At 60.2% G+C, this 56,240-nt stretch carries 45 protein-coding genes and 19 pseudogenes (2 of these 64 running past the window's edge); 28 read left to right on the forward strand and 36 right to left on the reverse strand.

The features are described 5' to 3' along the window. A pseudogene (locus tag ACVIGA_RS43395) lies at positions 1-127 on the forward strand (ATP-binding protein) (its annotated part extends 221 nt beyond the left edge of the window); the annotation flags it as partial. Positions 128-161: 34 nt separating this feature from the next. Here the strand turns inward: ACVIGA_RS43395 and ACVIGA_RS43400 are convergent. Both ACVIGA_RS43400 and ACVIGA_RS43405 read right to left on the reverse strand, forming a co-directional pair. Continuing rightward, positions 162-2,231 carry a recombinase family protein gene (locus ACVIGA_RS43400; protein ID WP_173640842.1) on the reverse strand — a complete coding sequence of 690 codons (2,070 nt, stop codon included), beginning with the start codon at positions 2,229-2,231 and terminating at the stop codon, positions 162-164. Beyond that, positions 2,212-2,400 carry a hypothetical protein gene (locus ACVIGA_RS43405; RefSeq protein WP_207835012.1) on the reverse strand — a complete coding sequence of 63 codons (189 nt, stop codon included), beginning with the start codon at positions 2,398-2,400 and terminating at the stop codon, positions 2,212-2,214. Before ACVIGA_RS43405 ends, ACVIGA_RS43400 begins: the two co-directional genes overlap by 20 nt. Before the next feature lie 306 nt (positions 2,401-2,706). On the opposite strand from ACVIGA_RS43405, the pseudogene ACVIGA_RS43410 reads away from it, so the two are divergent. After that, positions 2,707-3,210 (forward strand): annotated as a pseudogene (locus ACVIGA_RS43410) (ATP-binding protein); the annotation flags it as partial. A gap of 447 nt (positions 3,211-3,657) precedes the next feature. Here ACVIGA_RS43410 and ACVIGA_RS43415 read toward each other — a convergent pair. Beyond that, positions 3,658-4,002 carry a hypothetical protein gene (locus ACVIGA_RS43415; RefSeq protein WP_166308656.1) on the reverse strand — a complete coding sequence of 115 codons (345 nt, stop codon included), beginning with the start codon at positions 4,000-4,002 and terminating at the stop codon, positions 3,658-3,660. Between the two features lie 689 nt (positions 4,003-4,691). Here ACVIGA_RS43415 and ACVIGA_RS43420 point away from each other — a divergent pair. After that, positions 4,692-4,937 (forward strand): annotated as a pseudogene (locus tag ACVIGA_RS43420) (IS21 family transposase); the annotation flags it as partial. A gap of 304 nt (positions 4,938-5,241) precedes the next feature. Here ACVIGA_RS43420 and ACVIGA_RS43425 read toward each other — a convergent pair. The 5 genes from ACVIGA_RS43425 to ACVIGA_RS43445 all read right to left on the reverse strand — a co-directional run bounded on the left by ACVIGA_RS43425 (position 5,242) and on the right by ACVIGA_RS43445 (position 8,475). Further along, positions 5,242-5,907 (reverse strand): hypothetical protein, encoded by a 666-nt coding sequence (locus ACVIGA_RS43425; protein ID WP_166217296.1) that lies wholly within the window; start codon positions 5,905-5,907, stop codon positions 5,242-5,244. Beyond that, entirely contained in the window at positions 5,904-6,497 is a 594-nt protein-coding gene (locus tag ACVIGA_RS43430; protein ID WP_207841029.1) for a histidine phosphatase family protein, read from the reverse strand. Before ACVIGA_RS43430 ends, ACVIGA_RS43425 begins: the two co-directional genes overlap by 4 nt. Then, positions 6,498-7,271 (reverse strand): CbtA family protein, encoded by a 774-nt coding sequence (locus tag ACVIGA_RS43435; protein WP_176396389.1) that lies wholly within the window; start codon positions 7,269-7,271, stop codon positions 6,498-6,500. It lies immediately after the preceding gene. A 75-nt stretch (positions 7,272-7,346) separates the two neighbouring features. After that, positions 7,347-7,556 carry a CbtB domain-containing protein gene (locus ACVIGA_RS43440; RefSeq protein WP_166308653.1) on the reverse strand — a complete coding sequence of 70 codons (210 nt, stop codon included), beginning with the start codon at positions 7,554-7,556 and terminating at the stop codon, positions 7,347-7,349. A 499-nt stretch (positions 7,557-8,055) separates the two neighbouring features. Further along, positions 8,056-8,475, reverse strand: coding sequence for an ABC transporter permease (locus ACVIGA_RS43445; RefSeq protein WP_456671098.1), 420 nt, complete (start codon positions 8,473-8,475; stop codon positions 8,056-8,058). A gap of 415 nt (positions 8,476-8,890) precedes the next feature. Between ACVIGA_RS43445 and ACVIGA_RS43450 the strand changes: the two are divergent. Then, a pseudogene (locus tag ACVIGA_RS43450) lies at positions 8,891-9,076 on the forward strand (transposase); the annotation flags it as partial. Here ACVIGA_RS43450 and ACVIGA_RS43455 read toward each other — a convergent pair. Then, a pseudogene (locus ACVIGA_RS43455) lies at positions 9,032-9,427 on the reverse strand (site-specific integrase); the annotation flags it as partial. The pseudogenes ACVIGA_RS43450 and ACVIGA_RS43455 sit on opposite strands and share 45 nt — an antisense overlap. A 1,006-nt stretch (positions 9,428-10,433) precedes the next feature. On the opposite strand from ACVIGA_RS43455, the gene ACVIGA_RS43460 reads away from it, so the two are divergent. From ACVIGA_RS43460 to ACVIGA_RS43470, 3 genes and pseudogenes are all read left to right on the forward strand, one after another. Continuing rightward, the gene (locus ACVIGA_RS43460) at positions 10,434-10,733 is read left to right on the forward strand and encodes a hypothetical protein (RefSeq protein ID WP_176535512.1); all 300 of its coding nucleotides are present in this window, start codon (positions 10,434-10,436) and stop codon (positions 10,731-10,733) included. A 142-nt stretch (positions 10,734-10,875) separates the two neighbouring features. After that, positions 10,876-12,158, forward strand: a pseudogene (locus ACVIGA_RS43465) (IS256 family transposase). A gap of 213 nt (positions 12,159-12,371) precedes the next feature. Further along, complete coding sequence (locus ACVIGA_RS43470) at positions 12,372-12,638, forward strand: hypothetical protein (RefSeq protein ID WP_173644004.1); 267 nt, start codon at positions 12,372-12,374, stop codon at positions 12,636-12,638. 1,079 nt (positions 12,639-13,717) lie between these two features. Here ACVIGA_RS43470 and ACVIGA_RS43475 read toward each other — a convergent pair. From ACVIGA_RS43475 to ACVIGA_RS43500, 6 genes are all read right to left on the reverse strand, one after another. Beyond that, positions 13,718-15,511, reverse strand: a complete 1,794-nt coding sequence (locus ACVIGA_RS43475; RefSeq protein WP_224497198.1) for a di-heme-cytochrome C peroxidase — start codon at positions 15,509-15,511, stop codon at positions 13,718-13,720. 625 nt (positions 15,512-16,136) lie between these two features. Continuing rightward, positions 16,137-16,358 (reverse strand): hypothetical protein, encoded by a 222-nt coding sequence (locus ACVIGA_RS43480; RefSeq protein ID WP_176396393.1) that lies wholly within the window; start codon positions 16,356-16,358, stop codon positions 16,137-16,139. 1,055 nt (positions 16,359-17,413) lie between these two features. Continuing rightward, complete coding sequence (locus tag ACVIGA_RS43485) at positions 17,414-17,626, reverse strand: hypothetical protein (RefSeq protein WP_207841036.1); 213 nt, start codon at positions 17,624-17,626, stop codon at positions 17,414-17,416. Positions 17,627-18,252: 626 nt separating this feature from the next. Next, positions 18,253-18,513, reverse strand: coding sequence for a hypothetical protein (locus ACVIGA_RS43490; RefSeq protein ID WP_176396394.1), 261 nt, complete (start codon positions 18,511-18,513; stop codon positions 18,253-18,255). 285 nt (positions 18,514-18,798) lie between these two features. Continuing rightward, positions 18,799-19,029, reverse strand: coding sequence for a hypothetical protein (locus tag ACVIGA_RS43495; RefSeq protein ID WP_224944563.1), 231 nt, complete (start codon positions 19,027-19,029; stop codon positions 18,799-18,801). Between the two features lie 203 nt (positions 19,030-19,232). After that, on the reverse strand, positions 19,233-19,853 hold the full coding sequence (locus ACVIGA_RS43500) for a phasin family protein (RefSeq protein ID WP_456671084.1): 621 nt from the start codon (positions 19,851-19,853) through the stop codon (positions 19,233-19,235). Between the two features lie 2,989 nt (positions 19,854-22,842). On the opposite strand from ACVIGA_RS43500, the pseudogene ACVIGA_RS43505 reads away from it, so the two are divergent. From ACVIGA_RS43505 to ACVIGA_RS43515, 3 genes and pseudogenes are all read left to right on the forward strand, one after another. Further along, positions 22,843-23,705, forward strand: a pseudogene (locus ACVIGA_RS43505) (tyrosine-type recombinase/integrase). 20 nt (positions 23,706-23,725) lie between these two features. Then, positions 23,726-24,952: an IS91 family transposase gene (locus ACVIGA_RS43510; protein ID WP_173643881.1), complete on the forward strand. Its 1,227-nt coding sequence runs from the start codon at positions 23,726-23,728 to the stop codon at positions 24,950-24,952. 415 nt (positions 24,953-25,367) lie between these two features. Then, positions 25,368-26,704 (forward strand): annotated as a pseudogene (locus ACVIGA_RS43515) (IS701 family transposase). A gap of 76 nt (positions 26,705-26,780) precedes the next feature. Here ACVIGA_RS43515 and ACVIGA_RS43520 read toward each other — a convergent pair. Continuing rightward, positions 26,781-28,115 (reverse strand): annotated as a pseudogene (locus tag ACVIGA_RS43520) (IS1182 family transposase). A 424-nt stretch (positions 28,116-28,539) separates the two neighbouring features. Here ACVIGA_RS43520 and ACVIGA_RS43525 point away from each other — a divergent pair. Beyond that, a complete protein-coding gene (locus ACVIGA_RS43525; protein ID WP_371821856.1) occupies positions 28,540-28,734 on the forward strand; it encodes a cold-shock protein in 195 nt (64 codons plus the stop codon). A 344-nt stretch (positions 28,735-29,078) separates the two neighbouring features. Beyond that, positions 29,079-30,422, forward strand: a complete 1,344-nt coding sequence (locus ACVIGA_RS43530; protein ID WP_456666193.1) for an IS1380 family transposase — start codon at positions 29,079-29,081, stop codon at positions 30,420-30,422. Positions 30,423-30,673: 251 nt separating this feature from the next. Here the strand turns inward: ACVIGA_RS43530 and ACVIGA_RS43535 are convergent, their stop codons facing one another. From ACVIGA_RS43535 to ACVIGA_RS43550, 4 genes are read right to left on the reverse strand one after another with little or no spacing between them, the layout of a single operon-like run. Next, complete coding sequence (locus tag ACVIGA_RS43535; protein WP_224943706.1) at positions 30,674-31,318, reverse strand: UPF0149 family protein; 645 nt, start codon at positions 31,316-31,318, stop codon at positions 30,674-30,676. Next, positions 31,315-32,865, reverse strand: coding sequence for an IS66 family transposase (gene tnpC / locus ACVIGA_RS43540; protein ID WP_208067377.1), 1,551 nt, complete (start codon positions 32,863-32,865; stop codon positions 31,315-31,317). The genes ACVIGA_RS43535 and tnpC overlap by 4 nt, the downstream gene beginning before the upstream one ends. A 50-nt stretch (positions 32,866-32,915) precedes the next feature. After that, positions 32,916-33,272, reverse strand: a complete 357-nt coding sequence (gene tnpB, locus ACVIGA_RS43545; protein WP_176528770.1) for an IS66 family insertion sequence element accessory protein TnpB — start codon at positions 33,270-33,272, stop codon at positions 32,916-32,918. Continuing rightward, positions 33,269-33,577 (reverse strand): transposase, encoded by a 309-nt coding sequence (locus ACVIGA_RS43550; RefSeq protein ID WP_420840936.1) that lies wholly within the window; start codon positions 33,575-33,577, stop codon positions 33,269-33,271. Before ACVIGA_RS43550 ends, tnpB (ACVIGA_RS43545) begins: the two co-directional genes overlap by 4 nt. A 356-nt stretch (positions 33,578-33,933) precedes the next feature. Here ACVIGA_RS43550 and ACVIGA_RS43555 point away from each other — a divergent pair, with 356 nt between their 5' ends. The 3 genes from ACVIGA_RS43555 (at position 33,934) to ACVIGA_RS43565 (ending at position 35,202) form a co-directional block, all read left to right on the forward strand. Then, complete coding sequence (locus ACVIGA_RS43555; RefSeq protein ID WP_456671085.1) at positions 33,934-34,314, forward strand: hypothetical protein; 381 nt, start codon at positions 33,934-33,936, stop codon at positions 34,312-34,314. Positions 34,315-34,329: 15 nt separating this feature from the next. Next, positions 34,330-34,662 carry a hypothetical protein gene (locus tag ACVIGA_RS43560; protein ID WP_456671086.1) on the forward strand — a complete coding sequence of 111 codons (333 nt, stop codon included), beginning with the start codon at positions 34,330-34,332 and terminating at the stop codon, positions 34,660-34,662. Between the two features lie 255 nt (positions 34,663-34,917). Further along, entirely contained in the window at positions 34,918-35,202 is a 285-nt protein-coding gene (locus tag ACVIGA_RS43565) for a hypothetical protein (protein WP_456671087.1), read from the forward strand. Between the two features lie 169 nt (positions 35,203-35,371). Here ACVIGA_RS43565 and ACVIGA_RS43570 read toward each other — a convergent pair whose 3' ends face one another. Then, on the reverse strand, positions 35,372-35,593 hold the full coding sequence (locus ACVIGA_RS43570) for a hypothetical protein (protein ID WP_176396401.1): 222 nt from the start codon (positions 35,591-35,593) through the stop codon (positions 35,372-35,374). A 663-nt stretch (positions 35,594-36,256) separates the two neighbouring features. Here ACVIGA_RS43570 and ACVIGA_RS43575 point away from each other — a divergent pair. Then, positions 36,257-36,466 carry a transposase gene (locus tag ACVIGA_RS43575; RefSeq protein ID WP_234633927.1) on the forward strand — a complete coding sequence of 70 codons (210 nt, stop codon included), beginning with the start codon at positions 36,257-36,259 and terminating at the stop codon, positions 36,464-36,466. A gap of 77 nt (positions 36,467-36,543) precedes the next feature. On the opposite strand, the gene ACVIGA_RS43580 is transcribed toward ACVIGA_RS43575, so the two are convergent. Further along, complete coding sequence (locus ACVIGA_RS43580) at positions 36,544-36,819, reverse strand: hypothetical protein (RefSeq protein ID WP_207841041.1); 276 nt, start codon at positions 36,817-36,819, stop codon at positions 36,544-36,546. On the opposite strand from ACVIGA_RS43580, the gene ACVIGA_RS43585 reads away from it, so the two are divergent. Beyond that, positions 36,803-38,536 (forward strand): recombinase family protein, encoded by a 1,734-nt coding sequence (locus tag ACVIGA_RS43585; protein WP_456671088.1) that lies wholly within the window; start codon positions 36,803-36,805, stop codon positions 38,534-38,536. The genes ACVIGA_RS43580 and ACVIGA_RS43585 overlap by 17 nt on opposite strands. Here the strand turns inward: ACVIGA_RS43585 and ACVIGA_RS43590 are convergent. Beyond that, a pseudogene (locus ACVIGA_RS43590) lies at positions 38,474-38,689 on the reverse strand (IS110 family transposase); the annotation flags it as partial. The gene ACVIGA_RS43585 and the pseudogene ACVIGA_RS43590 overlap by 63 nt on opposite strands. A 120-nt stretch (positions 38,690-38,809) precedes the next feature. Between ACVIGA_RS43590 and ACVIGA_RS43595 the strand changes: the two are divergent. The 3 genes and pseudogenes from ACVIGA_RS43595 to tnpB (ACVIGA_RS43605) form a co-directional block, all read left to right on the forward strand. Continuing rightward, a pseudogene (locus ACVIGA_RS43595) lies at positions 38,810-39,010 on the forward strand (transposase); the annotation flags it as partial. Positions 39,011-39,042: 32 nt separating this feature from the next. After that, positions 39,043-39,210, forward strand: a complete 168-nt coding sequence (locus tag ACVIGA_RS43600) for a hypothetical protein (protein ID WP_166294297.1) — start codon at positions 39,043-39,045, stop codon at positions 39,208-39,210. Further along, on the forward strand, positions 39,207-39,401 hold the full coding sequence (tnpB, locus tag ACVIGA_RS43605; protein WP_456671089.1) for an IS66 family insertion sequence element accessory protein TnpB: 195 nt from the start codon (positions 39,207-39,209) through the stop codon (positions 39,399-39,401). Before ACVIGA_RS43600 ends, tnpB (ACVIGA_RS43605) begins: the two co-directional genes overlap by 4 nt. Here tnpB (ACVIGA_RS43605) and ACVIGA_RS43610 read toward each other — a convergent pair. Continuing rightward, complete coding sequence (locus ACVIGA_RS43610; protein WP_456671090.1) at positions 39,387-41,477, reverse strand: recombinase family protein; 2,091 nt, start codon at positions 41,475-41,477, stop codon at positions 39,387-39,389. The two genes, tnpB (ACVIGA_RS43605) and ACVIGA_RS43610, sit on opposite strands and share 15 nt — an antisense overlap. On the opposite strand from ACVIGA_RS43610, the gene ACVIGA_RS43615 reads away from it, so the two are divergent. Further along, positions 41,461-41,736 carry a hypothetical protein gene (locus ACVIGA_RS43615; RefSeq protein WP_207841041.1) on the forward strand — a complete coding sequence of 92 codons (276 nt, stop codon included), beginning with the start codon at positions 41,461-41,463 and terminating at the stop codon, positions 41,734-41,736. The two genes, ACVIGA_RS43610 and ACVIGA_RS43615, sit on opposite strands and share 17 nt — an antisense overlap. 77 nt (positions 41,737-41,813) lie before the next feature. Here ACVIGA_RS43615 and ACVIGA_RS43620 read toward each other — a convergent pair whose 3' ends face one another. Then, the gene (locus ACVIGA_RS43620) at positions 41,814-42,023 is read right to left on the reverse strand and encodes a transposase (RefSeq protein WP_234633927.1); all 210 of its coding nucleotides are present in this window, start codon (positions 42,021-42,023) and stop codon (positions 41,814-41,816) included. 303 nt (positions 42,024-42,326) lie between these two features. Beyond that, positions 42,327-42,581 carry a transposase gene (locus tag ACVIGA_RS43625; protein ID WP_338025937.1) on the reverse strand — a complete coding sequence of 85 codons (255 nt, stop codon included), beginning with the start codon at positions 42,579-42,581 and terminating at the stop codon, positions 42,327-42,329. A 794-nt stretch (positions 42,582-43,375) separates the two neighbouring features. On the opposite strand from ACVIGA_RS43625, the gene ACVIGA_RS43630 reads away from it, so the two are divergent. Together ACVIGA_RS43630 and ACVIGA_RS43635 are read left to right on the forward strand one after the other, a co-directional pair. After that, complete coding sequence (locus ACVIGA_RS43630; protein ID WP_456671091.1) at positions 43,376-44,146, forward strand: hypothetical protein; 771 nt, start codon at positions 43,376-43,378, stop codon at positions 44,144-44,146. A gap of 16 nt (positions 44,147-44,162) precedes the next feature. Further along, the gene (locus ACVIGA_RS43635; protein ID WP_176396403.1) at positions 44,163-44,372 is read left to right on the forward strand and encodes a hypothetical protein; all 210 of its coding nucleotides are present in this window, start codon (positions 44,163-44,165) and stop codon (positions 44,370-44,372) included. A 245-nt stretch (positions 44,373-44,617) separates the two neighbouring features. Here ACVIGA_RS43635 and ACVIGA_RS43640 read toward each other — a convergent pair. Beyond that, positions 44,618-45,633: pseudogene (locus ACVIGA_RS43640) on the reverse strand (IS256 family transposase); the annotation flags it as partial. A gap of 653 nt (positions 45,634-46,286) precedes the next feature. On the opposite strand from ACVIGA_RS43640, the gene ACVIGA_RS43645 reads away from it, so the two are divergent. Next, on the forward strand, positions 46,287-47,009 hold the full coding sequence (locus ACVIGA_RS43645) for a 4'-phosphopantetheinyl transferase family protein (RefSeq protein WP_176396404.1): 723 nt from the start codon (positions 46,287-46,289) through the stop codon (positions 47,007-47,009). Positions 47,010-47,264: 255 nt separating this feature from the next. Here the strand turns inward: ACVIGA_RS43645 and ACVIGA_RS43650 are convergent. The 4 genes and pseudogenes from ACVIGA_RS43650 to ACVIGA_RS43665 all read right to left on the reverse strand — a co-directional run. Next, a pseudogene (locus tag ACVIGA_RS43650) lies at positions 47,265-47,584 on the reverse strand (hypothetical protein); the annotation flags it as partial. A 25-nt stretch (positions 47,585-47,609) separates the two neighbouring features. After that, positions 47,610-47,945, reverse strand: a complete 336-nt coding sequence (locus ACVIGA_RS43655) for a hypothetical protein (RefSeq protein ID WP_176396405.1) — start codon at positions 47,943-47,945, stop codon at positions 47,610-47,612. A gap of 146 nt (positions 47,946-48,091) precedes the next feature. Further along, positions 48,092-48,277: a hypothetical protein gene (locus tag ACVIGA_RS43660; protein WP_224944521.1), complete on the reverse strand. Its 186-nt coding sequence runs from the start codon at positions 48,275-48,277 to the stop codon at positions 48,092-48,094. 314 nt (positions 48,278-48,591) lie between these two features. Further along, positions 48,592-48,814: pseudogene (locus tag ACVIGA_RS43665) on the reverse strand (IS110 family transposase); the annotation flags it as partial. Positions 48,815-48,972: 158 nt separating this feature from the next. On the opposite strand from ACVIGA_RS43665, the pseudogene ACVIGA_RS43670 reads away from it, so the two are divergent. Then, positions 48,973-50,181: pseudogene (locus ACVIGA_RS43670) on the forward strand (IS701 family transposase); the annotation flags it as partial. Between the two features lie 878 nt (positions 50,182-51,059). Here the strand turns inward: ACVIGA_RS43670 and ACVIGA_RS43675 are convergent. Then, positions 51,060-51,361, reverse strand: a pseudogene (locus tag ACVIGA_RS43675) (integrase core domain-containing protein); the annotation flags it as partial. A gap of 221 nt (positions 51,362-51,582) precedes the next feature. Here ACVIGA_RS43675 and ACVIGA_RS43680 point away from each other — a divergent pair. Continuing rightward, a pseudogene (locus tag ACVIGA_RS43680) lies at positions 51,583-51,792 on the forward strand (integrase core domain-containing protein); the annotation flags it as partial. On the opposite strand, the gene ACVIGA_RS43685 reads toward ACVIGA_RS43680, so the two are convergent. Both ACVIGA_RS43685 and ACVIGA_RS43690 read right to left on the reverse strand, forming a co-directional pair. Further along, positions 51,762-53,831, reverse strand: coding sequence for a recombinase family protein (locus tag ACVIGA_RS43685; RefSeq protein ID WP_338702144.1), 2,070 nt, complete (start codon positions 53,829-53,831; stop codon positions 51,762-51,764). The pseudogene ACVIGA_RS43680 and the gene ACVIGA_RS43685 overlap by 31 nt on opposite strands. Beyond that, positions 53,821-54,060, reverse strand: a complete 240-nt coding sequence (locus tag ACVIGA_RS43690; RefSeq protein ID WP_176396409.1) for a hypothetical protein — start codon at positions 54,058-54,060, stop codon at positions 53,821-53,823. Before ACVIGA_RS43690 ends, ACVIGA_RS43685 begins: the two co-directional genes overlap by 11 nt. A gap of 357 nt (positions 54,061-54,417) precedes the next feature. Between ACVIGA_RS43690 and ACVIGA_RS43695 the strand changes: the two are divergent. After that, positions 54,418-54,597: pseudogene (locus ACVIGA_RS43695) on the forward strand (IS3 family transposase); the annotation flags it as partial. 83 nt (positions 54,598-54,680) lie between these two features. On the opposite strand, the pseudogene ACVIGA_RS43700 reads toward ACVIGA_RS43695, so the two are convergent. Further along, a pseudogene (locus ACVIGA_RS43700) lies at positions 54,681-55,040 on the reverse strand (ATP-binding cassette domain-containing protein); the annotation flags it as partial. A 7-nt stretch (positions 55,041-55,047) separates the two neighbouring features. Then, a complete protein-coding gene (locus ACVIGA_RS43705; protein ID WP_166106965.1) occupies positions 55,048-55,329 on the reverse strand; it encodes a LexA family protein in 282 nt (93 codons plus the stop codon). A gap of 39 nt (positions 55,330-55,368) precedes the next feature. On the opposite strand from ACVIGA_RS43705, the gene ACVIGA_RS43710 reads away from it, so the two are divergent. After that, on the forward strand, positions 55,369-56,240 hold the 5' portion of the coding sequence (locus tag ACVIGA_RS43710) for an IS630 family transposase (protein WP_176396410.1). The gene runs 259 nt beyond the window's last position; the window shows 872 of its 1,131 coding nt (coding positions 1-872); the start codon lies at positions 55,369-55,371; its stop codon lies beyond the right edge, outside the window.

Genomic DNA, 56,240 nt, shown 5'->3' on the forward strand with positions numbered 1-56,240 from the left:
CGGCAAGACGCTCGCCACCTTCGACTTCGAAAGCGTGCCGATGCTATCAAAGGCACAGGCGATGGCGCTCGCCGCTGGCGACGCCTGGTTGAAGGCCGGCGCCAATTTGCTCTTGTTCGGTCCACCCGAGTCCGATTCATACTGCTCACCTCGCTATGCCGTTATAGTTCAAGCTCTCTTTGGCGCAGATCGTCGGACGGCGGCCGCCGGAAGCGTCGCGCCTGCGCGGCCTTCTTGACCTCGGGTTGCTCCAGATCAAGCGCTTTGATCACCCAAGGTGCGCCTTTGCACAGCTGGTGCGCAGGTAAGCTCTGCTCCGCGATCAGACGGTGAACCGTCGATGGGCTGACCTGCAAGGCTGCGGCGGCTTCATCCAGAGTGATTTCTCCTCTCTCCTTGCGTTCGCCCTCTCGGTAGGGCGCGATAGCCTGCTGGTTGCGCAAGTGGCAAACGCGGGCGCGGGTCCAATTGTTACCCCGCCCCGTCGACTTGCCGGCCCGGTTGAGGACTGCCGCGATCGTGTTGTCGGGCATCTGCCGTGCCAGAACACGCACGAGATCGATGGCATCCGCGGACGTCCTCCAGCGGTGTTGACCCGTACGGTTCTTCCTGGTCTTCAGTGCTGTATGATCGCCGCCCTGCCAGTGGATGACAAGCTCGATCGCCTCATCGTGGACGCGCACAACGATCTCGCGGATCACAGTTCGGATGATCCGCTTGCGCGTCGCAGGCGTCGCCCCAGGGCTGTTCCAGGCTCGCTCCAAATCGGAGCCAAGCGCGAGTAACCGCTCGCGATCCGCCTCGCTCAGAGTCGTCTCCGGCTTGGCTAAAAACGCCCCGCGCTCATCCTCGAGCGCGCGGACAGCCAGCAGGCGTTCATTCCAACGCCGCTCCAACTCGCCAGCTACCAAGCGATGGTCGGGATCGACGGCCTCATAGTGCCGACGAGCACGAGTGGCCTCATAGCGCGCTTGCTCCAGAGCCAGTTCAAGTTGGCGCAGCTTCTCGGCGTGCTCACGGCCGCGAGCCTCCATGGCAGCCAGCGCAGCCTTGACACCGAGCGGCTGCAAACGTGCGATGACTTCCGCGCTGATTGCGCGATCCACGCGCAGGCCGCCGAATGAGATGCACGGATCTCCGCCATGGTTGATCTGGCTACCGCGGCAATGATAACGCCCAACAGTGCCGTGCGTGCCACTGTAGGCAACGTGAAGTTTGCGACCGCAGTGACCGCAACGAAGGAGCCCTGCAAGAAGGGCCTCGCCGCAGCGGACCGAGCCACGACTCATGAAGCTCTTCCCATTGGCGTTATCGGTGATCAAGCGCTGATTCCTCTCGAACTCCGCCCACGTAATGTAGCCCTCATGGTGATCCTTGATCAAAACTTCCCAGTCGCTGCGCTCCCGCCGGAAGCCCCGCACGATCCTCTTGCGGCCGGCCTCGATCGTCACCCGACTGCCCGAGCGCCCGAAGGCGTAGGCGCCAGCATAGATGGGATTGGTAAGGATGTGATAGATCGTATTGTAGACTGGTAACTTCCACTCGACGTGGCGACCCTCGGGGCCATGGCTGACCGCGGGCAAAGTGATTCGTTCTTGCCGTAACCACAGGTGGACCTGGCGAAGTGTCTGCATCTCAGCAAACCTGGTGAACACGAGTGCGAGCGCCTCCTGAATGCGCCGATCAGGGTCCTTCTCGATCCGATCGTGGGAGACTTTGAGATAACCGATTGCAACGTTGAGGAAGAGCTCCCCCCTGCGGGCCTTCTGCTTCAAGGCTTCAAGCGAGCGCTGCCGAAAGATAGACAGCTCCATCTCGCTCATTGTGCCCTTCATGCCGAGCAGAAGGCGATCATTGGGGTGGCGCGGATCATAGACGCCGTCCTCATCGGCGATCAGTGTTCCGACGAGCCCGCAGAACTCCAGGAGCGTATGCCAATCCCTGCCGTTGCGGGCCAGCCGAGAGGCCTCAATCGAGACCACAGCGCCAACTCGCCCTTCGCAAATGGCGGCAAGCAGCTTCTCGAACCCGGGACGCGTGGTGCCGCCACCAGAGCGACCGAGATCATCGTCGATCACGACCACCTCGCTCCAGCCCAGCTGCCGCGCACGGTCGGCCAAGCCGTACTGGCGGCGCTGGCTCTCTCGGTTGTTGATAACCTGGTCGGCCGTCGACTGACGAACGTACACGACGGCCTGGCGAGCAAGGTGCTCAGGCGTGATCTTGCTCACCGCTGTCCTCCCGGTTCACGTCGTTTGCGTCGACCGCGCTGTCGGTGAGTGCTTCGGTCAGAAGCTCCTTCAACAGCTCCAACATTTGCTGGTGGGCTTCGATTGGAATGCTGCTGTATTTTGGAGGGCTCCCGAAAAGATCCCCCTGACGACGTGATGCGTCCGCCATGACCGCCTCCTCGCGATTGGGACGATTCCCTGGGAGAGGAGGCTAAGACCGCGTCGGCAAGAACGCGCGCCTCCAGCAGACGATCCACCGGAAGCCGCGGATCAGCCGTCAGTCGGAAGGAAGCGGCGGCGGGGGCCGTCATCCATGCCGGCAGAAGCGTTAACGTCGCATCAGGTTGTCTGATAACAAAATGCGTCTCACTCCCGAGCCGCTTGCGGGCGACAACGACGACTAACGCTCCACATCGCGGATGAAATGGGTAGAGGATCTCAACCTCAGATCCCAGACACCCGGCATTATGACGCTGGCCCGCCTGGCGGCGGCAAGACCCATCTCGGCACGGCGATCGGCCTGGCTCTCGTCGAGAACGGTTGGCGCGTTCTCTTCGCGCGCACCACTGATCTGGTGCAACGGCTGCAGGTCGCGCGGCGCGAGCTGGCGCTGGAGTCCGCGATCGCCAAACTCGATCGCTATGACCTCCTGATCCTCGACGACATCACATATGTGAGCAAGGATCAGGCGGAAACCAGTGTGCTGTTCGAGTTGATCGCCGCCCGCTACGAACGACGCTCGCTGCTGATCACGGCCAATCAGCCATTTGGCGAATGGGGGCGTATCTTCCCGGACCAGGCAATGACGTTGGCTGCCATCGATCGTTTGGTCCACCACGCCACGATCCTCGAGATGAACGTCGAAAGTTACCGTCGAAAAGTTGCCCTCGATCGCAAGCGCGGTCCAGGCCGGCCACCTGTTCACACGACCCCCAACGAACTCGACAAGACTGTGATTGACGCTGGCAGCGCCGCTTGATTGTCGCGCAGCGTCAATCAACGCTTGCGAAGTAGGCGGCCAGCGTCAATTATCTCCTGACTCGGCCGCCTCGTCTCATCTTGATTGACGCGCCGCTCTCATCCTGATTGTCGCGCTATACCGGGCCTTGCGGTGACATTTCTAACGAGCGCAATCAGCGACTTGTCTATCGAGTTCCAACATGATTTTGCTGCACCATCAATTTCTTAAGAGCGTTGCGCATTCTCCGCGAGACACTTCGGCCGCGCGCCGGGCCGAGCATCGTGGTTGCCTCAGGAATGCGAGCAGATCGGAGGCGCCGCATTGTCCAACGGTCGAGCAGCGAAATTGACGTACTGACGCGATAGACCCCGCTACATTGCGGGCTCAACTTTCAGATGCCCGCTCGCGACGCGAGCCATCCAGATCTTCTCCGTCAGTTCACGACAGTGCTCACGCAGCCGTCATCTAAATTCGATTTGCTGTCGCCGGAACATTTGGAATGTATCCGAGCTGCCCCTCGAGAGCCGCCAGGGCCTGGCGAGCTCCCTCTAACCGTGCGGTCGCCTCATCCAAGACCTGCCGCGCCTCATTCAATCGAACGACCGCTTTCGCACCGGCATCAAACAGCTTGCTCCGTATTGATGGAGATCGATCCTCGAGAACTGCGCGCTCGAGCTCGGGCAGCATGTTCATGAGCGCTCGATGTGCGAGCGCTTGCACGGTTTCAGACTTCTCGGCAGCGGTAAGAGCCTCTCGGTAAAAGAGTACCGCCTCGATGGCTTTCTCTTCAAGATGGAGATCGTCGCTCAATCACTCATTCTCGCTACTTGCATCGTGAAATAACCAGCCGTTTCTTCTGTTCTACGGACGCTGGCGGCCTGTGAGCTCGCGATAACAGGCATCCAGCTCACCGAGCTCAATCGCTCGCGCCGCCGCGCTAGTAAGGCTAAGTGGATCTCCATTTGAGAATCGAAGCATTTTTACTCCTCGATGAACGGCTCTAGGGCCGTTCGCAAACACCTATGATCGTACAACCTGACGCTACGTGCGCTTCAAGCCGTTTGTGCTCATGCTCAGCCGACGGGCGTGGCCACAACCAGTTCGCGGGGCCTTCTCGTAGCGTGCCGAGACCGAACGTTGGTCGTGTCCTCAGTGATGGTGTAGGTCGGTAGAGCAAAGCCGCCCGCACGCGCGCCTCAAATAGCGCCGTAGCGGGCGGGCGGCTTTGCGGTGGTCACCGGCAGTTCTCCGGTAGGATCGGGTTGCGACACGCCAACGCAACCGAGGAACCACCGATGACCGACGATATGATGAACCTGCGGACGCTCGTGGAGAAGACCCCTGATGCCGATCTGTTGCGCGAGATGATCGGCTTTGCCGCCCAGCGGTGTGTTTCGGCATGGAATAAGGACCCCGTTTTCGGGGTGATCGGCATCCAATCGGGACCCCGGGATAAGGGCCACAGTGGCTTCCATCGAGTCATGGAAGCCGAGGTTGGGATGCTGGTGGTGGAGACGATTGGTAAGATCCGTCGCGCCTACTTTGTTGATGGTCGTCCGATCAAGGCGATCTGCCGAGAACTTGGCGTATCGCGGAAGGTGGTTCGCAAGGTCATTCGTTCTCAAGCGACGGAGTTCCGGTACGAGCGCGAGACGCAGCCGCTCCCGAAGATGGGTGCCTGGAGTGCCGAGCTTGATCGGTTGCTGGCAGGGAATGAGAGCAAGGCGCATTTGGTGCGGGCGACTGGGTGACCATTGCATTAGCTGGGTTGTACGGGTGGATTGGAAATTCGAGCGACGTTTGAGATCACGCTCGCAGGTCTTCGCGGAACGCACTTGAAGTCATTCCCGCAAACAGAGGACGATTTGCCACAACGCCGCCGAAGGTTAGAGGGAATCATTGGCGTGGCGTGAACGTCACGCTGATCGATCTCCACGTCAATGCTCTTGGTCATCGTTTTCTATCGCGGCCGTCATTGTGCTTGTCCGGAAAACATCGGTTTCATTCGTCGATGATGGCAAGCTGAGCGATCTCCAGTCTGCCCACAACTCAAAAGGGGATTAGGTTCGAGGCACGCGTCGCCCTTCTTTTCAGATTGAAGATAAAATGAAGACTCCAGAGTCCAATGACGGCGAGCGCCGACAAACCGGAAAGCATCAGGACGGTGGGCGAATGCGTGAATGCAATGCCCCAGTCCGGCCAAACGATGACGCCGCTATCGAAGGTTTCGGCACTGTTCGAGCAGATGGCGCCAAAGGCGGGGTCACTGCTGAGCTCAGTGTTGATCCGTTCTTGAAGAGCCTTCGCAGCCGATTGACCGTCACTCATTTCTGCCATGTGCGCCAAGAGCGCACGTGCGCCTGCGAGATAGGCGTGCGAGCATTCATTGAAGGGACTACCCTCATCGGTCAGACTGCCCGGAACAAGGCCCCAAACACACGCAAAGTATTGCAGGCTGACGAAACCCGCGAGCCGGAGGAAGATCGGATCCGTTTGCAGATGGTGAGTGGCCTGATCGAGGATCGTGGCACGATATTTGGCAATGACGAGCATTTCTCCATGAGCAATAGCAGGAATAGCAATCCCGACCACAGGGCCTTTTCGCACAATTTGATGATGTGCCCAGGCTGGTGCGCAGACCGCGAGCCAAGAGGCGACGGTGAAGAGCCATACGCACCCCGCATTGGCCAACATTCTCTCGAGCCGACTGGTCATCGCACATCCTTCAAGGGCACCAGCGCCGAGAATGTCCAGCGCTCGCCAAATGCTGAGAGTTCGGCTCGCGTCAACGGCGCGATGTCGATGTGCCGAAAAGAGTCAGGGCCGACTCCAAGAGCATGCACGATTGCTGCGCGGATGACCGACGTGTGCGAAATTACAAGGATTGACCGAGGATTGGAGGACAACCCGTCCATCCATTGGCCGACGCGCCTCACCACATCCACGAACGACTCTCCTCCGTGCGGTGCGGCACGTGGATCTCGTAGCCAGACGGCAAGACCCTCAGGGGCCTTTAGTCGAACTTCTTCAAGGGATAGCCCTATCCAGGAGCCGAAATCGCAGTCCCGCAACTGCGGCAGGACTGCTGCCTCGAGGCCAAGCATCTCCGCAGTCTGGCCCGCGCAAAGTGACGGGCTGCGCAAAACAGCATTGAAGAAGGAGAGATGGCCGGGAAGCTTAGACAGTCCCTCTCGAACGCTAGAATCGAGAGAACCGTCGGATGCGAATGCAACAGCATTGCGTGAGCATGTGGAGGCTGAACACAGCAGATGAAGGCGGATCGTGCCGGTCCGGCGCGCAACCATTCATACCATCGCGTCGCGTAAAGGTAGTCGCCGCTCGACAAGCGCTCGCTCGGCCGCTACGCCAAACAACAGACCCAGCGTTGCCCACATGACGATTTGGCCACCAAACGACGCGATGCGAAACTGCCAAAGTAACGTGGCCGGGAAACCGTCGGGTACTTCATCGAGTGCGGGCATCGCTAGCGAAATAAAGATCATCACGACGACATAGCCCCCCCCCGCGATTAGCGCCGAATTCCACTCGCCAAAGCGGCTATTGACGCGCCTCCGCAGCACTCCCGCCGCGATCATCGCTGCAAGCGAGATCAGGACCATTGCAAAATAGAGGCTCGTTCTCATGTCGATCGTCTCCGGCAGGCCGACAGACGGCGGACTGGCCGGATATTTGAGCATCGGCGTCACGTAAACGCTGATGAATCCCGCAGCCGCAAGCAAAGCCGACGTAGCTCGAGGACTAAAATCGCCCATGCGTCGATAGGCTAGCGCAAACGCGAGGGCAAAGAGACCACCGCAGGCCGCGCTGTAGACGCACAAGCCAACCAGCAATCCGATGCCAGACTGAACGCCCCGGCTAACGAGTTCCGGTTCACTCTCGCCCGCCGGCGGTAGCGCCCCTTCGTGAGCGGCCTGTTTCGCCGCGGCCGCCTCCATCACCTTTTCGAAGGCAATCGCCCGCTCGATCGACGGCTCACCAAATACCTTGAGAAAGCCAAACGAGAGAAGCGCGGCGACGAGGCCGACAATCATCCCGCGCGCAAGGAGCTTTCCCATCATCGATATTCGCTTCGCCAGGCGAACGTTGCCCAAATCCGACGAGCATCCTGGAAACTCGTCGGACGAAAGCGATGCTCAGTGGCAGGGGAAGCCGAGGAGGTGACGCCCGTCGTGGACAAACTCATGCACATAGGTGCCGTTGAACAATGCTGTCGCGCCCTGCTCCACGCCGATGAAGTAGATACCGAGAACAAGCAACAAGCCTCCGAAGACAGCCCAAGGCAAGATTTCCCGCAGGGGGATCGCGACGGGACGAGCAATCGGAAGTGAAGTAATCGCGGCCATGATGAAGCCTCCAACCATGTTCGAGCCTCTTCAATTCTAGTTGAGTGGAGCATCCCCTACTAGCCTGCAAGCGCCAAGTTCACTTGTCCGTACGCGCCGCCATCCGCTGTCTTCGCCGTCCCTCGGAAGTCGCCCGAGACAGGATCGCTCGAGTGTAAGCAATATATTACCTCTCATTCGTCACCCACAGCCGGCGGTTATGTTGGGGGACTTCAGCAATGGTGCTGGGAAGGCTCATAGTCGTTTTTCGGAAGGTGTTGCTGATGAACCGTCAAGCTCGTCCTCTCCACGCCTAAGTGGGCGCCCGCCGATGCGACTTTCTCGGTCGTCAACCCCTCGCATCGGAACCAGTCGATTGCTCTGCCATGCGAGAGTTCGTGAACGGCAGCAGCGATTTGACCGGAATTCTGCGGATCGAGGTCGCCAAGACGATTGTTGCGGCCTGAACGAGCAATTGCTGAGCCGGTCCCGCCCCGAGCGCGAGCACCATCTGTCCCAGTTACGCCATGAACAAGGCTGCGGCGCCACTTGCGATCACGCTTCCACGACCGCCTGTGAACGGAGTGCCTCCCACGACGACTGCAGCAATGCTTGGCAAGAGGTAGTCGCTTCCTGCGGTAGGCGAGGCGTAGCCGACAAAGCCTGCAAGAAGAATTCCGGTGATCGCGTAGCAAATGGCCGCCGCCACATATGTACCAATCTGATACCGCAAAATCTTGATGCCGGATGATTGCGCCGTCGCTGGATTGGCACCTACCGCGATATAGCGCCGCCCAACGATGGTGCCATTGATCAGGATCGAAACCACCGCGACCAGACCGGCCGCAATAAGGACGCTGAACGGAACGGCCCCAATCTTGAAGTTAGAGAAGTTCTGCAGCGACTGAAGAACTGGAAGAGCGCTGCCGCCCGTAATCATCAGCGGCGCTAGCCTGGCGGAGGCCGGCGAGCGCGCGATGGCCGAGCTGCTGCAGCTGGTCTGCGTGGACAGGCGGATGGCGCCGCCGGCGGACGGCGCAGCAGCGTCGCGCTTCCTGCTTCCGATCCGGAGGACGGCGTCATCTGGGTTTACGGCATAGGTGACGAAGGCGTCATGGCGTTCACCGGCTTCGGCATCGAAAACCTGATGGAGCTCATCAGGATACACAAGGAAAACCCGGAACCCCTCAAGCGGTGAAATCGGGGATCCACTGTCCGCGGCCTAGCTCGGACTAGCCCGTCTTATTCATCAGCGGCTTGTTGAGAGGCTGGCGAGCGTGGCGTAAGCCGCTGAGATGGCGTAGGATTCGGTTGCTGACACCCACCCTCCGCGCATCCGGGCCGCCACACTCGCCATGACCGACGATACGAGTCTGCCGTTCTCATTTCCAGCCGTTTCCCGCAAGAAGATCACAGCCTCGTTCGACGGCGGCAAGCTGACGTCGGATGGCGGCGTCATGCTTCTGGCCATGGCGGACCGGCGCCTCGGCTTGGCCGCGAAGTTGTCCTGCGTATTCCCCGAGCGGCGCGATCCGGCTCGATACCGCTTCAAGAAACTGAACCACTTCGTCGGCGCTGAGAACGACCGGCAGCTTGCGCGGTTCTCGCGCATAGGGAATGCGCTCTGGGATGAGCGCCTCGCCGAGCGTGACGCCGTAGAAAAACCATAGCGCACAGACGATCTGGTTCAGCGCCGGCCATGAGATGCCGGTCGAGACCAAATGCACCTGGAAGGCGCGGACGTCTTCCAGCTCTAACCGGTCAGGCGATCGGCCAAAATAGCGGCTGAACTTCGAAACCGCGCTGATGTAGGATCTTTGCGTCGCCGGCGACAGATTGCGGACGGTCATGTCTTCGATCATGCGGCGGCGAAGAGGGCTCAAATCGGCCATCTCGATACTCCTGTCTGAGGGGGTGGGCTCCAACACCCACATCCTCTCAGCCAGGAGGCGATCTATGCCACCTTGCCCCCTACGCCGCGGCAGCGGCTTCGTTCAATCCAGTTTCGCCGATCAATCGCCAAAATCTGCCAAAGTAGTGCTAGTCAGGCGGAGCGAAAGAAACGGCGCGGAGCGCTGGTCGGAGAAATACTCTCCGTCGCCATAACAAGCGAGGCGCTGGACGCGTACGGATGGCGGATCGCGTTTCTGCTCGGTGCCGGTACGCTGCCGTTCGGATTTTGGTTGCGCAGTGTCCTGCCCGAAACGTCCTGCAAGTTGCCGCCTCTCGCCTTTGCGAGCACGGTCGTCAGCAATGCAGTAGGAATTGCTGCTGCACCCTTGGGCGGTTGGCTCGGAGATCGAGCCGGACGCCGGCCCAATGATATGGCCACAGATCGCCGCGCTGCTGCGGCATCTTACCATCCGGACCGCGGCCTCGTGACGCGCACAACCGACGTGACCGCAGAGGTTGCCCTGGCCATGCCGAGTCCTTTCGGTGCCTATGACTTCGCCGGATGGGCTTTGGCAGCTCCATGCTGGACGTGATCGGAAAATGCTCTGGTTGGTGCACGCTGTGGAGATCATGCCATGACCCGTGAAGGGGCGTTGAAGATCGCCATTGAGGCGCTCACACAATGGTCTCAACGGAAGGTCGCAACGGCCGTCGTGCTTGCCGCGATCGCGAAGCTCGAAGCGCGTAGGCCGACACCTAGGCGGCCTCCAAAACGGAAGCTCTCTTCCATAACGCGGATGCGCGCGTTAAAGTTACGCCCTAGCAATGTCAGGCCCCTGGGGTCGCGCTGCCATCCTCCGGATATCGAGCAGGAGTACACCGAAGTATTCGAAGAGCGCGAGATCGCTGCATATCACGAGGCGGGTCATGCAGTGATTGCTCGCGCACTAGACATAGAGGTCGCGTGTGTTGCCATCATTCCTTTTATGGGTCGCACATGGGCACATGTGGCACGAGAAGGCCAGCCCCAAGACTGAAATCTTGATCACGATGGCAGGGCCATTCGCGGAAGCTCGCTTCACCGGCCGGCTGCTTTGTGCTGGCGATGACGAAGCCAACATCACCAGCGCAATGACGCAATTGCCGGAGCCGCGCGAGCACTATGAGGCGAAAGCAAAGACGCTCGTGGCGGAAAGCTGGCGCGCTATCGAAATTGTCGCGGAAGAACTATTGATCGGAGCCGGCAGGCTGTACGGCCCGATGCTTGATTTGGCTATTTGCTGCGCTGCCCCCGGCGCCCCCTAGCGATCGATGATCCCGGCGAGGATGGCTTTGGCGCGCACGGAGACGAGCTATCGCTGAAAGTTGGTGACGGCGGGAATCGGGAAGGCGGCATATCGTGGGGGTGCTTGACGCCTCCACTTCTCCACCGAAGGAGCGATATGCCGTGTCCAAAGATAACATCATCAAGTTGATTCAGCCAGGAAACGTCGACGATCAACTCACCGAAATCTTGCGCAATGGGGCGCGTGCTCTGTTGGCCCAGGCGGTCGAGGCCGAGGTCGCGGACTTTCTCGGCAAGCATGCCGATTTGAAGACTGCGGACGGCCACCAGCGCTCGTGCGCCACGGTCACCTGCCGGAACGCGAGGTGATGACCGGTATCGGTCCGGTCGGCGTCCGCCAGCCGCGTGTACGCGATCGCGAGGCGGAGGCTACCGATCCCGACCGCATCCGGTTCTCTCCGTCGATCCTGCCGCCCTACATGCGCCGCTCGAAATCGATCGAGACGCTGCTGCCGATCCTTTACCTGAAGGGTATCTCCACCGGCGACTTCTCCGAGGCTCTGGCGGCGCTGCTCGGCAAGGATGCTGCCGGGTTGTCGGCATCCGCCATCGGCCGTCTGAAGGACGGTTGGCTTGACGAACACACCGCGTGGCAGAGGCGCGATCTGTCGGCGAAGCGCTACGTCTACATCTGGGCCGATGGCATCCATCTCCAAGCACGCCTCGAAGACGAAAAGCATTGCATCCTGGTGCTGATCGGCGCGACGCCGGAAGGCCGCAAGGAACTGGTCGGCTTCACCGATGGCGCCCGCGAGAGCGCGCAGGACTGGCGCGATCTGCTGCTCGACCTGAAGCGGCGCGGGCTCGGCGTGCCGCCGCGGCTCACCATCGCCGACGGCGCGCTCGGGTTCTGGAAGGCCGCCGGCGAGGTCTGGCCGAAAACGCGCGAGCAGCGCTGCTGGGTACACAAGACCGCCAACGTGATCGCCAAGTTGCCGAAGAGCCAGCAGCCTAAAGCCAAACGCGCGTTGCAGGAGATCTGGATGGCCGAAACCAAGGCCGCCGCCGAGCTGGCGTTCGACGCCTTCATCGAGAGCTACACGCCCAAATACGAGAAGGCGGCCGACTGCCTGAGCAAGGATCGGGACACGCTACTGGCGTTCTACGACTTCCCGGCCGAACACTGGAAACACCTGCGGACCACCAATCCCATTGAAAGCACCTTCGCTACCGTGCGCCACCGCACGATCCGATCGAAGGGCTGCCTGTCCAACAGAACGGCGCTCGCGATGGTCTTCAAACTGCTTGAGGCCGCGCAGAAAAGCTGGCGTCGTCTCGATGGCCACAACCAGTTGCCAAAACTCGTTCTCGGTGTGACATTCAACGACGGGATCGAGGTCATCGCCAAACCGACTGACCGTCAGCCCATAACCGCCGCCGCCTGACCGGCCGCGCGACAGTGTCGATCCGCTCAAACTTGCTCGCCACTGCGGCGTTCCTCCAAGTCGCAGTCCAGCGCAGCTCGCGCCACGCATGGAAGAGAGTCCCGTGATCTTGCGGACTGGGCCGCCACGGATTTGCAATCCTGCCGTTATTGGGAGGTGGCTGCTAGGGGTGAATGCGTAGAGTAACCGCCTGTCTTGAATATCGGAGGAGTGATGGCAGCAGGATGGATGGTTACGATCGGCGTCCCCAAAGACGACGGCAAGCTTCGATATGTAACCTATGCGGTCGCAATCGCCGATGCGGCAGAAGCAGTAAAGGCTTCATTGGCGGCCAGCGCGGGCGAAGCAGCGATCTCGAATTCCGAACTCCGCGAAGCCGACTTGAAGGGCCTTGGCCTAAGAGCCGGCGAGCTTGTGACCATATACGATGATCGGATTGATCCGCTGATCTCGCGGACGTGGCGTCCTGATACCGGCTAGGATCGAGCCGCCCCAATCCTCAAGGCACGGCTGACCAGAGCCTTTTCGGGCCGCGTGCGATTGTTTGGCACGCTAGTTGCTGGGCTTGGTTGCTTGGCCCCGATGTCGCGGGACACTAACGTCAAAGTGAGAACTAGCGCGGGCGGTCCGCTCCAACCCGCCCGCGTATCGTGTTGCCAGCGACCCAGCATAGGTTTCTCTCGGCAGAGATCGCATGGTCTAAGGTACACATCCGGGGAGAACGTGCATGACCAAACACCGGAGGCTTTTCAAGCTAACAAAGCCCCTTACTGACCGCCTGTTGGAAGAGGCGGCGCGCTTAAGGAGCCGCGCTGACCAAATGCCGGCATGCGCAAAGCGCGACGCGATATTGCGCAAAGCGCGCGAGTATCAAGTGACCGCTCACCTGGCAGATTGGATTAGATCGTCCGTGCTTAGGCCCCCGACTTAGCCGGCGGCCCTCATCGTACCCCGTGGAAGCTTCAACCCGAGAAGCTTGAACACGTGAGCGCTGATCTTCTCTTGCGCCTCGCGTAACTCAGTCGAGCGCAGCATGGCTAGCTCGCCGATATAGCGCCCGCTGATGCCGGGCACGGCGTGGCCTAGCAGTCCTGACAAGGTCGACCTGCTCCGGCGTCATTGGTCACACCAGCAGGCTCGTAAAGAATGGTCTTGTGATCTCTGCGGCTGAGGGCTCCCTCTCATCTGAAGTGACGACGGAGACAAACTGGTGTTTGCAGTTCCAGCAGCGCCAAAGATCTTGAGCTTCATTCGCGTTGACGAGCTCGTGCCACTCAAGGGTCACTAATCCAGAACCACAGCGAACGCATTCTTTGTGATGCACTGTTGAGCTTGGGAGCATGTGGAACCTCTTTTCTTACACACAAGCGACGCGTACGGCAGAGGGGCAAACGTTGGTGGGCCATCACTTGTGCGACCTTGAGCAGCTGCGCTGGATCAGATGTCCACTCCAATGCTCGCGCCGGCAGCGAGAACTCGGTGAATGAGGGTCTTTTGCGCAAACGATACTGGAACCGGCAGCAGGCTGGAAGCCGGTCAAAGAGGGGCGCCTAAGCGGGTCACAGTGTCTTGAGGTATTCAAGCAACGCCTTTTTGTCCTGATCGCTCAAACTTGTCCCGTACTCGTGGCCGCATCGGCTATTTCCAGAGTTGATATTGCTGCAGTCCGTCACGGATAGAGTGTCGCTCAGCGGCTCCTGGGTAGCAGCAAGACCAACGTTTTCAATGTCGTATTTCCGTCCGACGCTAAACTGCGATCTGCGCTGCCCTGATGGCTTGAGCAATTCCGCCAGCGTCGGGACCGAGCCGTTATGGAGATAAGGTGCGGCGGCCCAAATACCCTGCAGAACACGGGCCTCGTAGGAGCCCCACGGAGGGAGCTGAGCGTGAGACGCTCGTTCTGCTCCCTGCCGCCTGGCCTTCTTGATTGCTTCCGAGGTGCTGACAGTATCGAAAGCCGTTAGCAGATCCTGCAGCGTTGGCGGTAGCCGCACCAGCCCCAGAGACTCCGGTGTGTCCGACGAGCCCGGATCTGGCGCCGCTGCCACCCGGGCATTGGTTGAAGGGGCGCCGCCGGCCAACAGGTGTTCCGCGATCGAACCAATGACCGAGGTCGCAAGAATGTTAAGAATCTCATCGTTCTCCTTTAGGGGGGCGGTCGCGAAGGGAATGTACGCTCCCTTCAGCACGCCCGTATTCGCTTTCCAGGCGAGGATGTCGTATTCTCGTGTATCGGTACCAACGTTCTGGACCGGAGTTCGCCATGTTTTGACAAATGGAAAGCGTTGCTCTCCGTCTTCTATCCCGTGGCAACCGCTACATCCCGCTTCAGCGGAATCCCTTTCAAAAATCGCTTTGCCGCGCGCGGCTAAAGCAGCGTCAATCGTCCAGGGCCATTTCGGAGGGCCGATCCGCTTCACCAGGTTTTCAAGCTGGCTCAGGCCGTCGAAATTGGTGGAATTATTGTCAAGAAAATTGATGATCGCGCCCTGGCGCTTCGGCTCGAACGTAGCGAATACTCCCAGAACCTCGCCAACGTTCCGAGCCAGCCCCAAGATGTCATTTCCATTTTTTGCGAAGCCAGGCCATTGCGTCTTATCTTGCCGCGGCGAATTCCAGAGGAATGGGTATCTCACGGGAGCGTCCGCGGTTTTCATGTTTCCCGGGATCATGAAGTCGGGCGGCGGGCCTATGTCCAGTCCGGATATGCGGTTGAAAATCATCCCCACAGCGTCCAGACGGCCAACTCCCCAGCCGGTCTTGGGCAGCGCGCGCACAATAAGCGTGTGAAACCGCAAGTACCACCCCTCGACCTGCCGACGAAGATCCGCAACGTCGGCCGCGTCCGGCGTTGTGGACCGCAGGACAGCTGCAGCAAACGGAGCGAACGAGCTGTCACTGGCAATCACGTCGCCCACAGCCTTGTCCAGATCGCCAAGCAATGCGTAGAAGTCTACAAACGCCGGACCGCCATCCACCCGATACATCTTGCCATCAGCTTCGATCTGGCGCGTGTGACAGGCTGAGCAGGTCATTCCGACGACCTGGAAGTCTTGAGGGCCAGAAGCGTGAAAGCCGACGGGAAGATTGGCCGTGTTTGCAGGATTCGGTAGATAGCCGTACCGTGACAAACCATCCGCGAGGAATGGCTGTCCGTTCCTTTGCTTCAGCGCCTGCATCCAAGACAACGTAATCAAACGCGAGCCCTGATCGCGCGAATAGAAGTCAGCTCTCGCTGCCGCGGTCCAATCCACACCCTGGTCAAGATAGATGGGATTGGCGTCGGTGCCTTGAGCATCCGATTTTGTCGTGACGACAAACGTTAAGGCGATCAGAAAGAGAGTGCGGAGCATCGTGTGTCCTACCGCTTCTATTGTCGCAACAGCCCGAGGCAACTTTCGCCGGAATCCGCGCCTTTTCCGGCAAACCTGGGCTTGCCTTTCGGCCTGCAGGTTCGGCCTGCAGGCCATCGGATCATTGGTTATCAAAGGGCGCTATCCAACAAACTTCAACTACCAAGTCTTGGGGGAAGCAACTGCATTCGGAAAACGATCATCGCGTCGCCCTGGATTTGTCGGAGGCATACAGGCGTGCGGCATCGCAATTGCGGAGCCTCACTGCCACATTGGTTCCGAGAGATCTTCCCGATGTCGATCTGGAATGGCGCAGGATCGACCAAAACGCTCTTCAAGGCGCCGCTCACTGATCGACAATCTTCCGGTGAGAACGACGTGCAAACTAGGCCGGTGAAGCGCGCGAGCAATGACTGACGGGCTAAAGAAACGTGAGGCGTGACCGTAAAGACTTGCTCAGCGAATTGAACAGGAATCGCGGCCGCAATCTCGCTGCCGAAGAGTTTGAAGCGGTCGCGAACCTCACGCTTCGCCGAGGAGTTCGGGAGCGTCAAGCTGGCCCACAGCTTCGCGGTCGGTTCAAGGTATTTGACGGTGCGTGTCGAAGGGCTCGACGGAAGGCAACTCAGCGGCACGGAGGGCTAAAAGGCGAAACAGTGACCGATATCCACGAAGAAGCGTATTCTGGAATGATACCGTTCACGCCGAGATATTTGATTTCCGCGGCCAGGTTCATTTTGCCCGCTTTGATGGCTGCACCTTCGTGAAATGCACCATCGTGCTTGATAGCAGCGCCGAACAACTCGCCTTCACCGGCTGCACGTTCAAGGACTGCAACATCGATCATATCGACGCAGACGAGGCTCGCGGAATTGTTGTCCGTGACAACTTTTTCGATCGCCCCATTGCGGAGCGTAAGGCCGATTTCGAACGACGCTTGGCTGAAGCGCTGAATCGGCGCCTAAAGTCCTAAACGCCGAACGCTTAGCCATGGAGCTTCACGCCACCAACGACATGCGGGGCGATCTCCGCGCCGGCTCCATCAATTACCGCACTCGACTCGGTTACCATTGTCCGGGTCGCCCCGGCATAGGCTGAGGCCGGAGTAACTTAGTCGCCCGCGACCCTAGACCTCGCGGCACAGCTCCCCTACTCATTGGGGAGTACCGGAGTCATACGGATGGCGAAGGCGCGCCCCCTCATCCATACTTTGTCCAAGTCAGGATTTTGCATACACCCTCCTGGGCTAGAGCCAACGCCGTCCGCATGTATTTCAAGCGGGCGGCGTTGGGCTGTGGATCGACTGTAGCGCATGCGATTAACTGCGTGCGCCCTCTCTGTGGTCGCCGATCTGGTACGATCAGCGGCTATTTTTGGGCATCGTGCGCCGGTCATGCTGCTCACTGGGCGCAGGCGCAAGGGAACCATCCGCTTGGACGATCATCTTGCGCGAAAGAGGCGCGCCCGACAGCGGAACAGCCGATCGCCCGACCTGCGGCGGACATGTGCGAGCAAACGCGGCGATTAAGCGCTGGCGGTGACGAGCTCTCTCCACGGCCGTCTCGACCGCCTTCTCTTGGGCTCGCAGCGCGGCGCGGTATGCGCGTTTACGCTGGCGGTTCCATTCTTGCACGTCTGTCACAAGCCAAGCTGCCTCTCCGGCGGAAGTGCTCGCGCATGGAAGTTGGGCCGTTCCGCCCAACGGACGATCGTTGCAGGTGTAATCTTGAAGTGCGCGGCCAATTGAACCGCTGTCATGTAATTCCGGTCAGGTCGATGGAAGGCGGTCCGACGTCCGGGATGATGTTGTCATTGCTATCTGTCATCGCTCGCAGCCACCCTGACCAAGTCATCAACGAACAAAGCGCGATTGTCGAGCTTACCGTTCATCGGCTTGCCCTCTCATGAGCGAGGCTCCTGATGCGCCGCGTCGCAGATGATCTTGATCGACCTAAAGAGTGTAAGCGGATGTTTGCGTACAAGCTCTGTGCTCGTCTTCGCGAACTCGTCCGGGCCTCCTTGCTGGCGGACGATCTCCCGAAGTGCGGCCAGCTTCTCAGGGTCGGCGGAGCGAATAGCTGCCTCGAAAGCCGGTATAAATTCCAGCCTGTCCATTGCAACACATTCCTTATGAAGAAAGCTCCGGTTTTGAAGGCGGCCTTGGTGGCGGCCTGGTCGCCATAAGCTCCGCAATCGCGGCAAGTACGACGCTCGTATCGGCCTTTCCTTCGGACCATCCCTTCAGCGCCTCTATCGCGTTCTTTAAAGCCTCATCACGGGTCACGGAACAATCTCCACAGCCCCCCTGTGGCCGGCCGCGCGGCCTGCGACTCCGAAAGAACGCGCGGGCATTTGGAGACCGCCCGCGCGGAGTTTGCTACGTCAAGCTTGGTCCGTGTTGCGTGAAGATAAACAGCCAAGCCGATAAGCCTCTCAACAACTCGCATGCCACGGCACCGTGCAGAAGTAGAGCCAAACGGCGCGGTATCGACAGAGCACAGTGAGGCCGACGCGACGGAAAAGCGTGCGGGCGACTGCTGACGACCGCCCGCACGCCGTCGCACCTCAAACAGACCTGGCCCTCACGAGGGTCAATCAATAAGCGGCCAAGCCATAGACTGCTCAGCAACGCGCGTGCCAGACGACCGGAGAGTAAACGGCGCAATCCCGGTGCACTTCTCGTGCGACTTTCAGACATGCACGCAGTCAACCCGACGCCGTTTGAACGAAACCAGACGTGGCTAATGACGCCGAGAGGGCGCGGGGATTGGATGATTGCCATCGTGTATCGCGATCAGTTCGCCGGGCTCCAAACCGAGCTTTTGTAACTGCTCTTTTTGAAGCGGACAGTTAAGCATTCCGGCCCTTGCGCCGCAGTCGGCTATCGTCATCCTCACCGCTTCCGCCGGGTCAGCGACGGCAACCGCGTATACTACGTGTCTGAATTCTTCGTCGTCGCCATCTTCCTTGAAGACAGCAGCAGTCACTAACCAACCGTCCATCTTGCTGCGCTCCGGGAACGCGAAGTAGGCGTTGTCTTCACCTCATTGCATAAGTATTGCGACTACTATGATGCCGATGGAGACCAGGCCCATGAAAATCACGCAGCCTAGGTACGGTAGGTCGCCGCGCACTACACAGCTCCAGACGCGAGGACGGAGCGTGCACTCCGGGGACACGATCAACCTGCACAATTCGGCCCGCTGCGTTCGACAGCCTGACACGGCAATCCGAGTCCCAACAACTACTGGCTTGCATAGGTGCATGGCCCGGACGACAACGCCGCCCTAGCGAAGCTGGGCTTCAGCAACTTTGTCGAATTCCAAAGCGAACCCTGGATATCTGCAGCATTTGGATGCCGGACTGCCTCTGACTTTGAGGTAATCCTCGACTTTAGGACCAAACCGCGGCTTTATCTGCAGCACGTAGCGAATGTCGAATAGTAACTGAGCAGAGACCTCATTGGCTCGTTCGCGCAATTGACGCACGACGACGTCCAGCTCGAAACGGGTTTCCATCGGTTTCTCGATGACAGGAGGCTGCTTGCGGCCGCAAAGCGAATGACACCTCTCCAACGCCTTCCTCCGGAACGCAGAGGCGCGCTGAGCTTGGCGGAAACTCCCGGTCCTTCCAGGATCATCCGCCGCGAAGGTACGACTTCCAGCGCAAGCCGGCCACGATCGTCGGAACCGCGATTTGCGTTACTCGCTGTTTCGCAGGATTACTGTCCCGGTCGCACGTCTGTAGAGCGTGGCAGGTTTGTCTTGGGCCCTAACCCCTGCAAACGCATTATCGTCTGCTTGGCCAATTCCCCGTGGAGCCTATGGATCTTCTGAGAGCCAGCAATGAGAGTTTCATGAGTCTGTTTCAGGAAATCGGTTTGAAGCTCAAGAGCTTCGTAAAACGATCGCGCGCCCGCCAACTTCTCGAAAAACGACTTGGTGTGTTCGAAGGATTTTTTGACATAGTCAGCATAGTTTTTTGCGATTTCTTGATAGCTGACCGGCGTTGTTTCCGCTGATACGATCCGGCCGTTCGAAGAGGTGTCAGTCGAAGAGGTGTCAGTTGACGCGAACTGCGCGCCGATCTCCTTCGGCGTGTGCTGCAATTGATCTGGCGGCGGGCCCTCTTGTTGACCCGATTTCCGCCTCTGCTGTGCAGTTTCGTCGCTCTGCCGATCCGCGTTCGGGTTGCCCTTGCCGGATTTTCGTGGTGTCTCGCTCTGGTCTGGACTCATTGCTAAATCACTCCGTGGTTTGATATCAATCAAGTTGCAAACCTCCGCCATGCTCACGCTGGCATCATGATTCCGATCGGCTCCTTGTGCGGCGATTTGCTTCATTTTAGCGGACCTCTTCTACGCTGCCGCTCGGCCGGCTCCGAAAGCGGCGCGTCATAGTACGCCTGTCCTCATTGGACATCTCGCTCCCTCGCCCGCGCATTGCCGAAATCGCTCGGTCGTCCCACAGCAATTATCAACCGGGGTTTGCTCCCACTGCGATCTGCGAGAAGTTCCTATCCCTGAGAGCACTGGGAGTAAGGTTGGCATCGGCCGGTTCTCTCCAAGACCTCCCGACTTCGATCCACCTGCTTTTTCGAGCCAGCAAGGTGTCAAGCATCCTCCTCCAGCAATGCCCCAGGTTTGGGGGACCAAGTGCGCTACTTTCGAGAGCTTCGAGATAATGCGTTCGACGGTCTGTCCGTTCTGCGCTCGCCAGATCGATTTGACTTTATGGATGAGGGGATTGTCGTTGGCGCGAACACCGTTGCTTCTGAGGGCCGAGTCAGCCACACAGACCAGCAAGAGGCCGAGACAGAACCACAGCACGCGTTTTCTTGGAATTTTTACCTGCCGCCCGGATCCATCTGTTCTCTCTGTGAGGCACTAATCCTACGCGGATCACAAACACGCTGTTACGCAGCATTGAAAGTTAGCAGCGACGTGACAAGACGCCCGTCGGTATCGGCCGAGCAGACGCCGTCCTTGGCTTATGTCACGCGCCGCTAACCTCACTGGCCAGCCACGGCCTCAACTTGCGATGGTAGCCATGCCTGAGGGAGGGTGCCCTCGGCACGTCGAGGGTCAGCATTCTTCGTGCCAGGCAATAGTCGACAGTTCGTACCGTATTTGTGTTGGCTTTGTCTGCTTTGCGACTTACTCAGGTTGTGGTCCTTGCACTCAGGCCTGGCCGCGGCGGCGTCATGTTGACCTTATCCTCTCCGCAATCATCGACCCGTGCAAGCGACTCTTTCGCTGCAGCTCAGACATGGATGAAATCCCTTTGGCGCCGTCATCGACACTGTTTCAGTCGGCGCCGTTGCCGCAAGGCCGACGCGATCGAAGCCCGCACCAGCGAGGCACACCTTTTCTATCGCCATTGAGCATTCACTGCGCAATCTTCGTTGGCACACCCTTTGCTCGTCAAGAAATAGCAATAGTGGTCTTTGTGGAGGCCAAAGCTCCCTAAAATCAGTTGCTGCGGTCGAAAAGACAAGGTCGATTCGACGGCGGTGCTGAGCGCTGAGCGGGCGGATGCTTTGGCGCAGTTCGTCACACTTTCCAGATTGAGATGTGCTTGAGCTTATATCGAGAAGAAGTATCGGGTGAATTAAGACGTCGAGAACGAAGCCATTGTGATTGACAGTGCACCAGAGCCAATGTTGTCCGCCCGCGATCGAGAGCGCGCTGGCGGACGCGGTCAGAGAGCACGTTGCCGAATTTCCGTCCCCAGCGGCGCGTGGTTTCATAGCTAACCTCCAATGCCACGCGGCGACACTTTGTCGGGGAACGCATTCCCAGGCTCTCTGACGCGATTATATCGGACTCTAATCCCGCACAACCTTGACGCAAAAATGGCGACCAAAAGTAGCGCGCTGGCAAGCGCCCTACGCGCTGCGCAGGATTCTGTCTCGTTCACCGTTTCCCGCTTCTTCGCGATGTACTCGGCGATCTCGGCAAGATCTTCGCGCCCGGACATGTAGGCAGGGACCATGTCCTGCAGATGCGCCAGGATTCGGAAGAAGGTCGGACTGACGCAGGAGGGATTTGCCCTGCGCTTCTCTGTAAAGCTGGCCGATCCTGCGAGATCGGCAGCAAGGGCAATATGCTCCTGATCAGACCGAGCGCGCCTATTTGACGATTATCGACCGTGATCCGGTCGCGGTGGAGCGCCCGCTCCCGCAAGAGTGTGAAGCCGCCTGAGTGGCAGGCACAGCGGCCGACTCAGACACCCGGCAAACCATACATCCGAGCCTGCCGGCTATTTTTCGTTGACGGTCGAAGTGTGGCCATCGAGGCCGATCGCCGCGTGCTCGGCCTTCACGGCATAGCGCCAAACCAAATCGCAAGCGCGAAGACGACCAAGAGGGAGACAGCGATGATCGCTTCACGGGCCGACATTCGCTTCATGGGCGTACGCCTCTCCGCGGGGATCAAAGTCCCGGCAGGTTGCACACCCCCGCCGAGGGTTGCAACCTACCGAAAGCGGTAGACCGAGCGGACATGGCCCGCGCGGCCCAGCTAATGCTCAAATGAAAAAGGGCTTATACTGTTACTTCACCTTACCGCCTCTCGGCTCAATGTGTCGCAGCACGGATGCTCCGAGTTCCTGGGTTTGCTTGTTCGATAGCTTGCTCGGCGTGGCCGTCGCAACGCCTGCAAGGCGCTTGATCTTCGATGAAGTGATTGGGTGTACGGTCTTGAAGGGCGAGGTAGACGGTGGCTTTTTGGCCATCTGGCATTCTCCGACTGGGTTGAACGAATCGTCAGAGTATACCTTCTCGCGAGCACAATCGGCAGTCATCCCGCAGCGGCCTGCAACGACCGGGACCGGAAAAAGCCAATATGGCGTCGGCAACTCTACTGCCAGCATGCTGGGTCGGAAGACGCGTTGCTCACTCTCGCACCCAACCCTCGGCTTGCCCGCGCCCTCGACTGTCACATATTGCGGGACGTTGTTGACCGCACCGAGACACTCACCGGCTGTGCAATCGAGCGCGCTTATTACGAAGCGGGTGACCCAAGGCGTGGCTGAGTGCAAGCGAGCCTTGGCCCTGGATCACAATCTGGCTGATGCTCACGAGATGATGGGCATCGCGAAATCCTGTATGGGTTGCAGCGCCGGTACCGAGTCGCACGTCAACGAAGCATTCACAATCGATCCGTCATTGAAGGGACCTAGTATATTAGCGGTCGGCAGATTGCTCGCAAGCAGCCACAAATTGATTGAACGAAGCCGCTGCCGCGGCGTAGGGGGCAAGGTGGCATAGATCGCCTCCTGGCTGAGAGGATGTGGGTGTTGGAGCCCACCCCCTCAGACAGGAGTATCGAGATGGCCGATTTGAGCCCTCTTCGCCGCCGCATGATCGAAGACATGACCGTCCGCAATCTGTCGCCGGCGACGCTAAAGATCCTACATCAGCGCGGTTTCGAAGTTCAGCCGCTATTTTTGGCCGATCGCCTGACCGGTTAGAGCTGGAAGACGTCCGCGCCTTCCAGGTGCATTTGGTCTCGACCGGCATCTCATGGCCGGCGCTGAACCAGATCGTCTGTGCGCTACGGTTTTTCTACGGCGTCACGCTCGGCGAGGCGCTCATCCCAGAGCGCATTCCCTATGCGCGAAAACCGCGCAAGCTGCCGGTCGTTCTCAGCGCCGACGAAGTGGTTCAGTTTCTTGAAGCGGTATCGAGCCTGAAGAGCCGCGCCGCGCTCACCACCGCCTATGCGGCCGGGCTCAGGGCCTCGGAGGTTGCGGGACTGCGGATCGAAGACATCGACAGCGCCCGCGGCGTCATCCAGGTGCGCCACGGCAAGGGCGCGAAGGATCGCAACGTGATGCTGTCGCCCCAGCTGCTGGGCATCCTGCGCATCTACTGGCGGCTCGCCCGGCCGCGGCTTTATCTGTTCCCTGGTCGTGACGAAGATCATCCGATCGATCAGACCGTGCTGCATGCCGCCTGCCGGTCGGCGGTGAAGGCTGCGGGCCTGACCAAGCGCGTCACGCTGCACACGCTGCGCCACAGCTTCGCGACACATCTTCTCGAGAACGGAACCGATATCCGGATCATCCAGGTCTTGCTCGGGCACAATAATTTGTCGTCGACAGCGCGCTACACGCAGGTCGCCACCGATACGATCCGAGCGACGCAGAGCCCGCTCGATCGCCTGTCGCTGGAGGTGACGCCACCTGGATGACCCGCAGCGGGATGCGGGTCATGACCCGCTCCGACATCCGCTCCAACAGGCCCGCCATCGAGATTGCCGATATTCTGTGCCGGCATGGCGACGCCTATCGCCGTGTACATGCCGGTCATCTGGGGCGGGTCAAGCGGCGCGTGATGAGCGCGATCGTTGCGTGCCGGACCGAGGCGCTCGGCGGCCACATGCAGGCTTGCGACGACTGCGGCACGACACGCGTTGCCTATAATTCCTGCCGCAATCGGCACTGTCCGAAGTGTCAGGGGAGAGCCCGAGCCGCGTGGCTCGCCGCGCGTCAAGCCGACCTGCTTCCGGTTCCCTATTTCCACGTCGTCTTTACACTTCCCGCACCGATCGCCGCGATCGCTTTCCAGAACAAGGCCGTCGTCTATGCCATCCTGTTCAAGGCTGCCGCCGAGGCGATGACGACGCTCGCCGCCAATCCACGCCGGCTCGGCGGTGCGATCGGCGGCGTCGCCGTCCTCCACACCTGGGGACAGACGCTGATGCATCATCCCCACGTCCATTGCGTCGTTCCGGGTGGCGGCCTCTCGCCCGATGGCGCGCGCTGGACCGCTTGCCGACCGAACTTCTTCCTGGCCGTCAAACCGTTGTCCAGACTATTTCGCACACTTTTTCTCAAACGTCTGTCGGCAGCCTTCAACTCCGGTGCCTTGCGTTTCTTCGGCGATCTCGGAGCTCTGGCCGAGCCGGCTGCCTTTGCGGCCCACCTCGACGCCATGCGACGCATCAACTGGGTTGTTTACGCCAAGCGGCCCTTCGGCGGACCCGCACAGGTCCTGGCCTATCTCGGCCGCTACACCCATCGCGTCGCGATCGCCAACAGCCGGCTCGTCGCACTCGACGACGATCATGTCGCCTTCTCATGGAAGGACTATCGCCAAAACAGCGCGACAAAGATCATGAATCTCAAGCCCGATGAGTTCATTCGCCGTTTCCTGCTTCATACGCTGCCTGACGGCTTCCACCGCATCCGCCACTTCGGCTTCATGGCCAACCGCCATCGCGCTGCCAAGCTCGCCCTTTGCCGCGAACTTCTCGATCATGAGCGAACAGCCCCAAACGATGGCCAGCCGTCGCCTGTGGATTCGGAGGCTCAAACCTGGGCCGAGGTTCCTGCCTGTCCCGATTGTGGTGGCGTCATGCGCATCATTGAGCGCTTTCGACATAGCTTCAGACGCTCCAGCCCTCGAACATCACCGTTCCGATGCGACACATCGTGAGCCAAGTCATGTCGTGCACGACGATCATCATTCGTCATTTCGCTCCCAGCGTCTCGATCATCGCGGACGATGTCGAATCCGTGCTGTCACACTGCGCGACAACAACCGTCCGATGCAGCAAAAGGCCTATCGCGATCTCAGGCGAAGCGCGTCTGATCTCAACTCTTCCAGGATGCGCACTCCTGTGTCTCTGCCTCACGCGCCGAGCCAGCAGATCGGGCATGGCGATCTCGAACAATCCCCATAGCTGCAAAACCGCGAATAGCCTCCCGCGCCTTCGTTCAATCCGGCTTCAATGAGGTCGCGTCATAAGCGCCTGCCGCGCCCTCGCGTGAGCGCGACCTCACAGAACCCTCCAGATTCCCGAATCGGATTTTCAATGATTCATGGGCGGTCGGCTTTTGGAGGGCCGACCATGGTGAACACGACGCCGAAGTGGGAAGACGAGCTTGGACGCTGGCTCAAGCCATTCCTGGATCGCTTGGGTCACAGGGCTCGGCGAAGGATGTGTCCGCTTTATATCTCGGGACTGATTGGACCAGGCGATCGCACGAGCATCCAGCGGATGGCGGCGCGTCTGGCACCGGGTGACTATAACCAGTTGCACCACTTCATCGCTGATGGCGTCTGGGATGCGACGCCATTGGAGTCGGAATTGCTGGTTTAGGCCGATCGCCTGGTCGGCGGCAAAGATGCGGTGCTGGTCATCGACGACACCGCGATGCCGAAGAAGGGCGATCGTTCGGTTGGTGTCGCTCCGCAATATGCCTCGTCTCTCGGCAAGACGGCCAATTGCCAAACATTGGTGTCGCTGACGCTTGCGCGGGGTGAAGTGCCGGTCATGGTGGCATGACGTCTCTTCGTTCCCGAGAGTTGGACGAGTAATCCGGTGCGTTTGAACCGCGCCGGTGTTCCAGTCGAGCATCGCGTAGCGCGAACCAAGCCAGAGATCGCGTTGGCCGAGATTGATCGCGTGATCGCAGCCGGTGTTCGCTTTGGCTGTGTGCTGGCAGATGCTGGATACGGTCTCAGCGCGCCGTTCCGTCAGGGGCTCACGACACGCGGCCTGGCCTGGGCCGTCGGTATCCCTCGTCACCAGAAGGTTTATCCGGTCCGGGTTAAACTGATCTGGCCGGTCGCCGGTCGAGGTCGTCCCCGCAAGCGGCACATTCCCGATGTATTGTCGACGGCGGCCGAAGACATGCTGGCCAATGCCAAGTGGCAAAATGTGAGTTGGCGAAACGGGACCAAGGGGAGGTTGGAAGCTCGCTTCGCCGCGGTTCGCGTGCGGACCGCGGATGGACCTCCGCAGCGGATCAAGGACATGGGCCAGCAGCATCTTCCGGGAGACGAAGCGTGGCTCATCGGTGAACACAGGGCGTCGGGAGAGACGAAGTATTATCTCGCCAATCTGCCGACCAAAACGGACCTGCGCACGTTAGCTGCCACGATCAAAGCCCGATGGAGTGGCGAACAGGCCCATCAGCAGTTGAAAGAGGAACTGGGGCTCGATCACTTCGAGGGACGGTCCTGGCAAGGCCTCCATCGTCATGCTCTTATGACCATGATCGCTTACGCATTCCTCCAGTATCGCCGTCTCGCACAAGCGGGGCGGAAACAAAGAATCAGCGGTCCTCCGCCTCAACCGAGCCTGCCGGCCGTGCGCCAAACCATCGTCGAACTCATCGTTCGACCACGACCTCAGCGATGCCCGTACTGCAGAAGACAAATCGGCGAAAAGCAACGGCGTGAATAAATCTGCCAAAGTAGTGCTAGGAGCCCGTCCAGATATGTTTTCGTGACGGGCATTTGTTGTAGAGTAGCAGGCTCAGGCTGCGTTTGCGAGGTTGAACAGCTTGAGGAGGTTATGGACGGTGCAGATCATTGTCCACTCGGCGCGCACTTTCTCGATGCCCCGCAACAGGAACTGGCGGAAGCCTCTTGCCTGTTTGATCTGTCCGAACACCGGCTCCACCACTGCTTTCGCAATCGGTAGGGTGTTTCGAAGCCGCCATCGTCGATCTTCTTTCGCATGGCCTGTGTCAGCGGGCCGCCGACTTTTCCGTTCGCTACTGTCGGGTGCTTGGCGCGTCCGGGCGCGACATAGCCATCGATGCTGCGTGTGTCGAGCGCTTCGAGATTGGCTTCGCTGCAGTAGCCGAAATCCGCTGAGGCCTGCCGCGGCTTGCGGCCAAGATTGCTCTCGATGGCCTCGATCAGGGGCACCAACTGGCCCTGATCGCTGCCGTGCTGGGTCAGTTCTTGCGCGACAATGATCTGGGCATGTGCATCGACGGGCCGCCTGGGCATTATAGGCCTGAACGAAGCTATCCTTCGACTTCATGATGCGGCTTTCCGGATCGGTGAAGTTGCGTTGCGCCTTGGGATTGGGTTCCTCCGATGGCAGCGCCGCCGGTTTGCCCGGCTTCTTGCGGCCTTCGGCCTGGCGCTGCTGTTCCTTTTCGGCCTCGATGCGGTGCTCTTGCTCCGCCGCCAGTTTGGCGTCCGCTTCCAGCGCCGCCATCGCTTGCCGGATCTTCGCCAGCAGTTTCTGCTTGTCGACGGTCCAGTCCGGCAGTTCGTCGCTGTTGCCGAAAGTCTCATCCTCCGAGGCATCCGCCGCCTCGGCGGCCGCCAGCATGCGAGCGACCTCGGCCTTCAATTCCGCCTCGCGCTTCTTCATGCGCTCATAACTCATCGCCTTGTGTTTCGACGCGTTCGCCTTGATCTTCGTACCATCCAGCGCGACATGACCGAGCTTGACCAGCCCGGCCGTCTCGCACAACTTCAGAACCTGCACGAATAGCGCGCCGAGCGCCTTCAAATGTCGCTTGCGAAAGTCGCTGATCGTCCGAAAATCCGGCGCATCCAGCGCCACGATCATCACAAAATCGTTCCGCTCCCGGCAGGCCTTGGCAATCCGACGCGACGAATACAGCCCACTCGCATAGCTATGCAGCAGCAGCGCCACCATCATCCGCGGATCAAACGGCGGCTGCCCAAGCCCGCTCACATAGCTGCCCATGATCTCCCTGAGATCGAGGCTCTCCCGCACCAGATCAACCATAAACCGCGAGACATGGCCTTTCGGCACGAAGTCCTGCACATTCGGCGGCAGAAGCAGCGTCTGATCGACGTTCCAAGGCCGAAAATACTTGCTCATCGCCCAATGTTGAATCAGACCCGACCAGATTTGAACAGCGACTATCCAGACAAGCTCCTAGCTAGGAGCCTTGCTCATCTCACGCATACGTGCGGCGAGTTGTCGTACTTCGTATGCAATGTCGAGCTCGCGACATCGTTGGCGGGCGCCGAACAAGTGTTGGCTTGCTTTCAGACAGAAAGCATCCACCGTGCGTGCCCCTTGCGCCGTGCGTCAAGTTTACTGCGCCTGCGCGGACCGTCAGGTGATTGGCTCGGTTTTTGCTGCACTACTTGCCAACAGCCTGCAGTTCCTCTGCTTTGTCGGATTGTCCACTGAAGCTCACTCATCTCAATAGAGACTCCGGTCAACAGCACTCCGAGCCGCCAACTGAGGCGGCTTAGCTTCGAGGGGAAGGAAGTTGAGATCAAGGCAATCAGGAATAGTGACGAAGTGGGTCGCCGATCGCGGCTTTGGGTTCATCAAGCCCGACTCAGGGGGCGACGATGTCTTCCTGCATATTAAAGCGCTGCCACTCGGCTCGGAGCCTCAGGAAGGCACGCGCGTAACCTACGATGTCACCAATGACGCCCGCAGCGGTAGGTCGCGGGCGGTCAACGTGCACACACGGTCGCAGTGAGATAGCAAAAACACGCTGATGCACAACTAGTCCCCAGCTGGAAGTTTATGATTTAAAAACCAAGAAAATCGCAATGACGGCCACAGCCGTTGCAGTTCACGCGTTACTCGCCACGCCCGGCCAGGCCATTGAAACCTACGATATCAGGGATTCGAACGGTGTGCCGTTCATGCGGGTGCGGATATTCGGTACCGGCGACGGCCCTTACTGTTGCGGTGAAACTAGCCCGTCTTATTCATCAGCGGCTTGTTGAGAGGCTGGCGAGCGTGGCGTAAGCCGCTGAGGTGGCGTAGGATTCGGTTGCTGACACCCACCCTCCGCGCATCCGGGCCGCCACACTCGCCATGACCGACGATACGAGTCTGCCGTTCTCATTTCCAGCCGTTTCCCGCAAGAAGATCACAGCCTCGTTCGACGGCGGCAAGCTGACGTCGGATGGCGGCGTCATGCTTCTGGCCATGGCGGACCGGCGCCTCGGCTTGGCCGCGAAGTTGTCCTGCGTATTCCCCGAGCGGCGCGATCCGGGACGCATCGTGCACAGCCTTGCGGATATGATCCGCGCCCGCATCTTTGCCATCGCGTGTGGCTACGAGGATGGCAATGATCTCGATCGTTTACGCGGCGATCCGGCGTTCAAGCTGGCTTGCGGCCGACTGCCGGACACTGGCCGGGATCTGTGTTCGCAGCCGACCCTATCGCGCCTGGAGAATGCACCACACCTGCGCGAGGTGATCCGGCTGAGCTCTGTGCTGGTTGACCTATGGATGGACAGCTACGCGCGAGCGCCGAGCGCAATCACGCTCGACATCGACGACACGGTCGACGTGGTGCATGGCCGTCAGCAACTCTCGCTGTTCAACGCCCATTATGATGAACACTGCTTCCTGCCGATCCACGTCTACGACACCGAGCACAGCCGGCCTGTTGCGGTCATCCTGCGCCCCGGCAAGACGCCGAGCGGCCGCGAGGTGCGGGCACACCTGCGCCGCCTGGTTCGGCGCATTCGCCGGCGCTGGCCCGATACGCGTATCACCTTCCGCGGCGACAGCCATTACGCCGGCCCCGAGGCGATGACTTTTTGCGAGCAAAACGGCGTCGATTACATCTTCGCGCTAGCCGGCACGAAGCCGCTCGCCAGAAAGGTCGACGAGGTCTGTGATGCAGTTCGAACCGAACGTGCGATCGAGAACAAGATCGTGGTTCGCGGCTACACCGAGACCCGCCACGCGGCCGGCTCCTGGCATCGTGAGCGCCGCGTCGTCGCCCGCATCGAGGCAACCCAACAAGGGCTCGACGTCCGCTACGTCGTCACCAGCCTGGATATCGGCTCGGCTGAGTGGATCTATGACAGCCTCTATTGCGCTCGCGGACAGGCCGAGAACCTGATCAAGCTGCACAAGACCCAGCTCGCCTCCGATCGCACCAGTTGCCGCTCGGCGCTCGCCAACCAGGTCCGCCTCGTCTTCCACACCGCCGCCTATTGGCTCATCCTCGCCGTGCGCGATGCCATCCCAAAGCCGCGCGATCTGGCAACGGCCGAGTTCAACACGATCAGGCTCAGGCTTCTCAAGATCGCAGCCCGCGTCATCGAGACCGCCACCCGCGTCCGTCTCGCCTTCGCTGCGGCGTGCCCCAACGCCGACCTGTTCCGCGGCTTGGCAAACGCTCTGGTCCCGCAAGCACCCTGACGCGCGGGGCATGAGCCCCGGTCACCCCGCTGCCGTCCTCCAACGCGTTCACGAAGTCGGGTCGAAAAGCGGCGAAAAAGCCGAAGCGTTCGCGCGCGCCTTCACCCCGACCGGAAATGTTCCAGCTGCCCCGCCCGGCAATCATGAATAAGACGGGCTAGGAAGCCTGAGGCTTCACTGCGCAATCTGTCGCGAGGGGAAATAGATCAATCGTAAACGGTGCGAGAGGGCCACGACTTGGCGCGGACGGCCTACGCACCGCGCTTGAAGCGTATAGGCATCCAGAACTGCCGCAGGGCCTCAACGGCTACGGGAATGTCGCGCCGGACGTTTTGAGCGACGGGCAGCGTTCCCAGCGTGTGCCGGGCCGGGGGTAGCAAGGGCCGACCGGCGTCGTCGATGCAATGGACCAAGATCGGCCGCAGCATAAGGTGTTCGGTTCCGTTCGGGGAGAGAAGCCGCGACCAGACGAGAAGCCGAAGCTTCATGACGGCGTAGAAGCCCATGCACCAGGGCTGCGGGTCGACTTCGCCGTCCGGTGATCGCACGAACAGCGGCTCGAAGCTCTCCGGTCCCGTCGACAGCGTCTCGCTGATTGCGTTGTGGCGCATCAGCGTGGCGGCGATCGCCGAGAACTCCTCGGTGTCGTGATTGAAGGCGTCGGGATCTACGCCGAGGAGCGGGCACACCCATTCCTCGGACGCCATCGAGACCGGCCCGGCAACGACCGCGGCCACCGCGCCGTCGAGCATGGAGAGCGACGTCGCCCGCGGATGCCGAAGCGTCGGCGACCTGGCGCGCTCGCTGATCCATTGCCCGAGCCGTTCGAACGACATGGCATAGTCCGCCATCGTCGTCTTGGCCCGTTTTCCTCGCCGTTGCTTCGGCTTCGTCATGCCACGGCCCGCTTTTCGGCTTCGCGTGCGGCCTTCCAGTTCCAGGCCAGAAGTTCGTGCAGCTGGTTGGTCTTCGTGGCGCCGCTCACCATGCGATCGAGAACGTCGATGAGATACGCCTCGGGGTCGAGACCATTCAATTTCGCTGTGTTAAGAAGCGAAGCGAGTATCGCCCAAGTCTCGCCCCCGCCTTCGTCACCACTGAACAACGAGTTCTTTTTTCCGATCGCAATGGGCCTGATCGATCGCTCGACCGTGTTGGTGTCCGGCTCGAGCCGCCCGTCATCCAGGAACGCCGTCAGGCCCTGCCAGCGTTCGAGCATGTAGTCGATCGCCTTGATGAGCGTCGAGCGGCGGGAGATCCCGTCCTTCACCGCGATCAGACGGATCCTCAACGCTTCCATCAGCGGCTTCGTCTCGGCCTGTCGCGTCGCGCGGCGTTCCCCGGCGTCGAGACCGCGGATCCTCTCCTCGATCGCGTAGACGGCCGCAATGCGCTCGATGACCTCCGCGGCGAAGGGTGAGTTCGTCGTCTTGTGCACCCTCACGAAGTTGCGGCGCGCGTGAACGAGACAATACGCCAGCTGGATCTGGCCCGACATCTTCGCATCGCCCGCCAGCGAGGCGTAGGCGGCATAGCCGTCGACTTGCAGCACGCCTTCGAAGCCGGCCAACTGCGCCACGATCTCCTTCTTGCCGCGACCACCTGCGAACACGTAGGCGACCGCCGGCGGCGCCGGCCCCTTCCACGCCCGATCGTCCGTCGCGTGCGCCCAGAACTGGCAGATCCTCGTGCGGCCGCGTCCCGGATCGAGCACTGGCATCGGCGTCTCGTCGCAGAACAGCCGCTCGAAGCCGTGCATAGTCTTCAGTTGCAGATCGTAGAGGCCCCTGACCAGCCACGCCGCGCTCCCCATCCAGCGCGCCAGCGTCTGACGGTCGACGACGACACCCTGACCCGCCAGGATCTGCGTCTGGCGGTAGAGCGTCGATTGCCAGGCATATTTGGCCGCGGCGATATGCGCGATCAGCGCCGTCGTCGCCATGCCGCCCTCGACGAGCCGCGCCGGTGCCGGGGCCTGGACAATCGCGCCCTCACAGGAGCGGCAGGCGTATTTTGGACGGATCGTGCGGAGCACACGCAGCCACGCGGGAACCCGATCGAGCGCTTCGCTGCTCTCCTCGCCGATCCGATGCATCTGACCCGTGCAGCACGGGCACCGCGTGGACGCCGGCTCGATCACCCGCTCGATCCGGGGCAGATGCGCCGGCAGTGCGCCGATGTTGCGCCTCGCTTTGCGCCGCTTCGGTCTCGGCGCGTCCGGTTTGTCGTCATTGGCCGGGAGCTGTGAGCCGGCGGTCGGTTCCAGATCAAACGCGATCTGTTCGGCGCAGACGATCGCCGAGCGCTCCGATCGTGCGCCGAAGATCAGGCTCTTCAACGTGGCGATCTCTGCGCGCAGATCATCGTTCTCGCCTTCGAAAGCCAACACCATCTCGGCAAGAGCTGCAGGGTCACAGGGGAGATCTTCGGGGCGAAGCGCCATATCGCAGAGCTACACGAACACACTCACAATCGCCAGCAAAACAAGACGCTTCAGGCAACCTTCGTCGGCCGCTTCGTCACCTTGGGGACCACACGCGACCACTCCGCAAGACCTTCAATCAGCATCGCCAGTTGCGCCCCCGTTACCGGCATCGTACCCTCGTGAACAGGTGGCCAGGCGAAGCCCCCATTCTCCAGCCACTTCGTCGCTAGAACCATTCCCGAGCCGTCAAAAACCAGTAACTTCAAACGATCCGATCGCTTCGATCGGAAGACATAAACGTCACCGCTGTAGGGCTTGCCGCCCAATCCCTCCGCTACCAGCGCGACAAGGCCATGAACGCCTTTACGAAAGTCAATCGGCTGCGTCGCGACGAACACACGGACCATTGGACCGAAAGAGATCATCGCGTCGATCTCACCGCCGCCAGCACGCGCTCCAGCGTCGCAGTGTCGACGCGGACAGGCACGCGCACCGTCGCGCCCGCGATCATCACCTCGATCCGCTCGGCCGGCCCCGTCAGAACATGCGCCTTATCGATCGCGTTCGGCTGCGCCTCGACGGCGGCGTCGAGCCTGACTTGCACGAACTGCGGCGCTTCGCTCGACGCGAGCCGCGCCTGGCGCCGCCACACACTGAGCAGTCCCCGGTTCACCCCGTTGCGTCGAGCCACCTCGGAAATGCTCGTCTCCGGATCGGCGCTCTCGGCCACGATCCGCGCCTTCTCCGCATCGCTCCAACTGCGCCGTCGCCTTTCCCCTGTGATCACCTCGATCCGTTGATAGGAGGCGGCATCATGCCTGTCTTGATGTCTGTCTTGATGCATGGAACGAGCGTCCCTCGCGTTGTCAAATCCACGCGCGAGTCTCGCTCATCCCGTCCACTTAAACGAGGTGGGGTTGTCGTACCGCTATCGATCAATCACTGGCGGCAATTCGGGATTGGGCTGAAATCATCAAGGTCGTACATGGTCAATCGCCGGCCAGTGTCAATATCGGCGGGTTTCTCGATAACAACGCACATGCCTCTATCCATACGTCCAGCGATATACAGGGTGCCGGCACCAAGGTGCAGGCGGCACTCACCGGTCAGGATCCGGGCAAACCGATCTATGGGGCGCATGGCATGATAACAATCGGCGAGACGGGTGTTTCATCCGAGGCATGTATCCCATCGCAATTGTCGATGACGCCGCAGGCGAATCTGACAGCCGTTGTGTTTCACGAGGGCGCACATCAGCTCGGTATCGGCAGTAGTATTTTCGCCTATTTTGCACACTCACCGTATTTCCCTGACGCGATAAATGCTTGGACGAGCCATTTGTACGATGACAATGGCAAGCAGGCTAAGCCGGGACAGGCGATTTATTGTTCCGGCTGCGCGAACTCGCCAGCTGACGAGGTTTTGATCTGTGGCACGATCAAGGCTATTTCGCCGGGAAGCATGTGAATGAAGTGCTAGCCGGTGGCCATGCCCGGCATTCCGGTGCGAGCGATGAGGGAGAATGGTCAGCCGGATATACCGTTCGCGTCGCATACCGAGCATAAGAACAGTTTGATGAGCCACCAGAGATACCGGAACTACACCTATCTGATGGAGGCGGAGATCGCAACGTTGCAGGATCTCGGCTACATCATCGATCAGCGCAATTTCTTCAGTTACTCCATCTACGGCAACGGCCAGACTCTGGTGAATGATGACCCCTTCTTCGCCCGTAACGCTGACGGCACCGCCTATCTCGCGAATACCTACAACCCGGCCACGCTCGGACTAGGATTGCACGTTTTATGGCAGTAGCAACACCGTGGTTCAGCGCGCCGACCTGCTTTCAGGCGGAGCCGGGGGCTCTGGCATCCGTGTCGATGGCGGAAACAATTCGATAACAATCCTGCCCGGGACCCGTGTCTATGCGGACGGCGCCTATGCGCGCGGCGTCATGTTCGCCTATGGCAAGGATCACACATTCACCCAGCGTGGCAACGTGCAGGCTCTCGGCGAGGCAAGTTTCGACTTTGGCAACAACCCGCTGGCAATAACTTCGAATATCGTGGCTTGTATATTCGCACGATGGACAGCAAGCCGGCCCCGATGCTCGACGAAATCCACGGTCCGATCGTCAGCACGTTCGACCTGACCGGACGTCTGGCTGGCAGTTATGCAGCGATGTACATGTCAGAGAATGGTTATGCGAGCCAGATCAATGTGATGCATGGTGCGGCGCTGTCAGGGACATTTCAGGAGCAGAGCCAAATAATCAGGAACGCCATCGGGAGGCCGGCACCCAACGCGCCGCCGATCGTCAACGCAAACGCCGAAATCAAATTTGCATCGGCCTGAGGCTCACGCCCAGACACGCCGTTACTCCACGAGACCCCACGGGCATCGCGTTCAGCGCTGGCAGGTGAGCGAACCAGTGCTTTGGCAGCATCAACACGCGACGCTTTCTCAGCTCGCCACTGGTAGTCGTCAGCTAGGGCTTTAAGCTGACCCGCAATCGCTCGGTCGGTCATGGTTTGGGCAGCGCGGAGCAAAGTCTATGCGGTTTGTAAGTATTCCTTGCCTCGTTGTAAGCTGAAGCTCCCGCCCACGCTAGGTATTCCGCGCCCGCATCTGTCAGATAAACTTGGCCATCCAAGCCAATCACCGCATAGCCTACCGCCAGCGCGCTCCACATCGGCCCCCAGGACAAGGAGATCATCTCGAACAGCAATCCGGTGAAAATGGTCATGCGACGCGGCTCTCCTTGTGTCTGGAACATCACAGAGCCCTCGCGCGGTTCTCAGGCGCCTGGTCTAAGGCGATGTGGCGCCAGGGTAGCCAACCGCGGTCACTTGCCCGGCGCGTTCTGAAGCGATCGAAACACTACTTGGAACAAATGGGGCGCCATGAGTAGTACCGGACGAGACCACACGTGCCATCACAACCTGCGCATCGCGCGGCTCTACCAGATCCAAGATTATCGGAGCAATTGGGCATTGTAGTCTCCTCTTGGTATTATCGTCCCTGTTCGTCGATCGTCCGTTTTCACCTCCTACTTCATGAGCCTGTCCGCTTTTCCAACGCTGCAGCCTAGGACGATTGCGATCAGAGACTCAATTGAACGTAGGTAATCGTCGGGCATCCAAGGGGGCCACGGAACGATACGAAGGTTTACGGCGCGCGCCCTTAAAACCGACCATTTCCGCAATGGGGCGTAAGCGCCACGCTGAGCCGCTCAGGCAGCGTGAGCTATGCGGGAACCTGGGTGATGACGGAATGAGAGCTTGCGCGCCACCTCGGACACCTGGGCACCAGGTAATCGCGCGGCCGGTGCCGATCTGAAGATTTACATCGCGACGCGGCCGATCGACTCCGCTGTGGCCACGATGGGCTTGCGGCGAAGGTGCGGGAGATGCTTCGTCTCGACCCGTTCAGCGGCGCAGCCTTCGTGTTCCGATCGAAACGAGCCCAACGCCCGACATTCTGCATACAGTCTTCGAAGCGCGACAATTGCATATCCGTGGCTTCCCCGTTTTGGACGAACGCTTCAAGTCGCACCGTTCCGACGCGGCAAGGATTTGAAGTGCATCTACACGGAGGAACGCCGTGGGTTTATTCGTGAGGTACCCAACTGGATGTTCGACAAAAGCTATTGCTCCGGCATGGCGCTTGGACCGCCGTGGGTCAGTATTGAGGGGCTCAACGAATTTGCTGCTGTTCTGAAGCTTCTGGGCGCGACTCAGGCGTCGGGCGCACAATCCCGTCCTTCTTTGAAGAGGGAGAAAGGACGTGCGGAGAAAAAGCCAATATCGCGAGCCGATGCAACTGGGTCTGGATCTGCGTCTTCGGATTCCCCAGAACCCGCTGGGCGCCAATCCCAAAGGTCTGATCGAGGCGCTCGCCGATCTGTTGCTGGAAGCGGCTGGCGTCGAACCCGCTCAGATGTCGGGAGGTGACCATGAGTGTCAAGATCACACGTGATCACCTCGACCGCGCCGCCGTCGTCTATGTTCGCCAATCGACAATGTCCCAAGTTATGGGGAATCTCGAAAGCCAGCGGCGGCAATATGACTTGGCGCAGGCCGCGGAAACCGCCGGATTTAAGTCGGTGGCGGTAATTGACGATGATCTTGGCCGCTCAGGCTCTGGCAGCACTCAACGGCCCGGATTTGAGCGGCTTGTGGCGATGGTTTGTTCGGGTAACGTCGGTGCCGTTTATTGCATTGAGGCGTCGCGGCTGGCGCGCAATGGACGCGACTGGCATCACTTGATCGACCTATGCGCCCTCGCGGGCGCGTTGGTCATTGATCCCGACGGCGCCTATGATCCGCGGCTTGTCAACGACCGCCTGCTTCTCGGACTGAAGGGAACGATGTCGGAGTATGAGCTGAGCCTGCTTCGCCAACGTGGAATCGCCGCTCGGGACTCTAAGGCCAAGCGCGGCGAGTACCGCTTCATGCTTCCACCTGGATTTTGTTGGAGTGAACTCGGCAAGATCGAAATGGATCCCGACGAACATGTGGCGGGATTGGTTCGACTCGTCTTCACGAAGTTCCGCGAGCTCGGTAGCGCCCGGCAGGTCTTTCTTTGGCTGCGTGCTGCCGACATCAAAATGCCTGTGGTTCTAAAAAACGTTCAAATCTACAAGCTCAGCTGGAAGGCGCCGGCCTATCACACGGTGATGCAGATCCTGCACAATCCGCTCTATGCTGGCGCCTATGCGTTTGGCCGAATCGCCCAGAAGACACGGATCGTGGACGGTCGCGCCCGCAAGGTCAGCGGGTTCAAAAAGCCGCGGGAGGAATGGAATGTTCTCCTGCGCGACAATCATCCCGGCTATGTCAGCTGGCAGGAGTATGAGGACAATCAGAGGCTGCTGCTGGAAAACGCCCACATGAAGAAGAACTGCTCGCGAAAATCGGCGCGCGGGGGACGCGCACTTCTGACCGGATTGATGCGGTGCGGCCATTGCGGGCGGATGATGCGTGTGTTCTACGGCCAGGCCAAGGGGAATGCCCATCGTTATCAATGCCGCGGCGATGACGCCCATGTCGGCGCTGGCCTATGTATCGGCATCGGCGGGGTGCGGGTCGATCGTGCGGTCGCGCTGCAAATCCTTGAGGCCGTCTCCGATCGGGCTGTTGAAGCAGCGATATTGGCGTCCGACCAGGTTGAGCGCTCAAGACAAGAGGTCATCACGGCCGTCGAACGGGAGCTTGAAGTCGTACGCTACGAAGCGTCTCTTGCGGCACGCCGATACGAGCTTGTGGATCCGGCCAAGCGCCACGTTGCCCGCGAACTCGAGGCGCGCTGGAATGGCGCATTGGAGCGGGTTGCCGAGCTTGAAGGTCGTATAAAGGAGCTGCGCACCGCATCGGCGGAAAGTCCCAAGATCGACCGCGCCCTGCTTCTGCAACTTGCGCATGATCTTCCGCGGGTTTGGAATGCACCGTCCACGGACACGCGCACCAAGCAGCGGCTGGTTCACATTGTGGTCCGAGAGATTGTTTGCGATCTCGATGAGGACACCAACGAGGCCGTTCTGCTCATCCACTGGACCGGCGGCCGGCACACGGAGGTTCGCGTTGCTCGCGTTAAGACGGGCCGATATCCGGGGGATATGGCGCCCACTGCCGTCGAGCCGGTCGACCCGGTCCCTGGCGACGCGAACTGCTTCGACCATTTCTTGTAGCGCGATCTGATGTGCGGGGTGGTCGAACTGTTGTTCCTGGAGCCAACGCAAATAGCGCATCGTCCAGCCCTTTTTGCGGGGGTAGCTGCGGCCATGCTTGAGCATGAAGGCGCTCACCTGCTGCCGGTGGATCCGCAGCGTCTCAACGTGAGCGTCATGCGGAGACCACGCGCTGAGGGTTGATCTGGTCGGCTAGGAAGATCTCGCGGAATGGTTTGTCGCGAGGTCACAATGTCAAAGGATAGTCGTAAGGATAGCGATAAGGATAGGCATATGCCTATCCTCGAACACGGCGCCGACACGCTGCAGCGTGTCGAGATCATCACCGGGACGGGCCGACGTCGGCGCTGGTCGACCGATGCGAAGGCGGCGATTGTTGCGAAGAGTTTTGCGCCGGGTGCAAGCGTGTCCGCAGTGGCGCGGCGACACGACATCAGTCCAAGCCTGTTGTTTCTCTGGCGTCGCCAGGCTACGCGGGCGCAGGTCGCGAGCGCGGGGACAGAGGCATGCCACCTGGCTTTGTGCCGGTCGCGATCACCGGCTGTGGGCGCCCGAGTGAGGAGCAGGCGGCGATCGAGATCGAGGTCGGCGCGATTCGCATCCGTGTCAGGGGGACAGTGGACCGGGAGGCACTGTGCGAGGTGCTGGCGGCGGTCGGGACGGTTGGTCGATGATCGGGCTTCGAGCTGGGTTGTCGACCTGGATTGCGACGCAGCCGGTCGATTTCCGCCGCGGCATGGACTCGCTGGCGATGCTGGTGAGCGAGGCCTTTGGAGCCGATCCGTTCGACGGCGGACTTTATGTCTTCCGCTCCAAGCGCCGACAGCTCGTTTCATTGTACGTCCCTTTGTCAGATGCCGGGTAGGCGGATCATTCTATCATATTGATAATCAATGTAGTTTCTCGGCCGACGCTCGATCACGCGCTGCACCGCTATACGTACTGTTTCCGAGCTCAGCGCGTCGACAGGAACCAACCATTGCGGGCCCTTGATTGCTTGTGTGGCCGGCAAGATGTCCTTCAGCACCAAGCTCTTTGCTGATCCGACGCAAAATCCAAAGTGTGCCGCAGCCTTCGCAAGGCTGATCATTTTGCCGTCGGACGATGCGGGGTCGTATTCCGGCAAGCCCAGGCGTTCGCGCATTTCCCGCACGCGAACAGTCGTCCAGGTCTCGCCGTCGCCGGTCTTGCAGCGCATCCGATTGAGCGACACGGCGAGCTCTCGATCAGGCCAATGACCAGCGAGTTTACGAAGTGCGTCAACGGCAGTCGGTGCCATGTCGCCCGGATATCGGCCCGTCTTAACGCGAGCAACGCGAACCTCCGTGTGCCGGCCGCCGGTCCAGTGGATGAGCAGAACGGCCTCGTTGGTGTCCTCATCGAGATCGCAAACAATCTCTCGGACCACAATGTGAACCAGCCGCTGCTTGGTGCGCGTGTCCGTGGACGGTGCATTCCAAACCCGCGGAAGATCATGCGCAAGTTGCAGAAGCAGGGCGCGGTCGATCTTGGGACTTTCCGCCGATGCGGTGCGCAGCTCCTTTATACGACCTTCAAGCTCGGCAACCCGCTCCAATGCGCCATTCCAGCGCGCCTCGAGTTCGCGGGCAACGTGGCGCTTGGCCGGATCCACAAGCTCGTATCGGCGTGCCGCAAGAGACGCTTCGTAGCGTACGACTTCAAGCTCCCGTTCGACGGCCGTGATGACCTCTTGTCTTGAGCGCTCAACCTGGTCGGACGCCAATATCGCTGCTTCAACAGCCCGATCGGAGACGGCCTCAAGGATTTGCAGCGCGACCGCACGATCGACCCGCACCCCGCCGATGCCGATACATAGGCCAGCGCCGACATGGGCGTCATCGCCGCGGCATTGATAACGATGGGCATTCCCCTTGGCCTGGCCGTAGAACACACGCATCATCCGCCCGCAATGGCCGCACCGCATCAATCCGGTCAGAAGTGCGCGTCCCCCGCGCGCCGATTTTCGCGAGCAGTTCTTCTTCATGTGGGCGTTTTCCAGCAGCAGCCTCTGATTGTCCTCATACTCCTGCCAGCTGACATAGCCGGGATGATTGTCGCGCAGGAGAACATTCCATTCCTCCCGCGGCTTTTTGAACCCGCTGACCTTGCGGGCGCGACCGTCCACGATCCGTGTCTTCTGGGCGATTCGGCCAAACGCATAGGCGCCAGCATAGAGCGGATTGTGCAGGATCTGCATCACCGTGTGATAGGCCGGCGCCTTCCAGCTGAGCTTGTAGATTTGAACGTTTTTTAGAACCACAGGCATTTTGATGTCGGCAGCACGCAGCCAAAGAAAGACCTGCCGGGCGCTACCGAGCTCGCGGAACTTCGTGAAGACGAGTCGAACCAATCCCGCCACATGTTCGTCGGGATCCATTTCGATCTTGCCGAGTTCACTCCAACAAAATCCAGGTGGAAGCATGAAGCGGTACTCGCCGCGCTTGGCCTTAGAGTCCCGAGCGGCGATTCCACGTTGGCGAAGCAGGCTCAGCTCATACTCCGACATCGTTCCCTTCAGTCCGAGAAGCAGGCGGTCGTTGACAAGCCGCGGATCATAGGCGCCGTCGGGATCAATGACCAACGCGCCCGCGAGGGCGCATAGGTCGATCAAGTGATGCCAGTCGCGTCCATTGCGCGCCAGCCGCGACGCCTCAATGCAATAAACGGCACCGACGTTACCCGAACAAACCATCGCCACAAGCCGCTCAAATCCGGGCCGTTGAGTGCTGCCAGAGCCTGAGCGGCCAAGATCATCGTCAATTACCGCCACCGACTTAAATCCGGCGGTTTCCGCGGCCTGCGCCAAGTCATATTGCCGCCGCTGGCTTTCGAGATTCCCCATAACTTGGGACATTGTCGATTGGCGAACATAGACGACGGCGGCGCGGTCGAGGTGATCACGTGTGATCTTGACACTCATGGTCACCTCCCGACATCTGAGCGGGTTCGACGCCAGCCGCTTCCAGCAACAGATCGGCGAGCGCCTCGATCAGACCTTTGGGATTGGCGCCCAGCGGGTTCTGGGGAATCCGAAGACGCAGATCCAGACCCAGTTGCATCGGCTCGCGATATTGGCTTTTTCTCCGCACGTCCTTTCTCCCTCTTCAAAGAAGGACGGGATTGTGCGCCCGACGCCTGAGTCGCGCCCAGAAGCTTCAGAACAGCAGCAAATTCGTTGAGCCCCTCAATACTGACCCACGGCGGTCCAAGCGCCATGCCGGAGCAATAGCTTTTGTCGAACATCCAGTTGGGTACCTCACGAATAAACCCACGGCGTTCCTCCGTGTAGATGCACTTCAAATCCTTGCCGCGTCGGAACGGTGCGACTTGAAGCGTTCGTCCAAAACGGGGAAGCCACGGATATGCAATTGTCGCGCTTCGAAGACTGTATGCAGAATGTCGGGCGTTGGGCTCGTTTCGATCGGAACACGAAGGCTGCGCCGCTGAACGGGTCGAGACGAAGCATCTCCCGCACCTTCGCCGCAAGCCCATCGTGGCCACAGCGGAGTCGATCGGCCGCGTCGCGATGTAAATCTTCAGATCGGCACCGGCCGCGATCATCGTGACGCTCGCACTGCGCGGATCACCCGGGACAGCTGCTCGCCATCTATGGCTGTGTCCGTCGCAGCACGACATCGCCGATCGCGATCTCAAGCTTGATCGCCGGAACCTGACGCTCCTCCAACGCGCTTTCCACGACCAGCGGTGCGAATGTCGACTGCGATGCCTCGCACGGCGCCAACATGCCTCGCTGTCGAAAGCAGCGTCGCTAATCGTAAATATGCCAGCGCGTCGCTCCGTGCTTGCGCGCCACCTCGGACACCTGGGCACCGGGTAACAGACTCTCGGCGACGATCCGAGCTCTCTCGGCTTCCGAACGCATGCGGCGCCCCGATAGTCCTTCAAGAACCTCCAGCCGGCTCACCGACCCCGCCGATGAGCCGCCCAAATGGACGTCCTTTTTGCTGTCCAATCCCATCCAAACCTCCGTTCCAAGTTCCAAGCCGGAGGCTTCTTCGCACATTCATTCTAACTCTGAAGCCAGGGTATCGGCTTCGCGCTTACGAACGAGATCAGACGTGCCGCGTTAATGACGACGAGGGCGCGAAGTAATCGGACTGATCTCGTCATCGTTGCACGACGAGAAGCTCGCCGGGGTTCACGCCAAGTCTTTGCAACTGCTCCTCTTCGATCAGGCAGTTGAGAATTGCAGCCTTTGCGTCGCATTCCGCGATGGTCATCTTCACCACTTCCGCCGGACGGCGACCGCCACCACGTAAGTTATGTGCCTGAATTCTTCGTCATCGTCGCGGTCTTCGTTGAAGACAGCTGCTGCCGTCACTATCCAACCAACCATCCATCTTGTTGCGCTCCGTGTGCCGCGGGCCTTGAACTGCCGAACCCCTGAAGATCCGGAGGCATCGGACACGGCGGCTCAACACGAGGGTCGGCCGCCTCATTGGATGAATATTGCGACCGCTAAGGCGATCTGGTCCTATCAAAATGACGCATGCGATCAACGGAAAGTCGCCACGCACTACACAGTTCCAGCACTTCACGGGGCGTCCGCTGCGAGGCGCGGCACACCTACTTGTCTGCATAGGTGCCAACCTGACGGCGAAGCCATTAGACGTTAGCACGCTCAACCTGCGGAATATCTCGTTGACGCATCGCGGGGAGAAGGTCCGTCCTCCCGCAACCAAATCCCAATACGGATCGGGCTGGAAGCCAGCTATTCAATTGAACCACCGTTTGGTGCAGCATCCTTAGATTGCGTTACTGGTACGGATAATGGCACCTCTCAACAGACGAGCGAGCATGAAGTTCCGAGTGCCCGAGGTTGTTATAGGTTGCTTGCTCACGGTCGCCGCTTTCGCGGTGGGAATGGTCTTCATGCCGTCTGCGAGAGCAGGCGAACCCTTGCTCAGTTGGTTCACCAAGGATGCGAGTGGCATTTTCACTTCGGTGCAAGTCGTTGTCGCGACAGTCCAAGCGGCACTCTTCTTCTATCAGCTTCGTGTGATCAAGCTCAGTTTGGATGACGCCAAGGTCGCATCTGAGGCGGCCACTCGGCAAGCTCGTGTTGCCGAAGACGCCCTCGCCAAGATCGAGCGCCCTTATGGCTTCGTCTTCAATGTGAGCTCTCTCAAAATCGTACGTTGGGAGGATTGGGAAAACGGGACCGAGGGTGTGAGGTTGTCCGTCACCTACTCGGTCGCAAACTATGGGAAGCTCCCTGCCGTCATCGAAGCTATGCAAGTAAGCCTGAGCGTGCACGCAGAGCCGCCAGCTCCGGTCAACTACGACCACAACCATCCCCCTGCGATCTCTGCTGTCCTCGTGCCTGGCGAGCCCCGCAACGATCTGGATGAGGGGCTTGCGTGGAATGATGTGGAGCTTGATGACTACGAAGGTGCCCCCCCCTCCCCCCCCGATTTCGGCGGCATGCGTCTGTTCTTCTGGGGCTTCATTCGGTATCGCGGCACGTTCACAAGCGGACACACCACCCGAGCGTGCTGGCGATACGATGAGCGAACACGCCGGTTCGTCGAGTTTAACGGTGGCCGCGAGTACAACAGTCAAACCTGAGGAGTAAGGAAGCGGGATGGCAAAACATGGTTCGATCATTGAAGAGTTGGAGCGAGAGCGAGCGAACATTGATCAGCTTTGGGCAGGTCTTGGAGGTCGCCAAGTCCGTGTCCATGCGGTGGGTGGCTCCGAGGCCGTTGTCACAACCGAATATGTGGACGGCCTCAAGCAAGCCTCGAACGCGCTCAACAAAGCAATTACGGCCCTAAGGAACATGGATATCTGAAGGCGATAGATTCACGATGTGCCGGCCCTCCATCACCTATGATGTGCCGATCAGCATCCTCTACGGGCTTGGCGCGATAGCTACGCGCAACCACCACGGCTTGAGCTGATTGGGGGTACGAGCCCAGACGACCGCGCCGCGTGAAGGTCGAACTGTTGACAATCGATGCGAACGTCCGGAAATTCGGCGTGCGTTGCGCGCTGCGTGTCCCCCGAACATCGGCGCGCATGGCGCTTGTCTCGTGGACGAAGCTCCTTCGGCAGCTTCAACCGGACGACAGTCAGGATTTCGTCGAGGCCTTCGAGGATGCTGGCCGCTACGCCGGGCCATTGCTGGTCGAGTCGACGCGCGAGATTGCGGATCAATTTTTCAGCCTTGTCGGCGTCATCGAGCTGCCAGGCCTGGCGCAGCACCCGACGGGTGGCCGCATGATGCTCTTTCGGCAGGCGTTCCATGATGTTGCGTGCCTTGTGGATCTGGCAGCGCTGGATCGCAGCGGCCGAATCGAGGGTGCGGCGGATCGCCTTCGACAACGCTTTCGCGCCGTCGGCGATGAACAGTCTTGGCACCGTCGGGTCGAGCCCGCGCGAGACCAGGTTGTCCAGCAGGGCCTGAACCGTTGCGGCATTCTCGGTCGCCCCTTCCACCAGCGCCAGCGGATGCTTGCTGCCTTCGCCGTCAACTCCGATTGCGGCGACCAGCACGAGATCGTCGCCGAGATGCAGCCCGTCGATTTGGACCACCAGAAGGTCGAGCGTGGACAGATCGGCGGCCATGAAGTCAGCCAGCCGCGCCGCCGACAGCGCTACGAACCTCCGCGAGGCCGCCGACTTCGAAACCCCCGATCCGGGCGGTACCGGCACGTCACCTTCGGGCAGCCGGACGGCGCGGCTGAACCGGCGCGTCGACACATTGATCCGCATCGGGTTCATCGCCCCGCGACCGAGCCAATCCTCCTGCGCCGCCGTTTCCCAGCTCGGGATCGTGACCTCGCCGCCATCCACGCCCCGGACCCGCGGGCGCTAACCTCGATCTTGCCGCCGTGGAAGCCGATCCGTCCCCGCGTTCGGCCCAAGGTGCGTCCGCCGCGCCGCCTCGCGATCGTGGCGCGGCCCGCCACAACATCCGCCTCCATCATCGTGCCGAGCGCCTCGATCCCTGCCGCAAGGCAGAACCGATCGAAGCTCGCCCGTACTTCTGCAAACGCTTCGTCCACCGCCCCGGTCGCCGGCCAACCAGCCGGTGTGATATCTCTCGTCATGGCGCTGCTCTCCTTTATGTGTCAATCGGCGTTTGACTGGGACCCCCCTATCGGCATCCATGCCGAAACACAGCCCGGTGAACGTTATTCCCGTCGACTATGCGAGCAAAGCCATCGTCACCTGTCGCTTGGCAGCTTTTGTCCGGACAGACATTCCACTTGCCAACGGCGCGTCTGTCGCTGGATCTCGATCCTCGAGGTGCTCGGTAGCTACGGGTATCAGTTTCAGTTGTCCCGTTCGCAACGTGGTGTGAGCGCGGCCTTTTTTGGATCGCGCCGTTGCTCGGAGGAATACCCCCAAGGTGCGGATCTTCCGGTCACCATCAGCTGCCAGAATACGTTGGCCGGCCTCTTTGGCAGTGATATCTCGTGTCCGTCAATCGATCGAGGTTTGCTCTCAACCTGCGTATCACATTTCATCGACAATGAATTTCTTCCTCGGGTCAGATCCTTCCATTGAGCCGCCAATACGACAATTTCTCCTGGCTCGGCATTCGGGCTTGACCGGATTTCCGAAAATGACGTTTTGCTGTTATCGACGTATCTGACCGGTTGCCGGGATTCGCACTCGAACGGCGGGCACCTCCAGACGCCTGCGGCCGGAAGTGCGGCGTGATCGTGGCGGGCCGGTCCCGCTCGCGTCAGGTGAAGTAATGATCTGCACCTCGAGATCGACCGAAGTCGCGGTGTGGTGGATGAGGCTGGGCTCTCCTTCGGCCGCAGCTGTCAAGCAATGGCGTGCTTGTCTGGACCCTTCTGAGCAGGCACAGGCGGACAAGTTCTATGTCCAGGCCGATCGATCGACATACGTCGCAGCACATTGGCTGGTTCGTAGCGCGCTTGCATCGGTAGGCAACTTGCCGCCCGCGAACTGGCGTTTCATCGTCGAAGAGCATGGCAAGCCCAAGATCGATCGAGCCCTCGGCCGGTCCGAACTTCGGTTCAATCTGTCGCATACCAGGGGCTTCGTTGCCTGTGCGGTCAGCGTGGGCGTCGACGTCGGGATCGACGTTGAGACGCTCACGCCGAGCCGGGCGAGCCTCGATATCGCTGAACGCTATTTCAGCCCGTCGGAGGTCGCCATCTTGCGCGGCGCACCGCCAGACGAGCAAGCCGAATGCTTCTTCCGTCTCTGGACCCTGAAGGAGGCTTTCATCAAGGCGACCGGCGAGGGATTGAGTCGCCCACTCGACAGTTTTTCCTTCTCGCTGAATCCGGCTTCCATCTCGTTTAGCCAGGGCGAGGCCGATGATGCGCCTCAATGGCAGTTCATCGAGCAGCGGCCGAGTCCGCAGCATGTGCTGGCCCTCGCGGTCCGAAAGCCAGCATCTTGTCCGCTGACCCTATCTGTTTGTCAAGTACGCTCGCCCGAATGAGCGTAAGCCCGTATGTCCGCCTCTGCCGATGAGGTGGCTCGCCCTACGCTGCGCGTCCGAGGGTTGCTCGGGCGGTCCGAGCCAATCCTCATCACAGGATGAGAGCCGTAGCAGATTTATACGGGAAGCATCGCGAAGCTGAGAAACGCCATCGCTATTGCGGAAACGGCGAAGGAGCCGAGTGGAGGTTTGACGCGAATTCCGGGTCGGACGACGCTAATCGAGCAGCCTCTATCTTCCTTGTGCTCCGTCAAGAGTTCGGCGAACGATCTGCTTGATTGGCGTTCCGCTTTTCGACAGGGTGCGGATTTCACGGATCGTGAGCAGTTTGGATCGATTGTTGTCGCTCCGATTGACTGCGGAATCTGGCGCCTCGATTTGCGGACGGCATCGAGGAATGCTCGAGTGGCGTTCTCCCAAGGATCTGCGACTTGAACCGCGTGCAGCAGAGCCTTTGCCGCAGCTTCGCCATATCCCCGCCCCGATCGCGGGCGACGATCGCGCGTGTGGGATGAACGTCGAGCCAGGCTTGTGCGGTTCGCTGGCTCACGCTCTGGCAGCAGGGTGACGATCCGGGTATCCGTCCGGTGAAGCTTTCAATTACACATTTCCAGCCGCGCCGAGTTCGATATCGGTGAGTCTTGAGAGGCCGCGCCAGATGACAACATTCCTGGCCAGGTGGCCACCCAATCGGGCAAGTTTGGTAAGGTAGAATGCCAGGGTCCCAGGGCGACATCGTCGATTGTCGGCGTCGCTGATGAGTTCATCGAATGCGATCTCGGTGTCCGTCAACACCATCTCGGCAATCCGCTTGAACTTAATTTCCAGCGCGGCTTTCATCATCGCACCCTTGTCGTCCCGAACGTCGATGTAATGCAGGCCTTTGACGCTGGTCTCTTCCATCTCGGCCGTAATCGTATGGCCGCCATCGCTCACCAACGAATCGACGCAGGCGCGGAGAAGGAAGTGAGCGCCAAGGTCTTGCGTCAGGTAAATTCACAGATGTCGCTTTCGCGGTCACCGATATGAATGCAATACTCCGGTTGTCCGAACCGATCGATCGATTGTCTGAGACTGTCGAGTCAACGAATGCTCTCCTTCTTCTCGATGAGAACGCGGGTCGGGTTGATCTTGTTCTTGCGCTGCGCCGTGTGTTCCTGAATGAGGAGAATCGGGCCTGCACAATCATCGTAACGCGTGCGCGTGGCGGCGAAGTGGCCGCTGAGAATGTCGGCTTTCTCTACGCGCCCGTTGGCGGGTGCTTTCATCACGATCATTCTGGCGACTATTCGAGCCGGTCGATCGACGAATGTCGCACCGCTTGAACACATGAAAGCACCTCGCCGTCGCGATTCAGGTGTTCAACAATGAATCACAAGCGATTCATCTGATTCAAGAGTCTTCGATCGAAGCCCCCGCAATTAAAGCAAGCACTTGTGGGTCGTTTAATCGGTCTCCGTTCAAGGTCAATTTGATCTTTCTTCGGTCTCTGCATTCGTTTCGGCGTAGGCGTGGCCGGTTTGTATGCACTCCTCCAGCTTCTGCTGCGCTGACGATTTCCGCTTGTCGGGCGTCACGAACTGATCAGTCGGACCTGATGGCCAAGCTCCGTGAGCACGCGAGCGCCCAATAACGCGCCCCGTTGGAAGCCTCCATGCCGACCAGGCAGGCCGGTAACCTGGCGAAAAAGCTGGCCATCATCGCGACGCAACCTCTTTCGCACAACGACGTTCCCGTGGTTGTTCGACGCCGTGAACTTCGAAGACATACTTCGCCAGATCTAGACCTATCCGAACGACCTGCATGTGGCGTCGCGGACGTAGCGAGCGTGAATAGTCCGGCACCCGTTTTTCCACCGAATCTGCGCGGCCTCCTAATCTTACTGAGTCAGAAAGTCGCGGACGTTTTTGACGACGAATCGGCTACCCGAGGGACTCACGCGAGGGGGAGCTGGAATGGGTAGCCGATGGCGGCGATAACAGCCCCGGAGCGAACGGCGGCCCAGCATCAATCATTATTGCATTTCGTCGGCGCGGGCGGATGGTCGGACGAGAAGGTCTTGAGCAAGGTGCGAGAGATGGTCCAGCCCAAGATCGAGCGACACGGTCCGATCGAGGCCTGGATCATCGATGATACTGGCTTTCCCAAGAAAGGGCGGCATTCGGTTGGCGCGGCACGGCAATACTGCGGTCAGCTTGGCAAGCAGGACAATTGCCAAGTGGCGGTCTCGCTATCGATTGCCAATCATCATGCGAGTTTGCCGATCGCCTACCGTTTGTACCTGCCGGAAAGTTGGGCCGAGGATGAGGATCGCCGAGAGAAGGCGGGCGTACCAAAGGATGTCACCTTCAAGACCAAGCCTGAGATCGCGCTGGAGCAGATCCGGTCGGCGTGTGCAGCGGGCATTGCACGCGGTGTTGTGCTGATGGATGCGGGATATGGGGCCGATACCGCGCTGCGCGGGGAAGTGACGGCACTGGGGTTGCGCTATGTTGCCGGTATCTTGCCGCACACCTCTGTCTGGCCACCAGGCACGAGACCGCTGCCACCAAAGCGATGGTCAGGGAATGGGCGGCCGCCAAAGCTGATCCGGCGCGACGACAAAAATAAGCCCTGCTCAGTCAAGGCGCTCGCGCTGCCGAGAACGGCCTGGCGCAATGTCAGATGGCGCGAAGGCAGTGCTGATTGGCTGACCTCGCGCTTTGCACGCGTTCGGGTCCGTCCCGCTAATCGCGATTACTGGCTGAGCGAGCCCCGTGCGGAGGAATGGCTGTTGATCGAATGGCCTGACGGCGAGGCGGAGCCGACCAAATACTGGTTCTCGACACTGCCTGAAAACATCTCCTTCCGCGCCCTGGTCAACTTCGCCAAGCTCAGATGGCGCATCGAACGCGACTACCAAGAGCTCAAGCAGGAGGTCGGCCTGGGGCATTATGAAGGGCGTGGTTGGCGCGGCTTCCATCACCACGCCACGTTATGCATCGCCGCCTACGGCTTCCTGATCTCCGAAAGGGAGACGATTCCCCCCTCACGACCTCGTCGGCCCGCGTTCGTCAAAGAATTTGCGCTTCCCAAAAATCAAAAGCCGCGGGGCGCTACCGCTCAGAACCGAGCGTCATATTCCGAATTCGATCGCTACCATGCGGCGGCGCCTTACCAGCGCATTGGTTAGCCGGCTACGTAGATGTCCGTGCTGCGCAGTCCAAATCCAGGTCGATGCGCCGTCATGATTTGTGACGCAGTAAGACTAAGCGGCTGCCGGTCTGCCCTATCCATCTGACGACTGGCCCGGGAAAGCGGGGGATTGCCGGCGAAAAATGCGGTATTATGGCGCAAACGCACAAGCTAAATTTGTCTGGCTGAAGCCAGCTTTTAAGTGAACGGTCCCGGTCGGGGCTGGGGGGCAAAAACCGGGACCGCCCCGGGCACGCCCCAGCGCGGGAAGGCACCCAACAATTCTAATGGTTCCGGTTCATCGATGGTTCCAAGCGCCCATTGCTCTCCGCCAACAATCTTTTTCTGGCGATGAGCAATTTTATACAGACGGCCCCGATCTATCCTGTCGTTGGCCACGGTTTTCCGCTGTACGACTTCCGTCGCCCACGTGGGGCATCTGTCTCCGCCAATCCCCTTGGATCGGCCTGATCGCGCGGCTCGATTGACCCCTCCCCTGGGCGTAGCGAACTTTGCGCCACCGTATTGATGTTGATGTTGGCACGTTCCGCGCCTCTGGCCTTGGGTGTCTCCAATCGACAAGTGAACTGCTCGTTCGAAAGTACCGAGCCGGGCCAAGAACGACTCGCTCGACGACGGTGAATGAGGCGTATCACTGCCTCTATCAAACTGAGCCGTGGCATCATCATATGAAACGGGGGGGCCTGGTGCTTCTAAGCTTGACCGAATGCGCTGATCCGAGTGTGCGGGGTTGCAGATTGATTGCGCGCTTACGCGCGACTGCAACCCTGACACCTGCAAAACTCGAATCGGAATTTAAGTTGTGCATCTATCGAACCACAATGTCGGCTTCTAACCAATCTGGAGGAGCGATCATGGATTCACGAATGGACCTGCCACTGAACTTTCATCCAGCGGCATTAGAGTGTCGGGATCTTGGACGCCAAGTGGCGCGGTTGGAGCAACGAACGATCGGCGAAGCTGGTCGGGGTTGCGTAGCCGATCGTCCGTTGCGGTGAGGTGGGCTGCATAGGCCGCGGAGGGTAACATATTACAGCGACGAGTGAGGCTGCCGGAGATTGTCATCGTCGACCCTGTTCTTCGATCTTGGCGCGGGCGCCGCCAAGATCGAAGAACAGGGTCTCGTTGAGCAGCTCATCGCGCATCCGGCCATTGATGGGGAAGACGGCCCCGCTCCCTCGGCGCCGGCGATATGCTGGCGATGGACGAACCCGCTAACAGCAGCAGTTCACCAATGGAAGTCGCGACAATTGGGTTGGACGTTTCGAAGCACGTATTTCACATCCATGCCGTTGATGGCCAAGGCCAAGTGGCCTGTCGCCAACGCCTCCGGCCAGGCGAGATCGTGTCGTTCTTCTCCTCGCTCGTACCTTGCCTAGTCGCCATCAGTATGGACGGCCGGGGCGCCTGGCGGGACAACGTGTTCGTCGAGCGGCTGTGGCGCAGCGTCAAATACGAGGAGGTTTATCTGCGGGCCTACGAGAACGTCAGCGAAGCTCGAGCCTCGATTGGCCGATACCTCGACTTCTACAACCGCGCATCAGAACACCCATCTGTCTATGTTGTTGAAGAGAAGAGAGTTTGCTGATCGGGATGCGATCCTGTGGGGTATCTTGGGTTCTGTCGCGCTCGTTCGGCGATAGACTGAGCGGCAGCTGTTATCAGCGAGGCGCGAGCAAAGATCCACGGGCCGTCCGATAGCGGATGGATGGCTGCGATTTCGCCTGCTTCCGCGGCCAGCCGGAGCGTCTTGGGCGCGACCTTCAGGAGCTTTGCGGCGTTGCTCAGGTTGAGCCAGGGTTCGATCCCGTCATCGGCGGGCTTGAACACCGGGAGGTGGTAGCTCGAGCGCATCGATGTGACGCGCTCGCGGGTCCAGCGATTGCCGTTGCCCGTCTTGAGGCCGTTTCGGTTGAGGAGGCCGGCAATCAGATCGTCGCTGGCGATCAGCACCAGTTGACGCACGGCTTGGATAATATCGGCGGAAGTGCTGTTGCGCTGTCCGCGCCGGCGCTTGGGCAAGCGCAACTCGCTGTGAGCGCCACCCACCCAGTGGACGATGAGAACGATCTCGGACGCCGCGTCGTCTATATCGGCCACGACCTCATGGACGAGGGTGCGTACAATGCGCTTCTTGAGACGAGCATCCGTCGTCGGCGCATCCCAGACCGTTTTGAGGTTCGAGGCCAGTACGCCGAGCGAAGCTGGATCGGCAATGGGTGCGGGCGTGGCCGCATCATGCATGGCGATCTTGCCCTCGACCTCCGCCGCGTGAGCGAGTGCCCTGTTCCAGCGCGCTTCCAGCTCACTCGCCACCAACCGGTTCGCGGGGTCAGCGGCATCGTATTGCCAGAAAGCCCGGTCGGCGGCATAGCGCGCCGCTTCCAGATCGCGACTGAGCGCATCGCGCACCTGATCCCGCCGTTCCCTGGCTTCCTTGGCGGCAGCGGTTGCAGCGGCGATAGCGCCCGGACCGACGACGCCAAGCAGTGCTTCCTCGATTGCATCATCGACACGCAATCCGCCGAAGGCGATGCAGTGAGGACCGCCATTGTCCATCCAGGCGCGGCTGCAGCTGTAGCGTGGGATATGGTGCTTCATGCCGGAGTACCGGAGTGTGAGCTTGCGGCCGCAGCGCTTGCACCGGATCAGACCGGCCAGCAGCGCGTCACCATGCTTGGGTGCGCCGTGATGCCGACCGGTGGGAACGTTGCTGCTGACCATGGTGCGGATCGCCTCGAACCTCTCCCAGCTCACATACCCGTCGTGGGTGTTGGGCTTCAGCGCCAGCCATTCGTTCCGTGTCTTGCGGCGGATCTTCACGCTCACGCCCCCGGCGCTGTATCCCGCCGCCACAGCCGTCTTACCATAGGCATAGGCGCCGCCGTAGACCGGGGTCTCAATGATCCGGTGGATGGCGGAGTAACTCGGTCGCCGCCAGGCTGTGTCGCCGTTGGACTGCTTCACTGGTAGATCGAGATTGTACTCGTGGAGCCAGCAGAGCGCCTGTCGCGCGCTGCCCAGTTCGTCGACCTTGTCGAACACCAGCTTGATCGCTTCCTGGACACGCCGATCCGGATCTTTCTCATAATGGTCGCCGGCCTTCACGAAGCCGACGGGCGCCGCCACAACCAACTCGCCCCGGCGCGCCTTCTCGTAGCGGGCCGAGAGCGAGCGTTGGCGCAACAAATCCAGTTCGTACTCGTTGAGGCTGCCCTTGAGCCCGAGCAGCAGGCGGTCGTTGCCGTGCCTTGGCGCATAGATAGTCTCCTGATCGACCAGAACGGTATCGACCACGCGGCACATCTCGATGAGTTGCTGCCAATCCCGGCTGTTGCGGGCGAAGCGCGAGACCTCGCGGGCGCAAACGGCACCGACCTTACCGAGGCAAACCTCCGCTACCATTCGCTCGAAACCGGCGCGTTGCACGCCACCGGCGGCTGAACGACCGAGATCATCATCGATCACTTCGATCTCTGACCACCCGAGTGCCGTCAGCCGGTCCCGCATGGCGTATTGCAATGCGCTGCTCTCGCGATTGTGCAACACCTGATGTGCTGAGGATTGGCGCACGTAAAGAATCGCCTTACGCTCCAGATGATGAGGCCTGACCTTGTCAGAGATCATGATCGCCCCCCTTCGCGGGCGGCGTCGCTGTCATCGCAGCATGGTCGAGCATCAACTGCGTCATCAGGCTTGTGAGGGCCGCCCGCGCTTCCCCCGGCAGCTCCGACCATGCCGGCGCGCCGAGGGCGCCGTTCGACAGGCCGCCCCCGAACAGATCCATCTGCTGCTGCAACCGCGGTTGTCGATTGTGTCGGTATCCGCTCCCTGGCATTGCCGTCTCGCGTGACATGAGTCGCTCCCCGATTCTGGTCGTGAGAGCCTCTGGATGCGCCAGAAAGCGGGGCAGCTGATGGCGTTCGATCCTTCAACGCCAGATCGAGAAGCGCAGCGAGCGCCGCAAGTGCATCGATGCTAACAAACGGCTGAGCTGTCAGAAGCTCGGCGTCAGGGCAGGCCGTCCGGTCGAACATCCATGCTGGAACTTCCAGCCAACGGTCTGCTTGCGATCCGTCCAGGGTGCAGCGAAAAACGACATCGTCAACCTTGTCGACCGCCCCATGAACGCAAACTCGGCGACCAAACCAGGGATGATGCCGATAAAGAACCTCGCGAAGAACGGTCCTGTGGGCGTTCTTGAGCCTTGTTGTATAACTACACACGACCGCACTCACAGCTCGGATGGAAGACACCCTCCGAGTTCGCCTTCACCTGCCACCCGCGCCGGGATCTGGCGCTGCGCTATGCCGATGGCTCCGCGCCAGCTCCCGTCGCTACCACCGCCCAACTGGGCAAATCCAATGGCTTGAGCGAACTCAGAACTGGATAAAATCTGGGGGCAAGGTCACATCTCGTCCAGCAATGCGCCTGCAGTGCAGACAATCAACGCGCCGGGCTGATCATCCCCTTCGCCTATGTCAAGGACAAGCCGCAGTCGGTCAGCTCGACCACGACGTCGGTTGTAGAAATGACCCCTTTGCGATGAGTGATTGCCAGCACGGTCACATCTTCCGCTAGGCTGCGAATATGGTCCAAAATGTCCCGCTCGGCTCGTTCGTCAAGCGCGGAGCTGGCCTCGTCGAGAAGAAGGATCGCCGGCTCGCCATAGAGCGCGCGGGCAATAGCAATACGCTGGCGCTCCCCGCCTGAAAGCTTCAAACCGCGTTCTCCAACGGTTGTTTCAAATCCTTCCGGCAGAGCCTCGATAATGGGGAGAATAGCGGCTTTTTCCGATGCACCGCGAAGGCGCACCTCGTCGCGGGGCCGTCCTAGTGGTTCATCACAGTGATTTTGACGTTTTTATTCCGAGCCATTCGAGGATCGGCAAGCTTTCCGGCGGCACGAGAATTTCGATGCTCCTTGGGACGCCGGGTTGACGACGGATGCATCCGTTTCGTTCGAGAGTTACGATCATTTGGTGGACCGAAGGCGGGCTGACGCGGAAGTGGCGCTGGATGTCTTTCTCGGCGGGCGGCTGTCCGAACATGTTGGAATATGTGTAGATGAAAGCGAGGTAGTGCCCCTGCTTCTGGGTGAAGCGCGCGCCTGATTTTTGACTCATGGATCGATTCGTCCCGGTCTTCCGACAAGGAGGCAAAGGATGAATGTCCGTTATCGGGTCGAATTGAGCCAAGCCGAGCGAGACGAACTGACGGCGATGCTCGGCGGCGGCAAGTGCGCCGCCCGCAAGCTCAAGCGGGCGCAGATTTTGCTGGCGGCCGATGGAGGGCGCCGCGACGAGGGGATTGCCCGGACCGTAAGTGTCAGCCTCTCCACCGTCTATCGGACCAAGCGCCGCTTCGTGGAAGGCAATCTGGAGCGGGCCCTGAGCGAGGAGCCGCGTCCAGGGGCGGAACGCAAGCTGACGGGCAAGGAGGAGGCCCTGCTGGTGGCGACCGCATGCGCCAAGCCGCCGGCCGGCCGCAAACGCTGGACGCTGACGCTGCTGGCCAACGCGATGGTCAAGCTCACCGATCACGACAGCTTGTCGGGCGAGACCGTGCGCCGCCGGCTGGCGGAGAACGACCTCAAGCCATGGCGCAGGGACATGTGGTGCATTCCTCATGTCGATGGCGAATACGTCGCCCGCATGGAGGACGTGCTTGACCTCTACGCCGAGAGGCCGGATCCGGCCCGGCCGCTGGTCTGCTTCGACGAGACCCCGGTCCAGCTGATCGGCGAGGTGCGCCAGCCGGTCTCCGCCAAGCCCGGACAGCGCGAGCGCTACGATTACGAGTACCGCCGCAATGGCACCGTCAATCTCTTCGTTACCTTCGATCCACATCGGGGGTGGCGCAACGTGAAGGCGACCGAGCGCCGCGCCGCCGTCGACTACGCCCATTGCATGCGTGAACTCGTCGACGTCCATTATCCCGAAGCCGCCTGCATCCGTGTCGTGCAGGACAATCTGTCGATCCATACCGCCGGTGCGCTGTATCAAGCATTTGCGCCCGCCGAAGCCCGGCGCATCCT

The sequence above is a fragment of the Bradyrhizobium sp. USDA 3240 genome (genome assembly GCF_054063295.1).

Bases quoted from the DNA above. Each gene is read 5' to 3' on its own strand.
- ACVIGA_RS43660 (WP_224944521.1), bottom strand. From the start codon at position 48,277: ATGAAAGCACCCGCCAACGGGCGCGTAGAGAAAGCCGACATTCTCAGC.
- ACVIGA_RS43485 (WP_207841036.1), bottom strand. From the start codon at position 17,626: ATGGACAGGCTGGAATTTATACCGGCTTTCGAGGCAGCTATTCGCTCC.
- ACVIGA_RS43620 (WP_234633927.1), bottom strand. From the start codon at position 42,023: ATGCTTCGTCTCGACCCGTTCAGCGGCGCAGCCTTCGTGTTCCGATCG.
- ACVIGA_RS43600 (WP_166294297.1), top strand. From the start codon at position 39,043: ATGCCACCTGGCTTTGTGCCGGTCGCGATCACCGGCTGTGGGCGCCCG.
- ACVIGA_RS43470 (WP_173644004.1), top strand. From the start codon at position 12,372: ATGGCAGCAGGATGGATGGTTACGATCGGCGTCCCCAAAGACGACGGC.
- ACVIGA_RS43705 (WP_166106965.1), bottom strand. From the start codon at position 55,329: ATGAGTCAAAAATCAGGCGCGCGCTTCACCCAGAAGCAGGGGCACTAC.
- ACVIGA_RS43445 (WP_456671098.1), bottom strand. From the start codon at position 8,475: ATGATTACGGGCGGCAGCGCTCTTCCAGTTCTTCAGTCGCTGCAGAAC.
- tnpB (WP_456671089.1), top strand. From the start codon at position 39,207: ATGATCGGGCTTCGAGCTGGGTTGTCGACCTGGATTGCGACGCAGCCG.
- ACVIGA_RS43500 (WP_456671084.1), bottom strand. From the start codon at position 19,853: ATGAAGCAAATCGCCGCACAAGGAGCCGATCGGAATCATGATGCCAGC.
- ACVIGA_RS43575 (WP_234633927.1), top strand. From the start codon at position 36,257: ATGCTTCGTCTCGACCCGTTCAGCGGCGCAGCCTTCGTGTTCCGATCG.
- ACVIGA_RS43585 (WP_456671088.1), top strand. From the start codon at position 36,803: ATGAGTGTCAAGATCACACGTGATCACCTCGACCGCGCCGCCGTCGTC.
- ACVIGA_RS43495 (WP_224944563.1), bottom strand. From the start codon at position 19,029: ATGGAAACCCGTTTCGAGCTGGACGTCGTCGTGCGTCAATTGCGCGAA.
- ACVIGA_RS43480 (WP_176396393.1), bottom strand. From the start codon at position 16,358: ATGATCGATGTTGCAGTCCTTGAACGTGCAGCCGGTGAAGGCGAGTTG.
- ACVIGA_RS43685 (WP_338702144.1), bottom strand. From the start codon at position 53,831: ATGATCTCTGACAAGGTCAGGCCTCATCATCTGGAGCGTAAGGCGATT.
- ACVIGA_RS43645 (WP_176396404.1), top strand. From the start codon at position 46,287: ATGATCTGCACCTCGAGATCGACCGAAGTCGCGGTGTGGTGGATGAGG.
- ACVIGA_RS43535 (WP_224943706.1), bottom strand. From the start codon at position 31,318: ATGACGAAGCCGAAGCAACGGCGAGGAAAACGGGCCAAGACGACGATG.
- ACVIGA_RS43435 (WP_176396389.1), bottom strand. From the start codon at position 7,271: ATGATGGGAAAGCTCCTTGCGCGCGGGATGATTGTCGGCCTCGTCGCC.
- ACVIGA_RS43430 (WP_207841029.1), bottom strand. From the start codon at position 6,497: ATGGTTGCGCGCCGGACCGGCACGATCCGCCTTCATCTGCTGTGTTCA.
- ACVIGA_RS43475 (WP_224497198.1), bottom strand. From the start codon at position 15,511: ATGCTCCGCACTCTCTTTCTGATCGCCTTAACGTTTGTCGTCACGACA.
- ACVIGA_RS43490 (WP_176396394.1), bottom strand. From the start codon at position 18,513: ATGGACGGTTGGTTAGTGACTGCTGCTGTCTTCAAGGAAGATGGCGAC.
- ACVIGA_RS43625 (WP_338025937.1), bottom strand. From the start codon at position 42,581: ATGTGCGAAGAAGCCTCCGGCTTGGAACTTGGAACGGAGGTTTGGATG.
- tnpC (WP_208067377.1), bottom strand. From the start codon at position 32,865: ATGGCGCTTCGCCCCGAAGATCTCCCCTGTGACCCTGCAGCTCTTGCC.
- ACVIGA_RS43570 (WP_176396401.1), bottom strand. From the start codon at position 35,593: ATGACCATTTTCACCGGATTGCTGTTCGAGATGATCTCCTTGTCCTGG.
- ACVIGA_RS43405 (WP_207835012.1), bottom strand. From the start codon at position 2,400: ATGGCGGACGCATCACGTCGTCAGGGGGATCTTTTCGGGAGCCCTCCA.
- ACVIGA_RS43630 (WP_456671091.1), top strand. From the start codon at position 43,376: ATGAAGTTCCGAGTGCCCGAGGTTGTTATAGGTTGCTTGCTCACGGTC.
- ACVIGA_RS43530 (WP_456666193.1), top strand. From the start codon at position 29,079: ATGACCGACGATACGAGTCTGCCGTTCTCATTTCCAGCCGTTTCCCGC.
- ACVIGA_RS43440 (WP_166308653.1), bottom strand. From the start codon at position 7,556: ATGGCCGCGATTACTTCACTTCCGATTGCTCGTCCCGTCGCGATCCCC.
- ACVIGA_RS43510 (WP_173643881.1), top strand. From the start codon at position 23,726: ATGACCCGCTCCGACATCCGCTCCAACAGGCCCGCCATCGAGATTGCC.
- ACVIGA_RS43610 (WP_456671090.1), bottom strand. From the start codon at position 41,477: ATGAGTGTCAAGATCACACGTGATCACCTCGACCGCGCCGCCGTCGTC.
- ACVIGA_RS43460 (WP_176535512.1), top strand. From the start codon at position 10,434: ATGTGGCACGAGAAGGCCAGCCCCAAGACTGAAATCTTGATCACGATG.
- ACVIGA_RS43690 (WP_176396409.1), bottom strand. From the start codon at position 54,060: ATGTCACGCGAGACGGCAATGCCAGGGAGCGGATACCGACACAATCGA.
- ACVIGA_RS43425 (WP_166217296.1), bottom strand. From the start codon at position 5,907: ATGACCAGTCGGCTCGAGAGAATGTTGGCCAATGCGGGGTGCGTATGG.
- ACVIGA_RS43635 (WP_176396403.1), top strand. From the start codon at position 44,163: ATGGCAAAACATGGTTCGATCATTGAAGAGTTGGAGCGAGAGCGAGCG.
- tnpB (WP_176528770.1), bottom strand. From the start codon at position 33,272: ATGATCTCTTTCGGTCCAATGGTCCGTGTGTTCGTCGCGACGCAGCCG.